At 71.9% G+C, this 56390-nt stretch carries 54 protein-coding genes and 2 riboswitches (2 of these 56 running past the window's edge); of the genes, 40 read left to right on the forward strand and 14 right to left on the reverse strand.

Annotated elements, in window-relative coordinates:
* Positions 1-267 carry the 3' portion of a hypothetical protein gene (locus tag LQF12_RS04365; RefSeq protein ID WP_231054776.1) on the forward strand. The gene continues 81 nt to the left of window position 1, outside the view, so 267 of the gene's 348 nt are visible here — the last part of the coding sequence; its start codon lies off the left edge, out of view; the stop codon is at positions 265-267.
* Positions 268-310: 43 nt separating this feature from the next.
* Here LQF12_RS04365 and LQF12_RS04370 read toward each other — a convergent pair whose 3' ends face one another.
* Complete coding sequence (locus LQF12_RS04370) at positions 311-1117, reverse strand: hypothetical protein (protein ID WP_231054777.1); 807 nt, start codon at positions 1115-1117, stop codon at positions 311-313.
* Positions 1118-1178: 61 nt separating this feature from the next.
* Between LQF12_RS04370 and LQF12_RS04375 the strand changes: the two genes are divergently transcribed.
* The 8 genes from LQF12_RS04375 to LQF12_RS04410 all read left to right on the forward strand — a co-directional run bounded on the left by LQF12_RS04375 (position 1179) and on the right by LQF12_RS04410 (position 9558).
* Complete coding sequence (locus tag LQF12_RS04375) at positions 1179-1592, forward strand: DUF3817 domain-containing protein (protein WP_231054778.1); 414 nt, start codon at positions 1179-1181, stop codon at positions 1590-1592.
* Positions 1593-1644: 52 nt separating this feature from the next.
* Positions 1645-3228 (forward strand): glutamine-hydrolyzing GMP synthase, encoded by a 1584-nt coding sequence (guaA, locus tag LQF12_RS04380; RefSeq protein ID WP_231054779.1) that lies wholly within the window; start codon positions 1645-1647, stop codon positions 3226-3228.
* 27 nt (positions 3229-3255) lie between these two features.
* Positions 3256-4431 (forward strand): glycosyltransferase, encoded by a 1176-nt coding sequence (locus LQF12_RS04385; protein ID WP_231054780.1) that lies wholly within the window; start codon positions 3256-3258, stop codon positions 4429-4431.
* A 201-nt stretch (positions 4432-4632) separates the two neighbouring features.
* A complete protein-coding gene (locus LQF12_RS04390; protein WP_231054781.1) occupies positions 4633-5706 on the forward strand; it encodes an ABC transporter substrate-binding protein in 1074 nt (357 codons plus the stop codon).
* Positions 5707-5715: 9 nt separating this feature from the next.
* Positions 5716-7476, forward strand: a complete 1761-nt coding sequence (locus tag LQF12_RS04395; RefSeq protein WP_231054782.1) for an ABC transporter permease — start codon at positions 5716-5718, stop codon at positions 7474-7476.
* Complete coding sequence (locus LQF12_RS04400; RefSeq protein WP_231054783.1) at positions 7476-8597, forward strand: ABC transporter ATP-binding protein; 1122 nt, start codon at positions 7476-7478, stop codon at positions 8595-8597. The genes LQF12_RS04395 and LQF12_RS04400 overlap by 1 nt, the downstream gene beginning before the upstream one ends.
* A gap of 21 nt (positions 8598-8618) precedes the next feature.
* Positions 8619-9137 carry a cob(I)yrinic acid a,c-diamide adenosyltransferase gene (locus LQF12_RS04405; protein WP_231054784.1) on the forward strand — a complete coding sequence of 173 codons (519 nt, stop codon included), beginning with the start codon at positions 8619-8621 and terminating at the stop codon, positions 9135-9137.
* Complete coding sequence (locus tag LQF12_RS04410; protein ID WP_231054785.1) at positions 9130-9558, forward strand: NUDIX hydrolase; 429 nt, start codon at positions 9130-9132, stop codon at positions 9556-9558. The genes LQF12_RS04405 and LQF12_RS04410 overlap by 8 nt, the downstream gene beginning before the upstream one ends.
* Here the strand turns inward: LQF12_RS04410 and LQF12_RS04415 are convergent.
* Together LQF12_RS04415 and LQF12_RS04420 are read right to left on the reverse strand one after the other, a co-directional pair.
* On the reverse strand, positions 9555-9926 hold the full coding sequence (locus LQF12_RS04415; protein ID WP_231054786.1) for a hypothetical protein: 372 nt from the start codon (positions 9924-9926) through the stop codon (positions 9555-9557). The two genes, LQF12_RS04410 and LQF12_RS04415, sit on opposite strands and share 4 nt — an antisense overlap.
* On the reverse strand, positions 9923-11560 hold the full coding sequence (locus LQF12_RS04420) for a PspC domain-containing protein (RefSeq protein ID WP_231054787.1): 1638 nt from the start codon (positions 11558-11560) through the stop codon (positions 9923-9925). The genes LQF12_RS04415 and LQF12_RS04420 overlap by 4 nt, the downstream gene beginning before the upstream one ends.
* A 158-nt stretch (positions 11561-11718) precedes the next feature.
* On the opposite strand from LQF12_RS04420, the gene LQF12_RS04425 reads away from it, so the two are divergent.
* The 4 genes from LQF12_RS04425 (at position 11719) to LQF12_RS04440 (ending at position 14851) form a co-directional block, all read left to right on the forward strand.
* On the forward strand, positions 11719-12990 hold the full coding sequence (locus LQF12_RS04425; protein WP_231054788.1) for an ATP-binding protein: 1272 nt from the start codon (positions 11719-11721) through the stop codon (positions 12988-12990).
* Positions 12987-13637: a LuxR C-terminal-related transcriptional regulator gene (locus LQF12_RS04430; protein WP_231054789.1), complete on the forward strand. Its 651-nt coding sequence runs from the start codon at positions 12987-12989 to the stop codon at positions 13635-13637. The genes LQF12_RS04425 and LQF12_RS04430 overlap by 4 nt, the downstream gene beginning before the upstream one ends.
* An 83-nt stretch (positions 13638-13720) precedes the next feature.
* On the forward strand, positions 13721-14101 hold the full coding sequence (locus tag LQF12_RS04435; RefSeq protein ID WP_231054790.1) for a nitroreductase/quinone reductase family protein: 381 nt from the start codon (positions 13721-13723) through the stop codon (positions 14099-14101).
* Between the two features lie 93 nt (positions 14102-14194).
* Positions 14195-14851 carry an SDR family oxidoreductase gene (locus LQF12_RS04440; protein WP_231054791.1) on the forward strand — a complete coding sequence of 219 codons (657 nt, stop codon included), beginning with the start codon at positions 14195-14197 and terminating at the stop codon, positions 14849-14851.
* Positions 14852-14887: 36 nt separating this feature from the next.
* Here LQF12_RS04440 and LQF12_RS04445 read toward each other — a convergent pair whose 3' ends face one another.
* Positions 14888-15436, reverse strand: a complete 549-nt coding sequence (locus LQF12_RS04445) for a TetR family transcriptional regulator (RefSeq protein ID WP_231054792.1) — start codon at positions 15434-15436, stop codon at positions 14888-14890.
* Positions 15437-15552: 116 nt separating this feature from the next.
* Here LQF12_RS04445 and LQF12_RS04450 point away from each other — a divergent pair, with 116 nt between their 5' ends.
* The 5 genes from LQF12_RS04450 to chrA all read left to right on the forward strand — a co-directional run bounded on the left by LQF12_RS04450 (position 15553) and on the right by chrA (position 20356).
* Complete coding sequence (locus LQF12_RS04450; RefSeq protein ID WP_231054793.1) at positions 15553-17067, forward strand: MFS transporter; 1515 nt, start codon at positions 15553-15555, stop codon at positions 17065-17067.
* Positions 17068-17105: 38 nt separating this feature from the next.
* Positions 17106-17450: a hypothetical protein gene (locus tag LQF12_RS04455; protein ID WP_231054794.1), complete on the forward strand. Its 345-nt coding sequence runs from the start codon at positions 17106-17108 to the stop codon at positions 17448-17450.
* A gap of 108 nt (positions 17451-17558) precedes the next feature.
* Positions 17559-18818 (forward strand): Na/Pi symporter, encoded by a 1260-nt coding sequence (locus tag LQF12_RS04460; protein ID WP_231054795.1) that lies wholly within the window; start codon positions 17559-17561, stop codon positions 18816-18818.
* 11 nt (positions 18819-18829) lie between these two features.
* Positions 18830-19147 (forward strand): hypothetical protein, encoded by a 318-nt coding sequence (locus LQF12_RS04465; RefSeq protein WP_231054796.1) that lies wholly within the window; start codon positions 18830-18832, stop codon positions 19145-19147.
* A gap of 12 nt (positions 19148-19159) precedes the next feature.
* Positions 19160-20356 (forward strand): chromate efflux transporter, encoded by a 1197-nt coding sequence (chrA, locus tag LQF12_RS04470; RefSeq protein ID WP_231054797.1) that lies wholly within the window; start codon positions 19160-19162, stop codon positions 20354-20356.
* Positions 20357-20407: 51 nt separating this feature from the next.
* On the opposite strand, the gene LQF12_RS04475 is transcribed toward chrA, so the two are convergent.
* Both LQF12_RS04475 and LQF12_RS16405 read right to left on the reverse strand, forming a co-directional pair.
* A complete protein-coding gene (locus LQF12_RS04475) occupies positions 20408-20701 on the reverse strand; it encodes an addiction module antidote protein (RefSeq protein ID WP_231054798.1) in 294 nt (97 codons plus the stop codon).
* Positions 20694-20825, reverse strand: a complete 132-nt coding sequence (locus tag LQF12_RS16405) for a hypothetical protein (RefSeq protein WP_290370733.1) — start codon at positions 20823-20825, stop codon at positions 20694-20696. Before LQF12_RS16405 ends, LQF12_RS04475 begins: the two co-directional genes overlap by 8 nt.
* A gap of 173 nt (positions 20826-20998) precedes the next feature.
* Between LQF12_RS16405 and pcrA the strand changes: the two genes are divergently transcribed.
* The 5 genes from pcrA (at position 20999) to LQF12_RS04500 (ending at position 29468) form a co-directional block, all read left to right on the forward strand.
* The gene (gene pcrA / locus LQF12_RS04480; RefSeq protein WP_231054799.1) at positions 20999-23461 is read left to right on the forward strand and encodes a DNA helicase PcrA; all 2463 of its coding nucleotides are present in this window, start codon (positions 20999-21001) and stop codon (positions 23459-23461) included.
* Positions 23462-23934: 473 nt separating this feature from the next.
* A complete protein-coding gene (locus LQF12_RS04485; protein WP_231054800.1) occupies positions 23935-25869 on the forward strand; it encodes an acyltransferase family protein in 1935 nt (644 codons plus the stop codon).
* Positions 25870-26037: 168 nt separating this feature from the next.
* The gene (gene sucC, locus LQF12_RS04490; RefSeq protein ID WP_231054801.1) at positions 26038-27213 is read left to right on the forward strand and encodes an ADP-forming succinate--CoA ligase subunit beta; all 1176 of its coding nucleotides are present in this window, start codon (positions 26038-26040) and stop codon (positions 27211-27213) included.
* Between the two features lie 20 nt (positions 27214-27233).
* Positions 27234-28127 carry a succinate--CoA ligase subunit alpha gene (sucD, locus tag LQF12_RS04495; RefSeq protein ID WP_231054802.1) on the forward strand — a complete coding sequence of 298 codons (894 nt, stop codon included), beginning with the start codon at positions 27234-27236 and terminating at the stop codon, positions 28125-28127.
* An 81-nt stretch (positions 28128-28208) separates the two neighbouring features.
* Positions 28209-29468 (forward strand): cell division protein PerM, encoded by a 1260-nt coding sequence (locus tag LQF12_RS04500; RefSeq protein WP_231054803.1) that lies wholly within the window; start codon positions 28209-28211, stop codon positions 29466-29468.
* 24 nt (positions 29469-29492) lie between these two features.
* Here the strand turns inward: LQF12_RS04500 and LQF12_RS04505 are convergent, their stop codons facing one another.
* Both LQF12_RS04505 and LQF12_RS04510 read right to left on the reverse strand, forming a co-directional pair.
* Positions 29493-30116 carry an immunity protein CdiI family protein gene (locus LQF12_RS04505; protein WP_231054804.1) on the reverse strand — a complete coding sequence of 208 codons (624 nt, stop codon included), beginning with the start codon at positions 30114-30116 and terminating at the stop codon, positions 29493-29495.
* Between the two features lies 1 nt (position 30117).
* Positions 30118-30654 (reverse strand): hypothetical protein, encoded by a 537-nt coding sequence (locus LQF12_RS04510; protein ID WP_231054805.1) that lies wholly within the window; start codon positions 30652-30654, stop codon positions 30118-30120.
* A 94-nt stretch (positions 30655-30748) separates the two neighbouring features.
* On the opposite strand from LQF12_RS04510, the gene purN reads away from it, so the two are divergent.
* The 3 genes from purN to LQF12_RS04525 all read left to right on the forward strand — a co-directional run bounded on the left by purN (position 30749) and on the right by LQF12_RS04525 (position 34423).
* Positions 30749-31369: a phosphoribosylglycinamide formyltransferase gene (gene purN / locus LQF12_RS04515; protein WP_231054806.1), complete on the forward strand. Its 621-nt coding sequence runs from the start codon at positions 30749-30751 to the stop codon at positions 31367-31369.
* A 29-nt stretch (positions 31370-31398) separates the two neighbouring features.
* A riboswitch (ZMP/ZTP riboswitch) is annotated at positions 31399-31488 on the forward strand.
* A gap of 57 nt (positions 31489-31545) precedes the next feature.
* On the forward strand, positions 31546-33117 hold the full coding sequence (gene purH, locus LQF12_RS04520; protein ID WP_231054807.1) for a bifunctional phosphoribosylaminoimidazolecarboxamide formyltransferase/IMP cyclohydrolase: 1572 nt from the start codon (positions 31546-31548) through the stop codon (positions 33115-33117).
* A 106-nt stretch (positions 33118-33223) separates the two neighbouring features.
* Positions 33224-34423, forward strand: a complete 1200-nt coding sequence (locus LQF12_RS04525; protein ID WP_231054808.1) for a Fic family protein — start codon at positions 33224-33226, stop codon at positions 34421-34423.
* Positions 34424-34465: 42 nt separating this feature from the next.
* Here the strand turns inward: LQF12_RS04525 and LQF12_RS04530 are convergent, their stop codons facing one another.
* On the reverse strand, positions 34466-35677 hold the full coding sequence (locus LQF12_RS04530; RefSeq protein WP_231054809.1) for an NAD(P)/FAD-dependent oxidoreductase: 1212 nt from the start codon (positions 35675-35677) through the stop codon (positions 34466-34468).
* Positions 35678-35709: 32 nt separating this feature from the next.
* On the opposite strand from LQF12_RS04530, the gene LQF12_RS04535 reads away from it, so the two are divergent.
* The gene (locus LQF12_RS04535) at positions 35710-36027 is read left to right on the forward strand and encodes a DUF3017 domain-containing protein (RefSeq protein WP_231054810.1); all 318 of its coding nucleotides are present in this window, start codon (positions 35710-35712) and stop codon (positions 36025-36027) included.
* A 93-nt stretch (positions 36028-36120) separates the two neighbouring features.
* On the opposite strand, the gene LQF12_RS04540 is transcribed toward LQF12_RS04535, so the two are convergent.
* Positions 36121-37257: an MIP/aquaporin family protein gene (locus tag LQF12_RS04540; RefSeq protein WP_231054811.1), complete on the reverse strand. Its 1137-nt coding sequence runs from the start codon at positions 37255-37257 to the stop codon at positions 36121-36123.
* 222 nt (positions 37258-37479) lie between these two features.
* Here LQF12_RS04540 and LQF12_RS04545 point away from each other — a divergent pair, with 222 nt between their 5' ends.
* The 3 genes from LQF12_RS04545 (at position 37480) to LQF12_RS04555 (ending at position 42294) form a co-directional block, all read left to right on the forward strand.
* Entirely contained in the window at positions 37480-38466 is a 987-nt protein-coding gene (locus tag LQF12_RS04545) for a malate dehydrogenase (protein WP_231054812.1), read from the forward strand.
* Positions 38467-38572: 106 nt separating this feature from the next.
* On the forward strand, positions 38573-41596 hold the full coding sequence (locus LQF12_RS04550; protein WP_231054813.1) for an alpha-mannosidase: 3024 nt from the start codon (positions 38573-38575) through the stop codon (positions 41594-41596).
* Between the two features lie 65 nt (positions 41597-41661).
* Positions 41662-42294: a hypothetical protein gene (locus LQF12_RS04555; RefSeq protein WP_231054814.1), complete on the forward strand. Its 633-nt coding sequence runs from the start codon at positions 41662-41664 to the stop codon at positions 42292-42294.
* 15 nt (positions 42295-42309) lie between these two features.
* On the opposite strand, the gene purU is transcribed toward LQF12_RS04555, so the two are convergent.
* The gene (gene purU, locus LQF12_RS04560; protein ID WP_231054815.1) at positions 42310-43185 is read right to left on the reverse strand and encodes a formyltetrahydrofolate deformylase; all 876 of its coding nucleotides are present in this window, start codon (positions 43183-43185) and stop codon (positions 42310-42312) included.
* Positions 43186-43276: 91 nt separating this feature from the next.
* On the opposite strand from purU, the gene LQF12_RS04565 reads away from it, so the two are divergent.
* The 3 genes from LQF12_RS04565 to LQF12_RS04575 all read left to right on the forward strand — a co-directional run bounded on the left by LQF12_RS04565 (position 43277) and on the right by LQF12_RS04575 (position 46177).
* A complete protein-coding gene (locus tag LQF12_RS04565) occupies positions 43277-43810 on the forward strand; it encodes a GNAT family N-acetyltransferase (protein ID WP_231054816.1) in 534 nt (177 codons plus the stop codon).
* A gap of 76 nt (positions 43811-43886) precedes the next feature.
* Positions 43887-43973: riboswitch (ZMP/ZTP riboswitch) on the forward strand.
* 30 nt (positions 43974-44003) lie between these two features.
* Positions 44004-45311, forward strand: a complete 1308-nt coding sequence (gene glyA / locus LQF12_RS04570; protein WP_231054817.1) for a serine hydroxymethyltransferase — start codon at positions 44004-44006, stop codon at positions 45309-45311.
* Entirely contained in the window at positions 45308-46177 is an 870-nt protein-coding gene (locus LQF12_RS04575) for a bifunctional 5,10-methylenetetrahydrofolate dehydrogenase/5,10-methenyltetrahydrofolate cyclohydrolase (protein ID WP_231054818.1), read from the forward strand. The genes glyA and LQF12_RS04575 overlap by 4 nt, the downstream gene beginning before the upstream one ends.
* A 23-nt stretch (positions 46178-46200) precedes the next feature.
* On the opposite strand, the gene LQF12_RS04580 is transcribed toward LQF12_RS04575, so the two are convergent.
* Positions 46201-46656: a MarR family winged helix-turn-helix transcriptional regulator gene (locus LQF12_RS04580; RefSeq protein WP_231054819.1), complete on the reverse strand. Its 456-nt coding sequence runs from the start codon at positions 46654-46656 to the stop codon at positions 46201-46203.
* Positions 46657-46737: 81 nt separating this feature from the next.
* Here LQF12_RS04580 and LQF12_RS04585 point away from each other — a divergent pair, with 81 nt between their 5' ends.
* From LQF12_RS04585 to LQF12_RS04595, 3 genes are read left to right on the forward strand one after another with little or no spacing between them, the layout of a single operon-like run.
* Entirely contained in the window at positions 46738-48975 is a 2238-nt protein-coding gene (locus LQF12_RS04585; RefSeq protein ID WP_231054820.1) for an MMPL family transporter, read from the forward strand.
* A gap of 55 nt (positions 48976-49030) precedes the next feature.
* Positions 49031-49858 (forward strand): exodeoxyribonuclease III, encoded by an 828-nt coding sequence (locus LQF12_RS04590; RefSeq protein ID WP_231054821.1) that lies wholly within the window; start codon positions 49031-49033, stop codon positions 49856-49858.
* A gap of 34 nt (positions 49859-49892) precedes the next feature.
* Positions 49893-50330 carry an NUDIX hydrolase gene (locus LQF12_RS04595; protein ID WP_231054822.1) on the forward strand — a complete coding sequence of 146 codons (438 nt, stop codon included), beginning with the start codon at positions 49893-49895 and terminating at the stop codon, positions 50328-50330.
* Between the two features lie 35 nt (positions 50331-50365).
* Here the strand turns inward: LQF12_RS04595 and galK are convergent, their stop codons facing one another.
* Positions 50366-51559, reverse strand: coding sequence for a galactokinase (gene galK / locus LQF12_RS04600; RefSeq protein WP_231054823.1), 1194 nt, complete (start codon positions 51557-51559; stop codon positions 50366-50368).
* An 85-nt stretch (positions 51560-51644) separates the two neighbouring features.
* Complete coding sequence (gene galT / locus LQF12_RS04605; protein ID WP_231054824.1) at positions 51645-52847, reverse strand: galactose-1-phosphate uridylyltransferase; 1203 nt, start codon at positions 52845-52847, stop codon at positions 51645-51647.
* A 141-nt stretch (positions 52848-52988) separates the two neighbouring features.
* On the opposite strand from galT, the gene LQF12_RS04610 reads away from it, so the two are divergent.
* The 4 genes from LQF12_RS04610 to LQF12_RS04625 all read left to right on the forward strand — a co-directional run.
* Positions 52989-53633 carry a 2'-5' RNA ligase family protein gene (locus LQF12_RS04610; RefSeq protein ID WP_354004696.1) on the forward strand — a complete coding sequence of 215 codons (645 nt, stop codon included), beginning with the start codon at positions 52989-52991 and terminating at the stop codon, positions 53631-53633.
* Between the two features lie 93 nt (positions 53634-53726).
* Positions 53727-54809, forward strand: coding sequence for a YihY/virulence factor BrkB family protein (locus tag LQF12_RS04615; RefSeq protein WP_231054825.1), 1083 nt, complete (start codon positions 53727-53729; stop codon positions 54807-54809).
* Between the two features lie 111 nt (positions 54810-54920).
* Complete coding sequence (locus tag LQF12_RS04620; protein ID WP_231054826.1) at positions 54921-56009, forward strand: mannose-1-phosphate guanylyltransferase; 1089 nt, start codon at positions 54921-54923, stop codon at positions 56007-56009.
* A gap of 36 nt (positions 56010-56045) precedes the next feature.
* Positions 56046-56390: the 5' end (the start) of an amidohydrolase gene (locus tag LQF12_RS04625; RefSeq protein ID WP_231054827.1), read on the forward strand. 906 nt of this gene lie beyond the right edge of the window; 345 of the gene's 1251 nt are visible here — the first part of the coding sequence; the start codon lies at positions 56046-56048; the stop codon falls past the right edge of the window.

Below are 56390 nucleotides of genomic sequence, written 5' to 3' on the forward strand. Positions count from 1 at the left end.
GTTTCCATGACCGCTATCTGGGGGCTGGCCGTTCCCTTCGGAAATCCATGCCCCGCCGTCTACCCGCCGCCGCCGGGATGCACCGTCGCGGACCGAACTGCTACCGGGGTGCCATGGACGATCGCTATCACGGCTATCTACGTCGCCTGCATCGTCCTCGCGCTGAAACTCAGTCGTCGCCGGCGCTGGCTCACCTTCATGGCGATCGCGGCCCTCGGTGTCGTGGCCATCGTCGGGTACGGCGCCGTTCGGGGCTTCCTCGGCTAGATCCCGTTCGGACGCAACGTGAACGACTGCGCTGCCTGTCCGCCTACCAGGTGCCCACGAACTCGCTGGCAACCTCCTGCACCTGGCCGGCTACGCCGTCGGCGTGCTCGGTGACCACCTCAGCAAGCGCCGCCTCCACATCCTCCGGCTGCTGCGGATCGGCGTCAGCGAGCCCCGGCAGGTCGGACCCCACGACAGCCTCCGCCCACCTCGCACGGACTGCCTCCGGCTCCCCGGCCCCGCCCGCCAGCGCCTCCGCCGCCTCGACCGTCGCGGCGCACACCGCCTCCAGCTCGGGCAGCGGGCACTGCACTCGCAACGACTCGGCGATCCTGCGGTTCGCATCAGCCGCATCAGCCGCATCGCCCTCGCCCCGGGCGGCCAGCAGCGTCGGCACCGTCCCGCAATAACGGCGCACCTCAGATAACGGCTCCGTGAGCCCGGCGCGTAGCCCGGCCAGGGCCGCCTGATCGGCCTCGAACTGCTCGCTCTCCTGCGCCGTCGGCTCCAGCTCGGCTGGTGCGGCGGGTGGTTCGGGCGCGAAGTCCACCTGGTCGCCGTAGGCGGTGAGCGTCGTGCACGCCGCGTTCACGGCGTCCGCATCCGCCGCATCAGCGGCACCGCCCGCCCAAACCGGGCTCAGCCACGTGGCCGGACCGGGGGAGAGGTCGACGCCCTCGGGAGGGGCCAGCGCCGTCGTCTGCTCGGACTCCCAGGCGCGCAGGTCCGCGTGCCAGGCCTCGAGCGCGGCGGTGCGTTCGCCGTCGGAGCGCTGGGACAGCGCCACGGCGATGACCACGGCAACCACGACCACGGCGGCGGTGACGATCAGGACGCGACGGGAGGGCACAGGCTCACCGTAGCCGCGCGCGGCTCCTCAGCCCTGCCGCCGAAAGTGAGAGACTGGGGGCATGACCGAACCGGAGGCCACCGACGAGGGCAGCACCACCGACGCGCAGGACATGCGCGACCGCGGCGCATTCACGCGCTACCGGATCATGGCGTTCGTGACCGGCGGGATGCTGCTGCTGCTGTGTCTGGAGATGTTGCTCAAGTACGTCGTCCAGGTCAACGGCGTGGACGCGAACGGCAGCCCCCAGCCGGTGCTGGGCACCTGGATCGCGTTCGTGCACGGCTGGATCTATGTGGTCTACGCCGTCACCGTCTTCGACCTGTGGAGCCGGATGCGGTGGAGCTTCGGGCGCATCGCCCTGCTCATCGCCGGCGGCGTGATCCCCGTGCTCTCGTTCGTGATGGAGCAGAAGGCGGCCCGCTGGGTCAGCGAGACGCTCGAGTCCCGTCAGCAGGCCGACTCGACTCCCTGAGGCACTCACGCCGCGGTTCGATCGCCCGCGGCCGGGCGACTATCCTTCTCGGGTGAGTGCCGCCAGTGACATCGCCCTGCCCAGGCCCGTGCTCGTCGTCGACTTCGGCGCCCAGTACGCCCAGCTGATCGCCCGCCGCGTGCGCGAGGCGGACGTCTTCTCCGCGATCGTGCCCCACACGATGCCGGTGGCGGACATGCTCGCCAAGGACCCGGCCGCGATCATCCTCTCCGGCGGCCCCGCCTCCGTCTACGCCGAGGGCGCCCCCGCCGTGGACCCCGCCCTGTTCGAGGCCGGGGTGCCGGTGCTCGGCATCTGCTACGGCTTCCAGGCCATGGCCACCGCGCTCGGCGGGCACGTGGCCCACACCGGCACCCGCGAGTACGGCGGCACCACCGTCTCGGTGGACGAGGCCGGCACGCTGCTGCACGGCTCCCCGCAGGCCCAGACCACCTGGATGAGCCACGGCGACGCGGTGCACGAGGCCCCGGCCGGCTTCGACGTGCTCGCCACCTCGCCCGGCTCCCCGGTGGCCGCCTTCGAGAACCACGAGCGCCGCCTCTACGGGATGCAGTGGCACCCCGAGGTCAAGCACTCCGAGCGCGGCCAGCAGGCCCTGGAGAACTTCCTCTACCGGGCCGCCGGCCTGGAGGCCTCCTGGACCCCCGGCAACGTCATCGCCGACCAGGTCGCCGCCATCCGCGCCCAGGTGGGCAACGCGAAGGTGATCTGCGGCCTCTCCGGCGGCGTGGACTCCTCCGTGGCCGCCGCCCTCGTGCAGGAGGCGATCGGGGACCAGCTCACCTGCGTCTTCGTCGACCACGGGCTGCTGCGCAGCGGCGAGGCCGAACAGGTCGAGGAGGACTTCGTGGCCGCCACCGGCGTCAACCTCAAGGTGGTCGAGGCCGCCGACCGGTTCCTGGACGCCCTCGCCGGGGTCAGCGACCCCGAGACCAAGCGCAAGATCATCGGCCGCGAGTTCATCCGCGTGTTCGAGCAGGCCGCCCGCGAGGTGGTCGCCGACGCCGGAGGTAGCGGACGTTCCGTCGAATTTCTTGTTCAGGGCACCCTCTACCCGGACGTGGTCGAATCCGGTGGCGGCGAGGGCGCGGCCAACATCAAGTCCCACCACAACGTCGGCGGCCTGCCCGACGACCTGCAGTTCTCCCTCATCGAGCCACTGCGCACCCTGTTCAAGGACGAGGTCCGCGCCGTCGGGCTCGAGCTCGGCGTACCCGAGGCCATCGTGTGGCGCCAGCCCTTCCCCGGCCCCGGCCTGGGCATCCGCATCGTCGGCGAGGTGACGGCCGAGCGGCTGGAGACCCTGCGCGCCGCCGACGCCATCGCCCGCGCGGAACTGACCGCCGCCGGGCTCGATCGCGAGATCTGGCAGTGCCCGGTGGTGCTGCTGGCCGACGTCCGCTCCGTGGGCGTGCAGGGGGACGGGCGCACCTACGGTCACCCGATCGTGCTGCGCCCGGTCTCCTCCGAGGACGCCATGACGGCGGACTGGACCCGCGTGCCCTTCGACGTGCTCTCCCGCATCTCCACCCGGATCACCAACGAGGTCGCCGAAGTCAACCGGGTGGTGCTGGACGTGACCAGCAAGCCGCCGGGCACCATCGAGTGGGAGTAACCGACCCGACGAGCTGAGGAGAGCGACGTGCGCATCGTTCATGTCTCCGACTGCTACGCCCCGCGCGTGGGCGGGATCGAGAGCCAGGTCGAGGACCTGGCCGCGCACCAGGCCGGGCTCGGGCACGCCGTGCACGTGCTCACCGCCACCGCTGGCGACGACACCACGTCTGCGCTGGGCCGCTATCGCGAGTCCCTCACCCAGCCCTCGGGCGTGCGGCTGCACCGCATCGCCTCCCCGATCACCTTCGGGCTACCGGTGCACCCGCGCGGGCGGGCGCTGGTGCGCCGCGCCCTGCAGCTGCTGGAACCCGACGTCGTGCACGTGCACGCCGGCGTCGTCTCGCCCTTCGCCTACGACGGCGCCCGCGCGGCCCGGGCGCTCGACCTTCCGTTGGCCCTCACCTGGCACTCCATGCTCGACGGCGTGGAACCGCTGGTCTCCCTGGGCTCGCGGGCCACGGGCTGGCGCCGGGCCCCGGTGGCCCTCAGTGCCGTCAGCGCGGTGGCCGCCGAGCGGGTGGCCCAGGCCCTCGGGCGCTCGGACGTGTCCGTGGTCCCCAACGGACTGGACCTGACGCCCTGGCGGGCCGTGGCCGCCCGGGGCGAGCGGGCGCCGTCGGGCAGCGGGGCATTGCGGGTGGTGGCCACCCAGCGGCTGGCGCCGCGCAAGCGGGCCGTGCCCCTGATCCGCATCGTGGCCGAGGCCCACCGGCGGCTCGGACGCGACGAGCACGGCGAACCGAGGATCCGCCTCACCCTGGCCGGCGGCGGACCGGCCGAGCACGCCGTACGCACCGAGGTGGTGGAGACCGGCACCGAGGACGTCGTCACCGTGCTGGGCCGGATCCCGCGGCAGACGCTGCCCACCCTCTACCGCGACCACGACGCCTTCATCGCCCCCGCCGAGCTGGAGGCCTTCGGCATCGCCGGGCTCGAGGCGCGAGCGGCCGGGCTCGCGGTGGTGGCACAGGCCGAGACCGGCGCGAGCGAGTACGTCCAGCACGAGCGTGACGGGCTGCTGGCCACCGGGGACGAGGAGGCCGTGGCGGCGCTGGTGCGGCTCGCGCAGGACCGGGAGCTGCTGGCGCGCATCCGCCGCCACAACAGCGACGTGCCCCCGCCGATGGGGTGGGCGGACGTGATCGGGCGCGCCGAGCGGGTGTACGCCAGAGCCCGGGAGGCACGCGGCCTCCCGGCGTAGGTCACCGGTCATGAACCGGCGGTGAACAACGAGCGGGGATCGAGCGAACCGACAGCCAACTCCCGTCGTTGCCGGCCTCGGCGCGGCACGCGGACTTTACCGTGATATCGACACCCGTTGCGTCCGGTCGACCGGCTCCGTTCACTCGTGGATCCGAGGATGAGGTCGTCCCTGCCGACGACGACTTTCCTGGAGTTCGCCATGTCCCGAGTCACCCGCACCGCCGCCGTCCTCACCGCCTCTGCCGCCGCCGTGGCCATGGCGGCCTGCGCACCCCAGGCTGAGGGGGACGCCGTCGACGTGGCAGACATCGACTCCGCCACCTGCGAGGCGGAGGACGGCCCGTTGCGCATCTACCTCAACCCCTTCGGGCCGACGCTGAGCGAGCAGTTCACCGCGGACACCGGGATCGAGACCGAGATCGCCGACCTGGGCGGTGGCGAGATCCTCGCCCGGATCGCGGCCGAGGCGAACAACCCGCAATGGGACGTCGTGATGCTCGACGGGCACGGCAGCCTCCAGGCACTCGCCGGTCAGGGTCAGCTCCTGACCGACCTCGCTCCCGCCAACCTGGCGAACCTCACCGACGAGGGCCAGGACCTCGTGCCGGCGGATCGCTCGTGGATCCCGTTCAGCCAGCACGCGGCCGCCGTGATCGCGTACAACACCGACAGCCTGGACGCCGGCGAGAGCCCTCAGAGCTGGGATGCGCTGACCGATCCGGCCTACGCGCCGCTGGGCATGGCCGACCCGGCCGTCGCCGCACCCGCCTACCCGGTCGTCTCCCACTTCTTCGAGAGCCTCGGCTCGGACCAGGCCGAGGAGTACTTCACCACGATCATCGACAACGGGTTCAACGTCTACGAGAAGAACGGTCCGGTGGGCGAGGCGCTCATCTCGGGGGAGGTGCCGGTCGCTGCCCTGCAGGAGCAGAACGTGTACGGCCTCATGGAGGTTGGCGAGCCCGTCGACTTCGTGTGGCCCGAGTCGGGTGTGCCGGGCGTCGTGCGGGCAGCCGCGATCAGCGCCGAGACTCCCCGCCCGTGTGCGGCCTCGAAGCTCGTCGACTGGATCCTGGACCCGGGCAACGTGGAGTACCTCATGGAGAACGGCGGCAACGACGGCACCTTCACCCCCTACGTCGAGGGTGTGGACACCTCATCCCTGCCCGCCGACCGCCCCGCCGAGGGCCGCTTGCTGATCACCGACGCCGACTTCGCCGCCCAGAACGAGGCGGACATCAAGGACTGGTTCGCCAACCAGCAGGCACGCTAGGTACGGCCGGTGACTCTCACGCAGACGCGGAACAGGTCAGAACCGCTCGCACCCGCCCGCTCCCGCCATGTCCCTGCCGGTGAGGTCCTCGGCTGGGCGCTCACCGCCGTGCTCGTCGTCCTCATCGGCGTCCCGCTCGTGTTCGTCCTGCTGCAGGCCGTCTTCCCGGGGATCGGCCTGACCACCACGTGGGGATTCCAGCCGGAGCTGCTCGGTGAGATCGCGGACCGGCCGCTCTGGCAGCGCTCGTTGAGCAATTCGCTGGTGCTGGCCTTCGGCTCCATGCTGCTGGGCGGAAGCCTGGGCTTCTCCCTCGCCCTGCTGCGGCACAGCGTGCGCTTCCCGGGAGCACGACTGCTCGACGGCGCCGCGTGGGTACTGCTGGTCAGCCCCTCGTTCATCCTTGCCCAGGGCTGGGTGATGTTCGCCTCGCCCTCCGGTGTCGCCGCGAACAGCCTGGGCATGCCGTGGGTCGCCGATCTCGTCTTCACCCCCGGTGGCCTGATCGTCGTGATGAGCCTGACGCAGTACCCGCTCGCCTATCTCGCCGTGAGTGCGGCGCTTCACTGGGACGACGCCAACTACCGGCACGCGGCTGCCCTGAGTGGTGCGCGCGGGTGGACCATCATGCGCACGATCCGCATGCCCCTGCTCGCTCCGGCGGCACTGAGCGGCGCCGTGCTCGTCTTCGTCGACGTCATCGGCGATTTCGGTCTGCCCGCCGCACTCTCCGCGTCCTACAACTTCCCGACGTTGCCCTATTCGATCTATGCCTCGGTGCGCCAGAGCCCGGTGCGCTTCGAGCTGGCAGGAGTGCTCTCGCTCTACCTGGTGCTCATCCTCGCGGTGGCGATCATCGCCTACATGCGCCTGTTGCGACGCGGCCGCTTCGACTTCCTCACCGGGCAGTCCTCGACGGTCGCCACCCCTGTGGCCAAGCATCCGCGGCTGTGGTCCGGGGTGACGGTGCTGGTGCTCATCCTGACCCTCGGGCTCCCGTTGAGCTCGTCCCTGCAGGTCTCCCTCTCGCAGTCGATCTCAGGGGGACTGACGCCGGAGAACTTCACGCTCGAGCACTACGCCGCGTTCTTGGATCCCGGATCCGGGATGCGGTTGCTCGAGGGTGCCGGCAACAGCCTGATGATCGCCGTCGCAGTGGCGATCCTCACCACCGTGCTGGGCTTCCTCATCGGGGTGGTGCTGACGTTCACCTCCTTCCGCGGCCGGATGGTGATCGATGTCGCCGGCACCGTGGCGCTCGCCATCCCTGGCATCGTGCTCGCCGTCGGGTACATCTTCGTGTGGAACCAGCCGGTGCTCTCGGATCTCGGGATCGGCCTCTACGGCCAACCGGTTCTCCTCGTGCTCGCGGGGGTGGCCACCGCGGTGCCGATCGCGGTGCGGCTGCAATTGGGCGCACTCGCCCAGATCCCCGTGAGCTTCCTGCACTCGGCTGCGCTCGCCGGCGTTCCGCTGCTGAGCCGGCTGCGCACGATCCTCGTTCCGCTCCTCGCCCCGGCCCTGCTCTCAGCACTGGTCGCGATCTTCGCCTCCAGCGTGTTCGATCTGGCGGCGAGCACCATGCTCGCGCCCCCCGACTTCGCCACGCTGCCGGTGGAGATCCTGCTGGAGTACGACCGCGGCCACTACGGCTCCGCCACGGCGGGCGCCATCGTCACCGCCGCCGTGGTCGTGACCCTGGCCGGCATCTCCACCGCCCTCGGACGCCGACTGATCCGCAGCCAACAGAACCGAACGGGGACCCCGTGATGAGTACCCACCCCGCAGACCTCACGATCGAGAATCTCAGCAAGGGCTATCCGGGTGCCGGCGGCACCGTTCCGGCGCTGGAGGAGCTATCGGTCTGCGTCGATTCCGGAAGTACGCTCGCGGTGCTGGGGCCCAGCGGTTGCGGGAAGTCGACACTGCTGCGGCTGATCGCCGGGATCGAAGCGCCCGACGCCGGTCGCATCGTGCTCGGTGGCAGGGAACTCTCGCGGCTCGACCTCACGGTCGACGCGGACCGACGCGGAATCAACATGGTGTTCCAGAACTACGCCCTCTGGCCTCATCTGCGTGTGCGGGACATCATCGGCTACGGCCTCCTCCACGGACGGCACCGCACCGATCGGGCGAGGCGGGAGGCGAAAGTCGCCGAACTCGTGGAGCTGTTGCAACTCGCGGGGCTCGAGGACCGCCGGCCGGCAGAGATCTCGGGTGGTCAGCAACAGCGCGTCGCCATCGCGCGGGCGCTCGCCACCGAGCCTGACCTCCTGCTCTTCGACGAGCCGCTGTCCAACCTCGACGTGCAGTTGCGCGCGACCATGCGCACCGATCTCGCCACCCTGTTGCGCCGCCTGTCCACGACGGCCGTCTATGTCACCCACGACGTGACCGAGGCACTGGCGCTGGCCGACCGCATCCTGGTGCTCGATCACGGCAGAGCGGTCCAGCTCGATACGGCGCGAGCGGTCTTCTCGAGGCCTGCCACGCCGTGGGTCGCGGCGATGGCCGGTTTCAGCTCGCGGCTGGTCCCGCAGCGCGTGGATCGAGCCGCGGGAGAAGCGCGAGTGATCCTCGGCGACGAGACCCTGCTGGGCCAAGCATGCGGGGACGGCTCGGGCGGACCGGACGGCACGAACAGGTCGCCCCAGGTCTTCATCCATCCCGACGCGGTGCGGCTGGTCTACGGCCTGCCTGCCGGAGCGGCGGGTACGGTCAGCGGCGTCGTCACGGCGTGCGTCTACGAAGGGCGTGCCTATCGGGTGACCGTGCAGATTCCCGACGCCGGTACGGTCAGCCTCCTCGCGCCGAGCAGTCTCGAGCCGGAGACGCGCGTGGCCCTGAGCATCGACCCCGATGGGGTTCTCGTCTTCGGACGTGCGGCGTGAGCGCACCGGTAGCCTGGCGACATGTCCGGGCCGCATGTGACCTCGCGGCCGACGAGTGGAATCGTCATGCTCTTCGTCGGTGAGGGCTGGGGGAAGAGCGCCGCGGCCTACGGGTATGCCAGCCGCAGCATCGGCCGCGGGTGGCGCACGCTGGTCGTGCAGTTCCTCAAAGGGGCGTCGTGGAATGCGGCCGAGCGAGCATCGGGCCGCCGGCTCGGCATCGAATGGCCGGTGTTCACCCGCGGAGCCACGTGGGCCCAGGATCGCCCCGAACACCTGGGGGAGGAAGCCTGGGCGGTCGGCCGGGAGGCGATTCTCGGCGGAGACCATGGCCTGGTGGTGCTCGACGAGATCACCCACGCGATCGCCGCGGGCTGGGTGAACGAGCGTGAGGTCGTCGAGACGATCGCGGCCCGCCCGGCCACCACGAGCGTCATCATGACCGGTCGCACGGCCTCTCGCCGGGTCCGGGGTGTCGCCGACACCGTCACCAGATTCGAGCGTGCGAAGCATCAGGAGAAGCGAGGAATTCTTGACTGAGACAGTCGATGACATCCGCGTTCTCGCCGCGGGCGGCCTCCTCATCCGCACCTGCGCAGAGTCCTCCGCCGTGGGGACCCTCCTCATCCACCGGCCCCGCCACGGCGACTGGTCCTTCCCGAAAGGAAAGCTCGACCCCGGCGAGACGCTCGAACAGGCTGCACTGCGCGAGGTGTACGAGGAGACGGCCTTGCGTTGCGAGCTCGGGTCCTGGCTCGGGGTGGTCGACTACCCGCTCTCCGGCGGTGGTCTCAAGCGCACCACCTACTGGCTCATGCAGCCCCGCTCCGACGACGGGTTCATCGCCGGAGCGGAGGTGGACGCCGTGCGCTGGCTCCCCCTCGAGGACGCCGCCGAGGTGGTAACGCACCCACTCGATCGCGCGCTCGCACGCAGAGCGGTTGCGGCCCTGGAGTCCTAGACGTCGGCGCCCGGCGAGCGGCGGCCCCGGGCGGCCGAGACGAGCGCCCCGAGCAGGAGGGTCGCGCCGGCGATCCCGAGGATGCCGATGACGACGGTGGCGGGATCGAGCCGGGCGCCGAGCCCGATGGCGATCACGACGCCGCCGAGCAGGATCAGCACCAGCCCCCACACCACGGTGCGCAACCGGGTGCCCTCCCGCGGAGCGGGCGTGCTGGGCGCCTGGGCGCCGTCGTACTGCATGGGTGCGGTGGTCGATGACATGGTCTCTGCCTCCTGGACGGGCTGGTGATCGGCGGGCTGCTGCGCGAACTGGTCAGTGGGCTGCTCGGTGGACTGGTCAGTGGATGTGACGCGGTCGGTGCTCATGAGGTCTCCTCGATCACGATCTCGCCGAACCCGAGGTCGACTTCCAGCTCCAGCGGGGTGTCCTCGCCCGGTGCCTCGGCCGCCGGGGAGGTGAGGGTCACCTCGCGGCTGCCGCCGATGCGCCACCCGCGATCCAGGCTCTCGTCGACGGTCTGGGTCGTGCGGCCCTCGGCCTGCGCCGTCCAGTCGTCAAGGCCGTAGGTGGTGATCTCACCGGTCACCGATGCCTCGACGGTGACCGGCATGCCCTCGGGCACCATCACGATGATCTGGCCGGCGCCCATCCCGACCTCGACGGGGTCGGTGACGGTCACGTTCTGCAGGTCGGTGAGGTCCACCCGCAGGGCGCCACCGGCGAGCTCGTCGTAGCCCTGGGCGGCCTCGGCCGCGGTGGCCGGGCGCCAGAGCTGGTCGCTGTAGGCAGCGACGTTGCCCCAGTCGTAGCGGTGCACCACCTCGGCGGAGTAGGTCAGTGCCATCGGGACCGCAACGATCGCCGCGATCGTCCCCAGCACGCCGAGGCTGCCGGAGCGGCGCCCGCGCAGACCGGCGATCACGGCCCCGAGGCCGAGGAGCGCGACCGCGGAGCCGATGGCGAGCAGTGCCACGCTCCAGCCGTCGTCCCAGGCGCCGGGTCCGTGGGAGAAGGTCAGGACGCCGCTGTAGTCGGCAGCGAGGAGCAGGGCGATCACCAGCAGGACCAGGCCGAGGATGATCCGCACGAGCGTGGCGCCGGGCCCGGGCACCCGGGGCCGGGGCGGCGGTGCAGCTGCGGCGGGGGGCTGGGGCGCCGCTGCGGGCGGCATGGGTGGGTGGTTGTCGGGTCCGCCGGGCCCGCCCGGGTGGATCTGCTCGTCGGACTCCGCGTGGGTGGTGCTCATGAGGACCTCGGTCTCGTCGTGGGGTCGGTCGGATGGCGCGGGTGCCGCCTGGTCGTCATCGGTCCGCTCGTCCACCGGGCCGCTCGGGGCGGGGATGGTGGCGCCGGCGGTGCTACCGGCCGCGGCGAACGGGACTGTGAGGTCGGTCGAGGGTGCGGGTTGTGCGCCCGGGCCGCCCGGCGGGGCTGGCGGAGGTCCTGCCGGTCCTGCGGGGCCACTCGGCCCGGCAGGTCCACCCCATCCGGCGGGCCCTTCCGGCCACGGCCTGCCGGGGCCCTCACCGGCGCCGCTGCCATGGCCGCCCTCGCTGCGGCGCCCCTGCTGGATGGCGAGCACGACGACCGCCGCCAGGGCGATCAGCGCGATCAGGCCCACGCTGAACGCCAGCCCGTCCCATCCGCTCCACCAGAAGCCGACGCGGGAGAGACCCACGATCACCATCAGGATCGCTCCGGCCAGCGCCGCGTCGAAACGGCCGCGGAAGGCCTCCTGCAGGTGCACCCGGCCGTCGGAGCGCTCCGGCAGCAGGGCCCAGGCGAGCCCGTACAGCAACAGGCCCACCCCGCCGAACAGGGTCACCAGCAGCAGGGCGCCGCGGACGATCAGCGGGTCGATGCCGAGGCGGTGGGCCACGCCGGCCGCCACGCCACCGATCCACCGGTCGTCGGTGCGGGCGATACCGATCCGCCGCAGGGAGTCGAAGAAACTATCCGCAGCCTGTGGCGGCTGCGGCGGGGAAGAGTACGAGGTCATGACATCGAGTCAACTCCCCGGGGCCGCGCGGCGGTATCGGGAAAGACCCTGACCCGTCCCTGAAACCTCACGCCTCGCACGGGCACGGGACCCTGACTCGCCCCTGAGGTCGGGGGCCGGGCGGCCGCACACGGGCCCGCGCGTGCCACGATGTCGCCATGACCCCTGCCAAGGCCGAGCCGCAGCGGACCCGCCCCGGTGCGGTCCCGCTGCGCCGCCCTGTCCAGGGCCGGGTGCTGCTCGGAGTGACCGCGGGACTCTCGCTCCATCTCGGTGTGCCGGTGGCCGCCATCCGCTGGCTCTTCGCCCTCCTGACGCTCGCGTTCGGCTCCGGCGTGGTGCTGTACGTGTGGTTCGCGCTCACCGTGCCTGGCGGCGACCCGCAGGAGGCCGCCGCCGAGGCCCGCCCCGGGCGGTTGACCCGGCTGGTGCCGCGGCTGCGTGCGGTGACCGCGAGCACCCGCGGATCCGACCTCGTGGTCGGTGCTGCCCTGCTGGTGGTGGCGGCGCTGCTGCTGGCCAGTCAGGTACAGGACTGGTTCGGTGGCGCCTGGTTGCTGCCGGTCGTGGTGTTGATCGCCGGGGCCGCACTGGCGTGGAGCCAGATCGAGGTGACCGAGCGGCAGCGCCGCAGCGGGCAGCCGGTGCGGCGGACCTCGGTGCTACTGCGCGTCGGCGGCGGACTGGCGCTGGCCCTGCTCGGCGTCGTGATCTTCGTGGCCCGCGGCAAGCCGCTCGGTGACGTGGTCAACGGCGTCCTCGCCGGGCTGGCCATCCTCGCCGGCACGGCGTTCGTGCTCGCCCCGCTGGGACTGCGGCTGTGGAGGGACCTGGTGGCCGAGCGGGCGGCCCGGGCGCGCGAGTCCGAGCGTGCCGACATCGCCGCCCACCTGCACGACTCGGTCCTGCAGACCCTCTCGCTCATCCGTTCCCGCGCCGAGGACCCGGCGTTCGTGCGCCGGATGGCGCGGGGCCAGGAGCGGGAGCTGCGGGACTGGCTGTATGCGGACCGGCCCGAACCGGGGGAGTCCGTGGCCCATGAGCTGCGACGGGCCGCCGGGGAGGTCGAGGACCACCACGGGGTGGAGATCGACGTCGTCACCGCCGGCGATGCCGTGCCCGATGAGCGCACGCCGGCCCTGGTCTCGGCCGCGCGGGAGGCGATGGTCAACGCCGTGGTCCACGGCGCCCCACCGGTCTCGATCTACGTCGAGGTCGGGCCGGAGGCCTCGGAGGTCTACGTGCGCGATCGCGGGGGCGGGTTCGATGTGGACGCGGTGGGGGAGGACCGGCACGGGGTGCGGCACTCGATCTTCGGGCGGATGCGGCGCCACGGCGGCCACGCCGACATCCGCAGCGACGCCGAGCGGGGCACGGAGGTGCGGCTGCACATGCCGCACCACGAAACGTCAGGAGGTAGGAGCACATGAGCCTGCGAGTGGTGCTGGTCGATGACCACCGGATGGTGCGCGTGGGGGTCCGCAGCGAGCTGGCCGAGGATCTGCAGGTGGTCGGGGAGGCGGCCGACGTGCCCTCGGCCGTGGCCGCGGTCCGGGAGCTGAGCCCCGACGTCGTGCTCCTGGACGTGCACCTGCCCGGCGGCCAGGGCGGCGGGGGCGCCGAGGTGATCCGGGAGTGCTCGGACCTGCTCGGCCCGGTGCGGTTCCTGGCACTGTCGGTCTCGGACGCCTCCGAGGACGTGGTCTCGGTGATCCGGGCCGGGGCTCGCGGCTATGTCACCAAGGCGATCGCCGGCGCCGACCTGTCCGACGCGATCCGCCGGGTGGCCGGCGGCGATGCGGTGTTCTCCCCGCGCCTGGCGGGCTTCGTGCTGGATGCCTTCGGCACGGCGGCCACCGACGTCGCGGTGACCGACGACGAGCTCGACCGGCTCTCCGCCCGTGAGCAGGAGGTGATGCGCCTCATCGCCCGCGGCTACACCTACCGCGAGGTCGCCGGTGAGCTGTTCATCTCCGTCAAGACCGTCGAGACCCACGTCTCGGCGGTGCTGCGCAAGCTGCAGCTTTCCTCCCGGCACGAGCTGACCCGGTGGGCGGCGGTGCGCCGGCTGCTGTGAGCCGGCTGCAGTGAGGCGGTGGAACGCCGCGTTGTCAGACCGCGGGCCCGTGCGCGAGAGTGCTTCCGGAGAGGAGATCGACCATGCCCATGCCGCGCTGGTGGGGACAGATCAACAAGCGCTTCTTCAACCCCCGCGCGATCGCGGGTGGGAAGTGGCCGGTGCTCGTGCACGAGGGGCGCCGGAGCGGTACCGAGTACCGCACACCGATGGACGCCCACCCGGTGCCCGGGGGCTACCTGTTCATTCCCGTGTACGGGACGGACTCGGACTGGGTGCTCAACGTGCGTGCCGCCGGCCGCGCCCGGCTGATCGTCGACGGCGAGGAGATCGAGCTGACGGCGCCGCGCCTGGTCGGCGAAGAGGTCTGGGCCGAGATGCCCGAGGACACCCCGACGCCGCCTACGGTGCTGCGGTTGCGTGACTTCCTGCGGATGGACCGCGCCGAGCCCACCACGGGGTGAGCCGAGCTGCCCGCCCCGTGCCGGCTCTTTGCCGGCGCCGTGCCGGCTCCGTGCCGGCTCGCGCGAGAGCCCACGGCAGGTAGCGTGGAGGGCATGAGTCGCGTCGCCATCATCGGAGGGCACGGCAAGATCGCCCTCCAGCTCTCGCAGATCCTGACCAGCCGCGGGAACGAGGTCACCTCGCTCGTGCGCAACCCCGACCACGTGCCCGACGTCGAGGCCACCGGCGCCACCGGCGTCGTCGCCGACGTCGAGCACCTCAGCGCCACGCAGATCGCCGAGGCGATCAGCGGCCACGACGCCGTCGTCTGGTCGGCCGGGGCGGGCGGTGGCGATCCCGATCGCACCTACGCGGTGGACCGGGACGCGGCCATCCGCACGATCGACGCCGCCCAGCTGGCCGGCGTGATGCGGTTCGTGATGGTCTCCTACCTCGGCGCCGGGCCGGACCACGGGGTGCCGGAGGACTCGTCCTTCTTCCCCTACGCCGAGGCCAAGGCGGCCGCGGATGAGCACTTGCGCGCCTCGGCGCTGCAGTGGACCATCCTGCAGCCGAGCCGGCTGACCGACGAGCCCGGCACCGGCGGCATCACCATCGGGCACGAGAGCGGCGAGGTGCCCCGCGAGGACGTGGCGCAGGTCGCGGCCAGGGTGCTCGAGCGCACCGACGCGGCCGCCGCCACCGTGCCGTTCATCGGCGGCGCCGTGCCCATCGACAACGCGCTCGGGGCGATCTTCCGCATCGCGTAGACCCCGGTCAGTAGGCGCGGGCCAGGTGGGCCCGGCTCAGGCGGGTGGGTTCGCCATCCGCTGGGCGAGTGCGACCAGCCCGTCCACCTCGCCGTCGGAGACCTGCTCGAGGCCGGCGGCCCGCCGGACCTCGGCGTCGGCGGCGAGCCCGTCGCAGATGTAGATGAGCGCGCGTGCGGCGAGCCGGTCCGGGACGGCGTCGGCGAGGGTCTCGCGCCACGCGTCCTGCGCGCGCACCAGGGCCCGGGCGGCGAGCTGATGTGAGCCCCGGGCGAGCACGGCGATGGCGGCGTAGTAGAGCTCGAACTCGGAGTCGGCCCGCGCCGAGGTGCGCACGATGTAGTCGACCTGCCCTGCCTCGGCCTCGCGCATCCGCTCGGTGTCGGCGGTGACCAGGTCACCGAAGTGCTCCGCCAGACCCGCGGTGAGCTCGTCCTTGGACGGGAAGTGGTACAGCAGCCCGCCCTTGGAGACGTGCGCGCGTTCGGCCACGGCCTCCAGGGTGGCCGCCCGCTCGCCCTGCGTGACGAGGATCTCGGCGAATGCGTGCAGCACCTTCGCGCGTGCTGCCGGGGGAGGCGGCATGCGGCTCAGGGTACGCCAGGTGAGGCAGATCACCTGTCACTAAACCGTCCAGCCGGTACAGTAACGCGCGGGCCGGCATCCGGCCGGCCCTGCCATCGGCTCCACGGAGGTGTCCCATGACCATCACCGAGACTGTTCTCCCTGTCTCGCCGCTGCCGGGGCGCCGCCGGTGGGTAGCGCTCGGCGTGCTGATGCTGCCGGTGCTGCTGGTGGCGGTGGACAACACCGTGCTCAACTTCGCGCTGCCGCAGATCTCCGAAACGCTGCGGCCCACCGGCACCCAGCTGCTGTGGGTGATCGACAGCTATCCGCTGGTCCTCGCCGGCCTGCTGGTGCCGATGGGCGCGGCCGCCGACAGGTTCGGGCGCCGGCGGCTGCTGCTGCTCGGGTCCGCGGGCTTCGCCGTGGTCTCGGTGGCCGCCGCCTACGCACCGTCCGCCGCGGCGCTCGTGGCCGCCCGGGCGATGCTCGGGTTCTTCGGCGCGATGCTCATGCCCTCCACGCTGTCGTTGCTGCGCCACGTCTTCGCCGACCGGCAGGAGCGGCGGACCGCCATCGCGATCTGGGCCGCCGCATTCGGCGGTGGCGCCGCCCTCGGACCGGTCGTCGGCGGGTTCCTGCTCGAGCACTTCTGGTGGGGCTCGGTGTTCCTGCTGGCCGCGGTGGTGCTGGCACCCTTGCTCGTGCTCGGCCCGCTGTTCCTGCCCGAGTCCGCCGATCCGCAGGCCCGAGGGGTCGACCCGCTCTCGGTGCTGGCCGTGCTCACCGGCATGCTCGCGCTGGTCCTGGGCATCAAGACCTTCGCCAAGGACGGCGTGAGCCTGCTCGCGGTGGTGACCTTCGCCGTCGGCGTGGTGGTCCTGACGGCGTTCGTGCGCCGGCAGGCGCGCGTGCGCCACCCGATGATCGAGCTCAGCCTCTTCCGCCAGGGCGGTTTCTCCGGCGCCGTGCTGATCAACCTGCTCTCGGTGGTGGCGTTGGTGGGGTTCCTGTTCTTCGCCTCGCAGGACCTGCAACTCGTGCACGGCCTGGCTCCGATGCGCGCCAGTCTCGTCCTGCTGCCCGGGGTGCTCGGCATGATCGTCGCGGGACTGGTGGCGGCCCGGCTGGCGCGGCGGGTGCGGCCGGTGGTCATCGTGGCCGGCGGGATGCTGCTCTCGGCCGGCGGCTACCTGCTGGTCGCGGTGGGGTCGGCGGACCTGATGCTGCTCGGAGCGGCGTTCGCGATGGTGGCCGTCGGGATCGGCGCCGCCGAGACCCTCTCGAACGACCTGATCCTCTCCCTCGTCCCGGCGGAGAAGGCCGGCGCCGCCTCGGCGATCTCGGAGACGGCCTACGAGGTCGGCGCGGTGCTGGGGACCGCGGTCCTCGGCGGGCTGCTCACCAGCGCCTACGCCCGCGCCGTCGTCGTCCCGCCCGGGGTGGCGCCGGGGGAGGCCGCAGCGGCGCGCGAGACCCTCGGGGGAGCAGTCGAGGTGGCGCGCGGACTGCCCGCCGAGCAGGGCGTCGCGCTGCTGACCTCGGCCCAGGAGGCCTTCGCATCCGGCGTCTGGCTCACGGCGCTCATCGGGGCGCTGCTGGTGATGACCGCCGCGGGCATCGCGCTCGCCACGCTGCGGCGCGCCCGCTGATTTCGCCACCCCATCCAGATGACGTAGTGTCAGCAAACATGGATATCGTGTACGGGATCGTGCTGGTGCTCCACCTCATCGGGTGGGCGATGGTGCTCGGCGGGGCGCTCGCGGGCATGCGCGCCGGGGAGATGAACAAGGGGATGCTGCACGGCATCCTCACCGCGCTGGTGGCCGGGATCGTGATGGTCGGGCTCGCCTCGGCCGGGGTGGCAGGAGCCGAGCCGAACAACATCAAGATCGGCGTCAAGCTCCTCATCGCGCTCGCGGTGACGGCGATGATCATCCTCGGAAATCGGCGCGAGAAGGTGACCTCCGGCTACCTGGGTGGCATCGCCGGACTGACCACGCTCAACGTGGCCATCGCGGTGCTCTGGAGCTGAACGCCGGGGCCAGGGTGAGTCGCGCCACATGCTCGTTCACCTGTTGTTCACCTGACGTTCCCCCGATGCCTCGCGCGAGGGGCTTGCCACCCGCGGTTGACTGGAGCCGTGGCGACGACTGACCCGCACGTGCGCACGAGCAAGGCTCCGGTGCGCGAGGACATCTTCCCCATCGACTCCGCGGCAGGTCCGGCAGCGGTCCGGACCGAGTCGCCGCTGCGGGGACCGTTCGACGCGTGGGTGCCCGCCGGGCGGGCCCGGTCGGTCGTCAACTGGCTCTCCGTGGTGGTCTGCGTCTACCTGCTGATCTCCGCCGTGGGCGTCATCGGCGCCGGCTTCAAGGCGGCGACCGGCGGCCAGGCCGAGGCGCTGTTCGCCTTCGCCAGCAACCCGATCGTGGCGCTGATGGTCGGCGTGCTGGCCACGGCGGCCACGCAGTCCTCCTCCACCACCACCTCCATCACGGTCGGCCTCGCCGCCGGGGGGCTGCCGCTGGAGATCGCCATCCCGATCATCATGGGCGCCAACATCGGCACCACGCTGACCAACACCCTGGTCAGCGTCGGCATGATCCGGAACAAGGACGACTTCCGGCGCGCATTCGCCGCCGCCACCGTGCACGACTTCTTCAACCTCATCGCCGTCGCCATCCTGCTGCCGCTGGAGCTGCTGACCGGCTTCCTGGAGCGGGCCTCGGGTGCGCTCGCGGGCGTCCTGACCGGAGTCGGCGGTGTGGACACCGACAGTGTCGACGTGATCGGAGCCGCCACCGCGCCTCTGAAGGAGCTGATGGGCTCGATCACCGGCCCGATCGCCGCGCCGTGGGGCGGTCTGCTGACGATCGCGGTCGGCGTGGCGCTCATCCTGGTCTCGATCACCTTCATCGGCCGGGTGCTCAAGGTGCTGATGGTCGGGCGCGCCAAGCAGGTGCTGCACGGGGCGATCGGGCGCGGCCCGATCAGCGGCATCGCCTCCGGTGCGGTGGTGACGGCGATCGTGCAGTCCTCCTCCACGGCGACCTCGCTGATGATCCCGCTCGCCGGTTCGGGGACCTTCACGCTGCGCCAGGTCTACCCCTTCACCCTCGGCTCCAACATCGGCACCACCGCGACCGCGCTGCTGGCCGCCCTCGGCCTGAGCGGGGTGGAGGCGAGCCTGGGCCTGCAGGTGGCACTGGTGCACCTGCTCTTCAACGTCACGGCCACGCTGGTGATCTTCGGGCTGCCGTTCCTGCGGTCGCTGCCGGTGGTCGCCGCCCAGTGGCTCGCGGCGCGTTCGGCCGAGAACAAGTCCTTCGCAGCGCTGTGGGTGCTCGGCGTCTTCGTCGTGGTCCCGGGGCTGCTGATCGCCACCACCAGCATCTTCTGAGAGGCCCGGCGATGACCACCCCGGACCCCCACGACCCCCCGCCGCTGACCGAGAACGACGTGCCCCGCTCGATCGAGGAGATCGACGCCGCGCTCGTGCGCCTGATGGCCGAGACCGAGGAGACCGTCAACCGGCTCCGGGCCGAGCTCGCCGAGCGGCGCCAGCACGAGGCGCAGCACGCCGAGATCGAACGGCTCGAGCATCATCTCGCCGAGGCCACCGTCAACTGGACGAAGGTCAAGGAGTTCTTCGAGGAGGCGCTGCGCGAGCTGACCCGCGGGCGCGGTTCGGCTGGACCGGACCGCGACGACGACGCCCCAGCAGGGTGACCGACAAGCCCTATGCGAGGCACTGACGCGCGGGCCGGCACCGCCGGTGAGGTCTTCTGGGTCTTCCTGCGGCTGGGCCTGACCTCCTTCGGTGGACCCGTCGCCCACCTCGGCTACTTCCGGGATGCGCTGGTGCAGCGGCGGCGATGGCTGACCGACGCCGCCTACGCCGACATCGTGGCGCTCTGCCAGTTCCTGCCCGGTCCGGCGTCCAGCCAGGTGGGGATGGCGCTGGGCCTGCGCCGCGCGGGCATCGCGGGGATGCTGGCCGCCTGGGTCGCGTTCACGATGCCCTCGGCGGTGGTGCTGGTGGCCTTCGCCTTCGGCGTGGCCACCTGGGGCGATCTCGACGGCGCAGGCTGGCTCCTCGGGTTGAAGGCGGCGGCCGTGGCCGTGGTGGCCCAGGCCGTGCTCGGGATGGCGAAGTCGCTGACGCCGGACGCGCCCCGGGCCACCATCGCCGCCGCCGGCATGATCGTGGTGCTGCTGGTGCCGAGCACGTGGGTGCAGGTGGCGGTGATCGTGGCCGGCGGGCTGGTGGGGCTGGCCTGTTTACGGGCCCCGCAGGCGGAGGCCGACGACGTGCTCGCGTTCCCGCTCTCGCGGCGCACCGGTGCGGTGTGCCTGGGCCTGTTCGCGCTGCTGCTGGCGGGTCTGCCGGTCCTGGCGGCGCTGACGGGCGACCCCACGGTGGGCCTGGTCGACCTGTTCTACCGCGCCGGCTCGCTGGTGTTCGGGGGCGGGCACGTGGTGCTGCCGCTGCTGGAGTCCGAGACCGTGACCACCGGCCTGGTCGGTCATGACACCTTCCTCGCCGGGTACGGAGCCGCGCAGGCCGTGCCGGGCCCGCTCTTCACCTTCGCCGGCTTCCTGGGAGCGAGCACGACGGTAGGGCCGACCGGCCTGGTCGGGGCCGCCCTCGCGCTGCTGGCGATCTTCCTGCCGGCGGCGCTGCTGGTGCTCGGGGTGCTGCCCTTCTGGGACCGGCTGCGGCGGGTGCGCCCGGCCAGGAATGCGCTGCTCGGCATCAACGCGGTGGTGGTGGGGATCCTCGCGGCGGCGCTCTACGACCCGGTGTTCACCCAGGGCGTCACCTCCGCGGCAGCTCTCGCGCTGGCGGTGGCGGTCTTCATCGCCCAGACCCGGTGGAAGGTGCCCGCTTGGGCGGCGGTGATCGGTGCCGGGGTGATCGGGCAGATCGTGCTGTAACGGTCAGCGGGCCTCTCGAACCCACCGACGAGGACGGGCGCGCGTGCGCGGCTATGCGACGGCGTGGACGGTGAACGTGAGTCCGAGTGCGTTCGAGACCTTGAGCACGGTCGACCAGGTGGGGTTGCCCTGCTCGGAGAGAGCTTTGTAGAGCCCGTCGCGGCTCATGCCTACGCGCCTGGCCAGCTCGCTCATGTTTCCCGAGCGGGCGATGACGCCCAGCGCGCGGGGCACGGCGGTGGGGTCCTCGGCGGAATCCTCGAGCGCGATCTGGAGGTACGCCGCGACGTCGTCCAGGTTGTCCAGGTAGTTGGCCGCGTCGAACCGGGTGATCCTTTCACTCATCGTCCTCATCCTCCTTCGACCGCCAGTCAGCGGCGAGCCCGTGCGCTTTGGCGATGTCTTCCTGCTGGTCCTTCAGTTTCCGAAGCCATCGATCGAAGTCTCCGATGGTGAAGACCTCGACCATATGTCATCTATAGTCGACATATGGTCGTCCTTCAACGATCATCGTGCGCTCGCTTCCTGTCGCGAGCGCGACATCTACGCTCGGCCACACATCGCCAGCGCCTGACCACCATCCACCTCGTCTTGTGGACGCGTGCGGTCGATGTCGGGGCCAGCGCTTAGGCTCGGGTCGCGATGACTTCACTGTTCGACGACCTGCCGCTGTTCCCCTCCGCCACCGTCCCGGCCGGAGGTGACTCCCACCTGCCCCGCGTGCCCTCACGGGAGGCCGATGAGGAGGGGCCAGGAGAGGGCGAGGGGACGCCGTCGTTGGCTGCCGACGCACTCCTGGACGGGTTGAACCCGCAGCAGAAGGCGGCCGTGGAGCACGCCGGCGGGCAGCTGCTGATCATCGCCGGTGCCGGGTCGGGCAAGACCCGGGTGCTCACCCACCGCATCGCCCACCTGCTCGCCACCGGGCGCGCGCGCCCGGGGCAGATTCTCGCGATCACCTTCACCAACAAGGCAGCCGCGGAGATGCGCGAGCGGGTGGCCGAGCTGGTCGGCCCGCGCGCCTCGGTGATGTGGGTCTCGACCTTCCACTCGGCGTGTGTGCGGATCCTGCGCCGCGAGGCCAAGACGCTGGGCCTGCGGTCCTCGTTCTCCATCTACGACGCCGCCGACTCCCAGCGGCTGATGACGCTGGTGTGCCGGGAGCTGGACCTGGACCCCAAACGCTTCCCGCCGAAGGCGTTCAGCCGCCGGGTCTCCGACCTCAAGAACGAGCTGATCGACCCCGACAGCCACGCCGCCGAGGTGAGCGACTCCAACCCGTACGAGCAGAACCTGCTCGCCGCCTACCGCCTGTACGACGAGCGGCTCCGGCAGGCGCACGCCCTCGACTTCGACGACATCATCATGATGACGGTGAACCTGCTGCAGGCCTTCCCCGCCGTGGCCGAGCACTACCGCCGCCGGTTCCGACACATCCTGGTGGATGAGTACCAGGACACCAACCACGCCCAGTACGTGCTGGTGCGCGAGCTCGCCGGGGTCAGTGCCCGACCCGATGATGGCGCCGCTCCGGCCGCCGAGGCAGTGCCACCGGCCGAGCTGACGGTGGTGGGCGATTCCGACCAGTCGATCTACGCCTTCCGCGGGGCCACGATCCGTAACATCCTCGAGTTCGAGGGTGACTACCCGAACGCGCGCACCATCGTGCTGGAGCAGAACTACCGCTCCACCCAGACGATCCTGTCGGCCGCGAACGCGGTGATCGCCAAGAATGCCGGACGGCGGGCGAAGAACCTGTGGACCGACTCCGGTGGCGGCACCCAGATCGTCGGCTACGTGGCCGACAACGAGCACGAAGAGGCCCGCTTCATCGCCGAGGAGATCGACCGCCTCATCGACGCCGGCGAGATCAATCCGCGCGATGTCGCCGTGTTCTACCGGACCAACGCCCAGTCCCGTGCGCTGGAAGAGGTGTTCATCCGCACCGGCCTGCCCTACAAGGTGGTCGGGGGGACCCGCTTCTACGAGCGCAAGGAGATCAAGGACGCGATCGCCTATCTGCGCGCGATCGCCAACCCGGACGACTCGGTGAACCTGCGCCGGATCCTGAACGTGCCCAAGCGCGGCCTCGGGGACCGGGCCGAGGCGATGCTGGCCGCCCACGCCGAGCGGGAGCGGGTCTCCTTCGGCGCGGCGATCGAGGACCTGGACCACGTGCTCGGGCTCGCCACCCGGTCGATGACGGCCGCGCGCGGGTTCGCCGAGATGATGCGCGAGCTGCGGGCGCTCGCCGAGGGCGGGGCCACGCCGGCCGAGGTGCTCGACGCCGCACTGGACAACTCCGGCTACCTGGCGGAGCTGCGCGCCAGCAACGACCCGCAGGACCACTCCCGGGTGGAGAACCTCGCCGAGCTGCACGCGGTGGCGGCCGAGTTCACCGAGAACGAGCCCGAGGGCGACCTCGGGGACTTCCTCGAGCGGGTCTCCCTGGTGGCCGACGCCGACCAGATCCCCGACGACGACGCCGGCATGGTCACGCTGATGACCGTGCACACCGCGAAGGGCCTGGAGTTCCCGGCGGTGTTCGTCACCGGCCTGGAGGACGGGACGTTCCCGCACCAGCGCGCCCTCGCCGATCCGAACGAGCTGGCCGAGGAGCGGCGGCTGGCGTATGTGGCGCTCACCCGCGCCCGCGAGCGGTTGTACCTGACCCGCGCCGGCGTGCGGACCTCCTTCGGGATGCCGAACGAGCAGCCCGCGAGCCGGTTCCTCAGCGATGTGCCTGCGGAGCTGCTCGACTGGAAGCGCGAGGAGTCCTCGATGGCGACGCTGCGCGCCGGGCGCAGCGGGTACGGCGGGTTCAACCGGTCGGGCGGCCAGGGCGAGCGGCGTGGGTCGCGGGGACCCTCCGGCCCGGTCGTGACCACCACCCGCGGGGAGCGGCCCGCCTCGTTCGGCTCGGCCACCCCGCGCGGGGAGGTACCCACGCTCGACATCGGCGACAAGGTCACCCACGACGCCTACGGCATGGGCCGGGTGGTGGCCATCGAAGGGACGGGGAGCAACGCCGTCGCGAAGATCGACTTCGGTGACAGCGGGACCAAGCGGCTGCTGCTGCGCTACTCACCGGTGGAGAAGCTGTAAGGGTGCGGTGACGCCGGCCCTTGGCGGTACCCGAGGCAACTAGCGTCGAGGCCGATGACCTCCCGAGCGCAGCGACGCGATGCCATGCCGGTGGCCCCACCTGTGCCCGCTTCGGATCTGCGCCGCCGGGCAGAGGTGCCACGACCCCTGGCACCTGGAGTCGCGACTTCAGAACCCGCCGGCGCGGCTGTACTGCCGGGCTGACGGCGGCGACTGGGTTCTGGTAGCGGACTGGACCGTGTTCAGCGTGGTCACCGGCCTCGTGGGGCTGGGACTGCTCGCGTGGGCGATCGTCCTCTGGCGGCGCGCATCCGGATCCAACAGACGGGCGTGACGCCACCCGTGCCACTAGTGGCACCTGTGGCCCGGTGCCCGTCGATTGCGTTCGGCCCGGGAAGGCGACGCGCCCACGCGCGGTGACCGGCGCGAGCCCGCCCCGGGGCTAGCCTCACCTTGAGGTGAGGAGGAGGCACGTGGCTGCGCACACGGATGCTGCGAGCAGGGCCCCGGCCGCGTCCTTGCGTCGCGGCCGTATCGAGGGCCTCGACGGCGTGCGCGCGCTGGCGATCATCGCGGTGCTGATCTACCACCTCCGCCCCCACAGCCTCCCGGGCGGCTACCTCGGCGTCGACGTCTTCTTCGTCATCTCCGGCTTCCTCATCACCACGCTGCTGGTGCGCGAGCTACGCGACCACGGCCGCCTCGACCTGCGCTCCTTCTGGACCCGCCGTGCTCGTCGGCTGCTTCCCGCCCTGGTGACCGTGGTGGTCGTCTCGGTCACCCTCGCCTACTTCGCCGGCGACGACCTGCTGGTCAACATCGGCCGCCAGGTACTCGGCGCGCTGACCTTCTCCAACAACTGGGTCGAGATCGGCGCCGGCTCCAGCTACTTCAACACCACGTCCCCGCAACTCTTCGTCAACTTCTGGTCCCTGGCGGTGGAGGAGCAGTTCTACCTGCTGTGGCCGCTGCTGTTCGTGATCGTGATGGCCGCCACGAAGACCGGTCGCCAGCGGGTGGGGCTGCTGCTCGGCCTCGCCGGGCTCTCGGCGCTGCTGATGGCCCTGCTCCACACCCCTGGCCAGGACGCCACCCGCGTCTACTACGGCACCGACACCCACGCCTTCGGGTTGATGATCGGTGCGGCGCTCGCGCTCAGCGCGGCAGGGGAGTCGGCCAACCTGTTCAAGGTCGCCTGGTACGCGCGGGTGCGCGTGCTGCTCGGCATCGCCGGGCTGGCCGGCCTGATCGCCCTGATGATGTGGCTCGACCCCACCCAGGCGATCGCCTACCGCGGCGGCATCCTCGCCGCCACGCTGTGCACCGCCCTCGTGCTCGGCGCACTGCCCGGGCGGGCCAACGCCGTCCAGGGCCTGTTCCGGCTGCGGCCGCTGGAGTGGATCGGCCAGCGCTCCTACGGCATCTACCTGTGGCACTGGCCGCTGATCCTGCTCATCGCAGCCTTCGCCCCGGCCACCGCCCCGGACTCCACCGCCAGCTGGGTGCAGCGCGGCGCCGCCCTGGTGCTGACCCTGGCGGTCGCGGCGGCCTCCTACCGCTGGATCGAGACCCCGGTGCGCCGGTACGGCTTCCGCGAGTGCGCCCGCCGCGCCGGCGCCGGACTGCTCGCGCCTGGCAGGCTCACCCCGCCCCGGACGGCGATGCTCGCCGCCACCACCTGCCTCGCCCTGTTCTCGGTCGCCCTGGCCACCGCACCCGAGCGGTCGCAGGTGCAGATCGCGATGGACTCCGCCGCCGGGGTGGTCGAGGCCTCCGGCAGCTCGAGCCAGCCCATCGCCGGCGGTGACGGCAGCGCGGAGGACACCGATCCGGCCGGCGAGCCGGACACGGCCGGACCCCAGGCACAGGAGACTCCGGACGGGGGCGAGGGGACGCCGTCGGGGGACCCCGAGCAGGCCGGCGCCGAAGCCGGTGAGCGGATCAGCGGTTTCGGTGACTCGATGATGTACGTGGCCGCTCCCGGGCTGACCGCCGCGTTCCCAGACATGAGCATCGACGCCGAGTCGAACCGGCAGTGGCCCGCCGTGGCGCAGGCCGTGCAGCGCGCGGTCGAGACGGGGGACGTGGGAGCGACCGTGGTGATCGCCGCCGGTACCAATGCCGGGGTGCGTGACGCCGGCCTCGTGCGCGAGACCCTCGATGTTCTCGGCCCGGACCGGCAGGTCGTGCTCGTGAACATCTACGGCACCTCGTTCTGGGTGGAGGAGTCCAACGACACCCTCGCGGCCATCGCGGCGGACTACCCGAACGTGGTCGTCGCGGACTGGTACACCGCCGCCGTCGAGCATCCGGAGGACCTGCAGCCGGACGGCGTCCATCCGGATATGGAGGGCATGCACCGCTACGCCGCGGTCGTGCAGGAAGCACTGGAGCAGCTGCAGGAGTGAGCGCCGGGCAGGCCCTCGTCCTGACGTGACCCATCGCACGGCTACAGGCGCCGGATAGCGCTTACCTGCGCACGGCCCGCACGTGGCTGCCACGGTAGGGTGACTCGGGGAATAGTCCCGATCGTCCCGAGATCCGGGACCAGCGTGGCGAGGAAAGGCGAGGCGCAGGTGGACCTGTTCGAGTACCAGGCACGAGATCTCTTCGAGAAGCACGGCGTACCCGTGCTGGACGGGGTGGTCGCCACCACGCCCGACGAGGCACGCGCCGCGGCCGAGAAGCTGCTGAACGCAGGCAGCTCGGTCGTGGTGGTCAAGGCACAGGTGAAGGTCGGAGGCCGCGGCAAGGCCGGCGGCGTCAAGATCGCCAAGTCCGCCGACGAGGCCGCCGAGCGCGCCGGCGAGATCCTCGGGATGGACATCAAGGGGCACACGGTGCACCGGGTGATGATCGCCGCCGGTGCGGACATCGCCGAGGAGTACTACTTCTCGATCCTGCTGGACCGCTCCGAGCGCCAGTACCTGGCGATGTGCAGCCGCGAGGGTGGCGTCGAGATCGAGCAGCTCGCCGTCGAGCGCCCCGAGGCGCTGGCTAAGGTGGCCATCGACCCGCAGGTCGGCGTCGACGAGTCGAAGGCCGTCGAGATCGTGAAGACTGCCGGTTTCCCGGCCGAGGACACTGACAAGATCGCGGCTGTGCTCCGCACGCTGTGGACTGTCTTCTCCGAGGCCGACGCGACGCTGGTGGAGGTCAACCCGCTGGTCAAGACCGATGCCGGGGACATCATCGCCCTCGACGGCAAGGTCACCCTGGACGAGAACGCCGACTTCCGTCACCCGGAGCACGCCGAGCTGGCCGACAACTCCGCCACTGACCCGCTCGAGCTCAAGGCAGCCGAGAACAACCTCAACTACGTCAAGCTCGACGGCGAGGTCGGCATCATCGGCAACGGCGCGGGCCTGGTCATGTCCACGCTCGACGTGGTCGCCTATGCCGGTGAGATGCACGGCGGGGTCAAGCCCGCGAACTTCCTCGACATCGGCGGCGGCGCCAACGCCCAGGTGATGGCGGCCGGTCTGGACGTCATCCTCGGTGATGAGCAGGTCAAGGCCGTCTTCGTGAACGTCTTCGGCGGGATCACCGCCTGCGACGAGGTCGCCAACGGCATCGTCGGCGCCCTCGACCTGCTCGGTGATGCCGCGACGAAGCCGCTCGTGGTGCGCCTGGACGGCAACAGCGTCGAGAAGGGCCGGGCGATCCTGACCGAGCGCAACCACCCGCTGGTGACCCTCGCCGAGACCATGGACGGCGGCGCCGACAAGGCTGCCGAGCTGGCCAACGCCTGAGACTGGAGACACTCACTCACATGTCGATCTACCTCAACTCCGACTCCAAGATCATCGTTCAGGGCATCACCGGTGGCATGGGCGCCAAGCACACTGCCCTGATGCTCGAGTCCGGCGCCACGATCGTCGGCGGCGTCAACGCCCGCAAGGCCGGCACCACGGTCGAGCACACTGACAACACTGGCAGCGCGGTCGTCTTGCCGGTGTTCGGCACCGTGTCCGAGGCCATGGCTGAGACCGGCGCGAACGTCTCCGTGCTGTTCGTGCCGCCGGCCTTCACCAAGGATGCCTGCATCGAGGCCATCGACGCCGGCATCGACCTCATGGTGGTCATCACCGAGGGCGTGCCGGTGCAGGACACCGCCGAGGTGTGGTCCTACCTCAAGGGCAAGTCCACCCGGATGATCGGCCCGAACTGCCCGGGCATCATCACCCCGGGGGAGTCGCTGGCCGGGATCACCCCGCACACCATCACCGGCAAGGGCCCGATCGGACTGGTCTCCAAGTCCGGCACCCTGACCTACCAGATGATGTTCGAGCTCAACGACCTCGGCTTCTCCACCGCCATCGGCATCGGCGGCGACCCGATCGTGGGCACCACCCACATCGACGCGCTCGAGGCGTTCGAGAACGACCCCGACACCGAGCTGATCGTGATGATCGGCGAGATCGGCGGCGACGCCGAGGAGCGTGCGGCGGCCTATATCAAGGACAACGTGAGCAAGCCGGTCGTCGGCTACGTCGCCGGCTTCACCGCCCCCGAGGGCAAGACGATGGGCCACGCCGGTGCGATCGTCTCCGGCTCCGCCGGGACCGCGCAGGCGAAGAAGGAAGCGCTCGAGGCCGTCGGCGTCAAGGTCGGCAAGACCCCGTCCGAGACGGCGCAGCTCGCCCGCGAGATCCTCGCCGGCTGACAGCACCGAGCAGCACGAGTAGCACCGACACGCCGCCCCGCCACACCTGTGGCGGGGCGGCGTTGGCGCACCATAGGAGCGATGCCCTCGACCCGCACCCCCGCGACGGCGGACGACCCGCCCCGGATCGTCCCCCGGGTCGTCGAGCACGCCGCCACCCGGCCGGTCCTGCGCATCCCCGACGGCGCCCTGCGCGGCCTGCTGGCCGGTGCCGAGGCCGTGCTGCTCAGCTGGCTGGTCGTGGTGATCCCCGCGATCGCCACCTATGTGGCCACCGCTGCGGCGCCTTCCTTGGGGTCGGCCGGCTGGCTCGAGGCCGCTCGCGTGGGCACCGCCGCCTGGCTGCTGGGACACGGCGGTGCGATCACGGTCGAAGGTCTCGAGCTGACCCTCATCCCGCTCGGCGTGACCCTCCTGGCCGTGGCGCTGACCGCGGGTTCGGTGCGGCGAGCCCGCCTGCCCGGGTGGCCGCCCGCGGTGATCGCGGCCGTCGTCTACGTGCTCTTCACGGTGTTGTTCGTCGTCTTCGCCGGGGTGCCCGGCGCGGCGCGGGCGCTCGTGGGCGCGGTGGTGGTGGCCGTGGCCGGGGTGCTCATCGGCCTCCCGGGCGCAGCGCTCCCGGCGGGTGCGCGGGCTGCAGCGGCGAAGATCCCCGACCTCGTGCGCCTAGCGCTCGGCGGCGCAGGACGGGCCCTCGGTGTCCACCTGCTGCTGGCCACGGCGGCGGTGGTGACAGCCGTCGTCGTGCAGTTCGCTCAGGTGCGTGACCTGCACGAGGGTCTGCACCCGGATGTCGTCAGCGGGATCGTCCTGGTCGGCGCGCAGGTGCTGGTGCTGCCGAACCTGATCGTCTACGCGGCCTCGTTCCTGCTCGGGCCGGGCTTCGCCGTCGGGGAGGGGACCTCGTTCACCCCCACCGGGGTGGAGGCGGGACCGTTGCCGGTGGTCCCGGCGCTCGGCGCCCTCCCGGGCCCGGAGGGCCTGGCCGCCCAGCTTCCCGCCCTGGGACTCGTGGGGCTGGTCGCCGGGTTGGTGCTGGGTGCCTGGTCCGCCCGACGCCTGCGCTCGCGGCCGGTGTGGCAGGCAGCCGCCGCGGTGGGTGGGGCCGCGGTGCTCGCTGCCGCCGGCATGGCACTGCTGGGCGTGCTCGCCTCCGGGGGTGTGGGCCCGGGCCGGATGTCGGTGGTCGGCATCGATCCGCTCGCCGCCGGGCTGGCGATGTTGTGGCAGGTGGCGGCGTCCGCCGCGCTCGTCGTGGCACTGGTTCATGAGCGCACGGTCGAGCTGGCGCGGAGGCTTGGCCAGGGCGTGCGCAGCTGGTGGGCTGAGGTGCGGGCCTGACACAGCCGGAGCCGTGCACCTGGCTCACTCGAATTCGGGGCGTACCTCGGCGACGGCGGCCAGTTCCTCCTGCAGCCGGGCGTGCAGGTGGTGGCCTGCGTGGGTCCACTCGTCCGGCGTGGGCCGGTCGTCCTCCGGGTTGCGGTGCTGCCAGCGGGCGTTCCACGCGTGCAGATCGCCGGCCAGCCCCGGGCTGAGGCCGAGATCGGCTGCGGTGAGGGTGTACTTCTCGGTGAACGACTCCCACAGTGGCCAGTCGACTCCCCACTCGGGGAAGAGCCGGATCACCCGGCGTCCGTCGGGCAGGGTCACCGGCAGGCCGTTGCGATTCCGGGCCGCCAGGTAGCGATCCTGCATCTCCCCGCGCTGCCGCCACGCCCGCGGCGTGCACGGGTGGTCGTGGTAGTCCCCACCGATGAGCCAGACGAGTCCCCGGCCGGCGCTCGTGTCCTCGACCACGAGGGCCAGCGACCACAGCGCCTCGCCCTCGGCCAGATCCTGCGCCGCCTCCTCGGCCTCGGCCAGCGACGCCTCGAGCAGGTCGACCGCTCTCACGGTCGCTGCCGGGCCCTCGAAGAGAACGATCCGGTAGCGCGGCGTGCCGGACTCCCAGCGGGAGTCGCGCTCGTCGACTTCGATCGCGCGCACGCTACCCACCCGTGCCGAAGCGCTCTTCCAGGGCGTCGGCGAAGTCGGCCTCGCACCGGTCCTCCGCACTGAGCGTCAGCGCCGAGTCCAGGCATTGCTGACGTTGCACCTGCGCATCCCACATCGCCAGCGGTGCGAGCGAACTCAAGGTCAGCATGCCCGCCATCGCGACACCGAACGCCAGGAAGACGGTGAAGCGCCCGGTCATCCCCGCCCTGCGGTGCACCAGCAGCGATCGCACCCCCAGGGCCACGCCCGCCAGGAAGAACAGCGGTGCCGCGACCTGCCACGGGATCGGCCACTGCAGCGCCAGCAGCCCGCAGAACATCGGGACACCGAACTTCAGCACCGACGTCCCCGCCCGGCGTGCCTCCTCCGGTGTGGGCTTGCGTGGTTCGTCCGGCTGGCCCTGCTGACCGTCCCCCTCGCCCTTGCCGGCGCGGTTGCCGCGCTGTCTGCGCTGCGGATCGCGAGGCGGCCACTGGCGCTCCGGCGGCGGCGGCGCGTTCGGGTCGGGTGGCGCGTACGGGTTGGGCACTGCACTCCTCGGGCTCGTTCTCCGCAGGCGATTCTTCCAGAGCGGGCGCGCTCGCCCGAACTCCTACGCCCGGCCGCCGGTAGAGTGCCCGATCGTGAGCACCCCACCCGCCCAGCGCCTCGTCGTCCTCATCTCCGGTGGCGGGTCCAACCTCGCCGCACTGCTGGAGGCCACGCGTGACCCGGGCTACGGCGCCGAGGTCGTGGCGGTCGGAGCCGACCGGCCCAGCGCCGCCGGTCTGGACCTCGCCCGCGAGGCCGGCATCGCCACCTTCGTGGAGCGCGTGGGCGACCACCCGGACAGGGAGGCCTGGGACGCGGCGCTCGCGGCCGCCGTCGGGGAGCACGAACCGGACCTGGTCATCTCGGCCGGGTTCCTCAAGCTGGTGGGGGAGCGGTTCCTGACGGCGTTCGGCGGCCGCTACCTCAACACCCACAACTCCCTGCTGCCAGCCTTCCCCGGCATCCACGGCCCCAAGGACGCCCTCGAGTACGGCGTCAAGATCGCCGGCGCCACGCTGTTCGTGGTGGACGCCGGCGTCGACACCGGCGTGATCGTCGCCCAGACCGCCGTCCCGGTGCGGGACGAGGACACCGAGGAGAGCCTCACCGAGCGGATCAAGGTGGCCGAGCGCGCCCAGCTGGTCGAGCAGGTCGGCCGCCTGGCCCGCGAGGGGTGGCGGGTCGAGGGGCGCCGGGTGATCGTCGGCAGGTAGTGGACGCGTGCGCCTCGGCCGGTAGACTTCCTCCCGGTCGTGACTGGCGTGAGGTGGAGTACCACCGGGGAGCGGCCGAATCGCAGTGACGTCGTGCACCGGCCGCCTGGGTGCCCAGTCCCGAGCCGGAAGCGACCCCGCGTCCGGACCACCCTCGAGACTCCCAGGAGTACGCCGTGACCGACCAGATCCCCCTCCGCCGAGCCCTCGTCTCCGTCTTCGACAAGACGGGCCTGGACACCCTCGCCACCGCGCTGCACGCCGCCGGGGTCGAGCTCGTCTCCACCGGCTCGACCGCCACGACCATCGAGGCCGCCGGCGTGCCGGTGACCCGCGTGGAGGAGGTCACCGGCTTCCCCGAGTGCCTCGACGGGCGCGTGAAGACGCTGCACCCGCGCATCCACGCCGGCATCCTCGCCGACCGTCGCCTGCCCGACCACGTCTCCCAGCTCGAGGAGCTCGACGTGCAGCCCTTCGACCTGGTGGTGGTCAACCTCTACCCGTTCGCCGACACCGTCGCCTCCGGTGCGAGCGAGCAGGACTGCATCGAGAAGATCGACATCGGTGGCCCCTCGATGGTGCGGGCCGCCGCGAAGAACCACGCCAGCGTGGCCGTGGTGGTCGACCCGGCCCGGTACGCCGAGGTCATCGCAGCCGCCGACGGCGAGGGCTTCAGCCTCGCTCAGCGGCAGGCGCTCGCCGCCGACGCCTTCCGCCACACCGCCACCTACGACGTGCACGTCGCCTCCTGGATGGGCAACGTGGTGGCCCCCGACGACGAGGGTTCCGGCTTCCCCGGGTGGATGGGCGCCACCTGGGACCGCACCAGCGTGCTGCGCTACGGCGAGAACCCCCACCAGCGCGCGGCGCTGTACACCACCGGTGCCGGTGACGCCGGGCTGGCCGGCGCCGAGCAGCTGCACGGCAAGGCGATGAGCTACAACAACTACGTCGACGCCGACGCCGCCTGGCGCGCCGCCCACGACCACCCCGGCCGGCCGACCGTCGCGGTGATCAAGCACGCCAACCCGTGCGGGATCGCGGTGGGCGAGACCATCGCCGAGGCGCACGCCAAGGCGCACGCCTGCGACCCGGTCTCCGCCTTCGGCGGCGTGATCGCCGCCAACGGCGAGGTCACCCTCGAGATGGCCGAGCAGATCGCCCCGGTGTTCACCGAGGTGGTGCTCGCACCGTCGTACACCCCCGAGGCGCTCGAGGTCCTCACCCGGAAGAAGAACATCCGCGTGCTCACGGTCGCCGCTCCTCCCAGCGGCGGCGGGATGCGGGAGATCTTCGGCGGCACACTCGTGCAGTCCCCGGACCGGATCGACGCCGAGGGCGATGACCCGACCACCTGGACGCTCGCCGCCGGCGTGGCCGCCGACGAGGACACCCTGGCCGACCTGGTCTTCGCCTGGCGTTCGGTGCGCGCGGTGAAGTCCAACGCGATCCTGCTCGCCACCGGCGGCGCGTCGGTGGGCGTCGGGATGGGGCAGGTGAACCGGGTCGACTCCTGCAAGCTCGCCGTGGAGCGGGCCAACACCGGCGACGTGGAGCGCGCCCGCGGGGCGGTCGCCTCCTCGGACGCCTTCTTCCCCTTCGCCGACGGCCTGCAGGTCCTGCTCGACGCCGGCGTGAGGGCCGTGGTGCAGCCGGGCGGGTCGATCCGCGACGAGGAGGTCATCGCCGCGGCGAACGAGGCCGGTGTGACGCTCTACCTCACGGGGACGCGCCACTTCGCGCACTGAGGGCGAGCCGAGCGCTTCGTTCTGCGGCTGTGTGCGTGATCCGCAGAAGGAGGCACTTGAAGATTATGAGCTACGCTGTAACCCATAATCTCTTGTGAGGGGTGTTATGGACTCGCATCCGGCGTCAGGTACGTGGCCGGCTCTCCAATGGGAAGAACGGGTCTGGACGCCCGCGGGCCGGTGGGGCGTGCAGGCGGCGAATCGTGGTCGCGAGCAGAGATATCGCGCTGCCGTTCCCGCGCTGGTCGCGGACCTGTCTCCAGCGCTCTCGATGGATGTCGCCCGTGCGGCGCGAGATGCCGCACTGGAACTGAGCCGGCTCGACGCTGAACTGGGGAGGAGCGTCAGCTCTTTCGCACCCGTGCTGCTGCGGTCGGAGGCGGCGTCGTCGTCGCAGATCGAGATGCTGACAGCGTCGGCGCGGGCGATCTTCAGCGCCGACCTCGGCATACGGACCGGGCGCAACGCCGAGCAGATTGCTGCCAACACCCGCATGCTGGAGTCGGCCGTTCTCCTGGCCGATGACATCTCGGCGCCGACGATCCTCCGGATGCACCGGGTGCTCATGGACGGCCAGACGACGCATGTGCCCGGACGGTGGCGGGACGAAGCGGTGTGGGTGGGCACGCGCACCGACAGCCCTGTAGGCGCCGAGTACGTCGCCCCACACCACTCCCGGCTCTCGACTCTGATCGACGACCTGGTCGTATTCGCGGCACGCGAGGACCTCTCGCCCGTGGTTCACCTCAGCCTGGTCCACGCCCAGTTCGAGACCATCCATCCGTTCAGCGACGGCAACGGGCGAACGGGGCGTGCCCTGGCCCAAGCGATGCTGCGCCACGCCGGCGTGACACGAAACCTGGCAATTCCGGTGTCGGCGGGCCTGCTGGCAGATGTCGAGGGATACCACCGTGCCCTGACGGCGTACCGTGCCGGCGATCCGGAGCCGATCGTCCTCGCCTTCACTGATGCGATCGCCCGAGCCGTCGCCAACAGCCGAACCCTGGTGGCCGAGCTCGAGGGTGTCCGAGCGCGATGGGAGAGCCGTCTGCGGGTGCGGCGCGACAGTCATGCCTGGCGGCTGCTGGATGTGGCAGCGCGCCGCCCTGTGCTCTCGGCGGCGATGGCCGCAGAAGAGCTGGGTGTTCAGCAGCCCAACGTCTATCCGCCGTTGCGGGCACTGACGGACGCCGGCATACTCACCTCCAAGCGTGAGCATCGGCTCGGGCCGTTCTGGCGTGCGGATGAGGTGCTGGCGGCGGTCGATTCGTTCGCCGAGCGGGCAGGCCGACGCGAGCGCGGGTGAGGCCGCCCCGCCCGGGGCCCGACTGGCACGGGTGACAGGGGATCATGATCCCGCGAGCGTCTTCTTCAGCGGCGTGGCCGGGTCCACCGCCAGCGCACGGTTCAGCCGGGGCAACTCACCTCGCCCGAGCAACTTGCGCACCGCCGCCACCTCCCGAGGTGCGTCGGTGATGACGGCGCCGGTCAGACGGTCCGCCTCGAAAGCCAAGGTGGTCCATGGGCCGGTGACCGGATCGCCACGGGTGATCAGGTCACCGGTCAGGCGCCCGAACACGGTCAGGTGGTGGCCCAGCTGGGTGGAGTAGACGTAGGGCGCGGGATCGGCGGCGCCCTCGTCCACCACCTCCAGCATCGCCGGCGCCAGCCGCGCCGGGTCGAGCAGGGCCGCGGACCAGTGCCCGCCCGGGACCGCGCCGAAGACCGGGTGCACCCGCTCGGCGACGTCGCCCACCGCCCACAGCCGCGGGTGGGCGGAACGCCCCGCCGCGTCGACCGGCACGTGGCCGGAGGCGGTCAGGTCGATGGCCCCGGCCAGCCAGGCGGTGCTCGGCCGCGCCCCGACGGCGCTCAGTACCGTCCCGGCTTCCAGCTCCCCACCGTCGGCCAACCTCACGACGGCGTCCCCCACCTCGGTCACGACCGCGCGGGTGCGCAGGTCGACACCCTTCTCGGCGTACCAGGCGATCGTGCGCGATCCCAGCTCGGGGCCGAGCTGGCGGGCGAGGGGGCTCGGGCCCGCCTCGAGGACGGTCACCGCGCACCCGGCATCGGCGGCCACCCCGGCGACCTCGGCGCCGATCCACCCCGCGCCGATGATCACCAGCCGCGACCCGGGGGTCAGCCGCTCGCGCAGGCTGGTGGCGTCGTCGAGGGTATGTAGCGTCCGCGCGGCAGGCCAGGGCCGCACCGCGTGCGAGCCCGTGGCGGCGACCACCGCATCGGCCTCGAACCGCTCACCCTCGCTCGTCTCCACGTACGGGCGGCCGGACAGGCTCACCCGCGCGGCATGGACCCCGAGCCGGACGTCGTCGGCGAGATCATGCACGTCGCTGCTGAGGTCCTCGGCCAGCCAGACCGGGTCCGGGCGGCTCAGCAGCTCCTTCGACAGCGGCGGCCGATCGTAGGGCAGGTGCTGCTCGGCGCCGAGCACGCGCACGTGGCCGTCGAAGCCGCGGGCCCGCAGCTCGGCCGCGGTGCGAAGGCCGGCGAGCCCGGCGCCGACCACGAGGACACGATCGGGCGGTGAGATGGTCACGCGATCACGCTACCCGGGTAGGCTCGCGGCCGATGAACAGTTCCCGGCCGGCCCGCCGGCCCGTCGAACCGGGCCACTGGCGCCGCTACGTGGTGATGTGGGTGGCGCTCGCCTGGATCGTGGCCGCGATGGTGGTGATGGCCCTGGTCAGCGTGCGGACCGGGTGCCTGGTGCTGGCGGCCGAGCTGGTGGTGCTCGGGTTCGTGCGGGCGGTGGCGCCGCAGCCGGGCCCGTACGGCATCACGAGCCGCTCGCGGGCGTTCGACGTCGCTCTGTTGATGCTCTCCGGGGCGGGTATCGCGGTGCTCGCACTCACCGCCACCGGCCTCGATCCGGACTGGCTGGGCTGAGCAGCCGGCCGAGCCGGGACACAGACGACGGCCCCCGGCAGGTCCGTGCCGGATGTGGCACGGACTGCTCGAGGGCCGTCGGTTGCGTTCGGGTCAGGACCGCTGCTGGTCACCGTCCTGGTTGCCGGAGCCGGCCTGGTCGCCTGAGCCGTCCTCGTCCTTCGAGCCGTCCACGTCGTCGCGGGGGGATCCCTGCTCGGTGGTCCCGGCGAGGTCGGAGTCCTCCAGGGTGGCGACGTCGAAGTCCTCGGTGAAGGAGTCGTCACGGGTGTGGTCCTCGCCTTCCGCCGGCTTCTCCTCGATCACGGGCGCCTCGTACTCCTCGCGGACCGGCTCCTCGCTGAGGTCGACGTCCTCGTCCTGCCGGGCGTCGTCCTCGGAGTCGATCACGACCACCTCGTCCGCGTCCTCATCGTCATCGTCCTCGTCCTCCCACTCGCCGGCCGCGGGCAGCGGCTCGGGCGCGAAGACGGTGAACAGCATCGCGGCCAGCGCACCGCCGAGCAGCGGGGCCAGCCAGAACAGCCACAGGTCACCCAGTGCGCCGCTCTCGGCGAAGATCGCCGCGGCGGAGGCACGGGCGGGGTTCAGGGCCCCGCCGGTCAGGGTGTACGTGCTCACCGTGAGTCCGGCGTAGGAGAGGCCGATCACCACGGCCCCGCCGATGGCGCCGCGGCGCAGGTACCGCCCGGCCGCGAGGGCGATGGCGACGAAGACGGCGGTGGCGACCGCCTCGATCAGCAGGGTGGGCACCAGCTCCGTGCCCACCGCGCCGTTGGAGAGGCGCCCCAGCACCGAGGACTCACCCAGACCGCTGGTCAGCGGCGTGAACAGGGTCCGCGTGGACCCCTGGCCGGTCGCGGCCGGCAGGCCCGCCGGCACCGTGATGAACAGCAGTGCCGCCGCGCCCACACCGCCGATCAGCTGCGCCACCCAGTAGGGGAGCAGGTCGGCCCAGGAGATCCGGCCCGTGATCGCCGCTCCCAGCGTCACCGCCGGGTTGAGGTGGCCGCCGGAGATGTGCCCGATCACGGCCACCGCGGCGATCAGCCCGGCAGCCCAGGCCAGCAGCTTCGCCCCGTCGTCGGGGGTGGCGGTGACGCCCGCGTACAGGGTTGCGCCGAAGCCGATCAGCACGAGCACGAACGTGCCCAGGACCTCGGCCCCGAAACGTGGCAGGAGCAGGCGCTGTCTCGGCGCCAGCTCGGGGGTGTACTCCGGTGCGGACATGCGTGTTCCCATCGGTCGCAGATGTGTGGGGTGGCCGGCGCGCCGGCCCTGTGGCGTTCGAGGCTCCCAGCCGAACCTGGGAGTTCCCCGAGAACCGTCAGCGCTGCCGCCACCGGTCCCAGCAGACGGTACAGGTCGACTAGCCTGGAGACTCCGGGCGCCGTGCATCGCGCCACCTGGCCATCTCGAGGGGCCGCTTTGACCGAGGAGGAGACCTCAACCATGACCCAGCCCGTCAACGTGACCGTCACCGGTGCCGCCGGCCAGATCGGCTACGCGCTGCTCTTCCGGATCGCCTCCGGTCAGATGCTCGGCCCGGACACCCCCGTCAGGCTGCGGCTGCTGGAGATCCCGCAGGGGGTCAAGGCAGCCGAGGGCACCGCGATGGAGCTCGACGACTGCGCCTTCCCGCTGCTCGACGGGATCGACATCTTCGACGACCCCACCGCCGGTTTCCAGGGCACCAACATCGCCCTGCTGGTGGGCGCGCGGCCGCGTGGCGCGGGCATGGAGCGCAGCGACCTGCTCGAGGCCAACGGTGGGATCTTCGGCCCCCAGGGCGCAGCCATCAACGCCGGTGCGGCCGAGGACGTGCGCGTCCTGGTGGTGGGCAACCCCGCCAACACCAATGCCCTCATCGCCTCCTCCCACGCACCCGACGTGCCGGCCGACCGGTTCACGGCGATGACGCGCCTGGACCACAACCGCGCCCTGAGCCAGCTCGCGCAGAAGACGCAGACCCCGGTCTCGCAGATCGCCGACCTGACCATCTGGGGCAACCACTCCGCCACGCAGTACCCGGACATCTTCCATGCCACGGTCGCCGGCAAGCCGGCCGCCGAGGTGGTCGACGACCAGGACTGGCTGGAGAACACCTTCATCCCGACGGTGGCCAAGCGTGGTGCGGCGATCATCGAGGCGCGCGGCGCGTCCTCGGCCGCCTCGGCCGCCAACGCCGCCGTCGACCACACCCGCGACTGGCTGCTGGGCACCCCGGCCTCCTCTTGGACCTCGGCGGCGATCCCCTCCGACGGCTCCTACGGCGTGCCCGAGGGCATCATCTCCTCCTTCCCGGTGCGCTCGAGCGGCGGGTCGTGGGAGATCGTCCAGGGCCTGGAGATCGACGACTTCTCCCGCGGGCGGATCGACGCCTCGGTGGGCGAGCTCGTCGAGGAGCGCGACGCCGTCAAGGGCCTGGGCCTGATCTGAGTTCGAACGCCGGGCCGCACCCACGGGTGTGGCCCGGCGTTCGTGCTCCCGGGCGGGTGTGTCTAGGCTGGGCGTGACGCTGCCGCCCATCCGACGAAGGTTGACCGTGCACGACACCACTGCTCGTACCGAGCACCGCCTGCGCCGCTTCATCTCCGAACGCCTCCTCCCGGCGACGTACCGCAGCAGGGAGGCAGTGACGGTCACCGTCTGGGACGTGCCGGACGAGCCCGTCCCGTTCGCCGAGGCCGCCGGGCAGGAGTACCACCCGTTCTCCGTGCCCGCACCGTGGGGCCGGCCGTGGAGCACCTCGTGGTTCCACCTCACCGGCCGCGTGCCCGCCGAGTGGGCGGACCAGCTCGCCGCCGGCTGCCAGCTCGAGCTCGTGGTCGACCTCGGATTCACGACGGCGAACCCCGGCTTCCAGGCCGAGGGCGCCCTGTGGTCGCCGCAGGGACGCCTGCTGAAGGGCCTCGAGCCGCGTAACCAGCACCTCGGCCTGGCCGCGGGCACCGAGGAGCTGGACCTGTTCGTCGAGGCTGCCTCGAACCCGGACGTGCCCGGCGGCCAGTGGATCAAGCCGACCCCGATGGGGGACAAGGCCACCGCCGGAACCGACCCGATCTACACCTTCCGCGCGGCCGACCTCGCCCTGCTCGACACCGGCGTGTACGAGCTGACCGCCGACGTGCTGGCCCTGCAGGGGCTCATGCTCGAGCTGGAGGCCACCTCCCCGAGGCGGGCGCAGATCCTGCGCGCCCTCGAGGACATGATGGACGCCGTCGACCCCGACGACGTCGCCGGCACCTCCGCCGAGGGCCGTCGCCATCTCGCGGAGGTGCTCAGCGCCCGGGCCGCCACCTCCGCCCACCGGATCCACGCCGTCGGGCATGCCCACATCGACTCCGCGTGGTTGTGGCCCGTGCGCGAGACGGTGCGCAAGTGCGCGCGCACGTTCTCCAACGTGCTCGACCTGATGGACCGGGACCCCGAGTTCACCTTCGCCTGCTCCTCGGCCCAGCAGTACGCCTGGATGAAGGAGTACTACCCCGAGCTGTACGGCCGGATCGCCGAGCGGGTGCGCGAGGGCCGCTTCATCCCCGTGGGCGGGATGTGGGTGGAGTCCGACACCAACATGCCCGGCGGGGAGGCGATGGCGCGCCAGTTCGTGGCCGGCACCCAGTTCTTCCTGGACGAGTTCGGCGTCGAGCCGCGGGAGGTGTGGCTGCCGGACTCTTTCGGCTACTCCGCCGCGCTGCCCCAGATCGCCCGGGCCAGCGGTAAGGAGTTCTTCCTCACCCAGAAGATCTCCTGGAACGACACTAACACGATGCCGCACCACACCTTCGACTGGCAGGGCATCGACGGCACCCGGATCTTCACCCACTTCCCGCCGGTGGACACCTACAACGCCATGCTCAACGCCGCCGAGCTGGCGCGTGCCGAGCGCCAGTACGCCGAGAAGGGCCGCGCCAACACCTCCCTCGCCCCCTACGGCTACGGCGACGGCGGCGGTGGCCCCACCCGCGAGCTGCTGGCCCAGGCGCACCGCGTGGCCGACCTCGAGGGCTCACCGCAGGTGCACCTGTCCACCCCGCAGGAGTTCTTCGAGACCGCACGCGAGGAGTACGCCCGGCCGCCGGTGTGGACCGGGGAGATGTACCTGGAGTACCACCGCGGCACCTACACCTCCCAGCACCGCACCAAGGCCGGCAACCGCCGCAGCGAGCACCTGCTGCGCGAGGCCGAGCTGTGGGCGACCACGGCCGCCGTGCAGGTGGGGGCCGAGTACCCGGCGCAGGCGTTGCAGCGGCTCTGGCGCCAGGTGCTGCTGCAGCAGTTCCACGACATCCTGCCCGGGTCCTCCATCGCCTGGGTGCACCGGGAGGCCGAGCGTCACTACGAGGAGATCGCCGCCGAGCTGAACCAGCTCATCGCGACTGCGATCGCAAGCCTGGTGGGGGAGGGGAGCAAGGCCCTCGCGCTGAACGCCGGCCCGTACGCCGTCGAGGGTGTCCCGGCCATGGGCGCCGTCGAGGCGGTCGAGCCGCACGCCGAGGCGCGCCTGGAGGCCGTCGGGCAGGACTGGGTGCTGACGAACCCGCGGGTGCGCGTGACCGTGGACCCCCGCGGGCTGATCACCTCGCTGGTCGACCTGGTCACCGACCGGGAGGTGGTGGCGGCCGGGCGCGCGGTGAACCTGCTGCAGGTCCACCGTGACATCCCGAACGAGTGGGACGCGTGGGACATCGACGCCCACTACCGGCACGTGGTCACGGACCTGGACACCGTCGAGGAGATCACCACCGAGACCCACGGCCACGAGGTGGCCGTGGTGGTGCGGCGCTCGTTCGGCACCTCCTCGATCGTCCAGCGGATCACGCTGCCCGCCGACGGCGACGTCGAGCTCACCACCGAGGTGGACTGGCACGAGCGGCAGAAGCTGCTCAAGCTCGCCTTCCCGCTCGACCTGGCGGCCGAGCGCGCCACCTCCGAGATCCAGTTCGGTCACATCCACCGGCCGACGGCGGTCAACACCTCCTGGGACGCCGCCCGGTTCGAGACCGTCGCCCACCGGTGGGTGCACGTGGGTGAGCCGGACTTCGGCGTCGCCGTGGCCAACGACGTGACCTACGGTCACGACATCCACACCGATGTCGACGGCGAGGGGCACCCGGTCACGGTGGTGCGGCAGTCGCTGCTGCGCGCACCGTTGTTCCCCGACCCCGACGCCGACCAGGGCCGGCACGTGCTGCGCACCGTGCTCGCCGCCGGGGTGGGGATCGACGGCGCCGTGCGTGCCGGCTATGCCGTCAATCTGCCTTTGCGTCAGGCCACCGGCGAACGGGAGGTCACGCCGCTGGTGGCGGTGGACCATCCGGGCGTGGTGGTCGAGGCGGTCAAGCTCGCCGAGGACGGGTCCGGGGATGTGGTGGTCCGCCTCTACGAGGCGCACGGCCACCGCGCCGAAGCCGTGGTGCGGGCCGGGTTCGACACGACCGGGGCGGTCGAGACCGACCTGCTCGAGCGGCCGGGCCCCACCCGGGCGGGGGCGCGCTCCCACGGTGATCGCGTGCACCTGAGCCTGCGTCCGTTCCAGGTCTGCACCCTGCGCTACCGCCGGGGCTGAGGGCGGGGAGTTCTGCCCGGGCGGCATGCTGTGCCGGCCGCCCGGGTCTGGCTAGACTCCGGCTCATGACGCAGCGATTCAACCCTCCCCCCGGCTGGCAGGTCCCCGCAGGATTCACCCCGCCCCAGGGGTGGCAGCCGGACCCCTCCTGGCCGGCGGCCCCGGCCGGGTGGAACTACTGGGTGGACGACGCCGCCGGCTACGGCGACGTCTCCCAGCAGGCTGGCCAGGCCGCCAGCAGCCACCAGGGTGGGTACGACGCGGCCGGTCAGCAGGGTGGGTACGGTACGGCGAGCCAGCCCGGTGGGTACGGCCAGACCCCTCAAGCCGGACCGTACGACCCGGCGCCGGCCACCGGCCAGCCGGGGGCGTTCAACCCCGCGCAGGGCGCCGGTGGCGCGAGCCTGGCCATCGCCGAGCAGCAGGTGAAGTCCCAGAAGCGGACCATGCTCGTCGGTTTCGGCATCGCTGTCGCTGCGGTCGTGATCACGGTGGTCTCGTTCCTGATCGCCGCGTCCTCACCCACCGGCGGGACGTACTACTTCCCCTGGTGGTTCGGGCTGATCGGACTGGCGCTGGGCATCCGCGGTGCGGTCATGCACAGCAAGGCGAAGAAGCAGCTGGCGCAGGCGCAGGCGGCCTCCGGCGGTGGCCTGTACGGCACCGGGATGGGTGGCACGGACGGCCTCTACCGCTGACCGTCCGCCGGCGTGTCATCGGAAGATGACGGTCCGGTGCCCGTTCAGCAACACCCGGTGCTCGGCGTGCCAGCGCACCGCGCGGGCGAGCACGCGCCGCTCGACGTCCTGACCGATCGCCACCAGCTCGGTGGCGTCGTCGGCGTGGGTGACGCGCTCGACGTCCTGCTCGATGATCGGGCCCTCGTCCAGCGACGCCGTGGCGTAGTGGGCGGTGGCCCCGATCAGCTTCACCCCGCGGTCGTGGGCCTGGGCGTAGGGGCGGGCGCCCTTGAAGCTCGGCAGGAACGAGTGGTGGATGTTGATGACCCGCCCGGCCAGGGCGGTGCAAACCTCGTCCGAGAGGATCTGCATGTAGCGGGCCAGCACCACGAGCTCGACGTCGAGCTCCTCGACCAGGGCGAGCAGGCGCGCCTCGGCCTCGGCCTTGGTCTGCTTGGTCACCGGCACGTGATGGAAGCCGACGCCGTAGAACTCGGCCAGCGGTCGCAGCACCGTGTGGTTGGAGACCAGCCCGACGATGTCGACCGGCAGCCGCTGGGACTGCTGACGGAAGAGCAGGTCCCCGACGCAGTGCTCGGTGGTCGAGCCGAGCATCAGGGTGCGCATCGGCCGGCCCACCCGGTCCACCAGCCACGACATCCCGAACTGCCCGGCGATCGGCTCGATCGACCCCTCCAGCTCGGCCTGCGTCAGGTCCCCCTCCACCTGCACGCGCATGAAGAACAGACCCGTCTCGGGGTCCCCGAACTGCTGGGACTCGGTGATGTTGCCGCCGCCGGTGGCGATCGCCCCGGCGACCGCGTGCACGATCCCGGGCCGGTCGGGGCAGGAGAGGGTGAGCACCCAGTGCGTGGTGGGCTCGTCCGCAAGAGTGGCTGCGCTCGTCACACCCGCGAGCGTAGTGTGCGCACGGTCGCGATACGCACACACGCCCACCGCGCGGTACCCACCCCGGCGCCCGGGATGGAAGGATGGGGCCATGGATGAGCTGAAGATCGACGTCGTGGACGCCGAGCACGCCGGTGAGCTGCTGACCGTGCGCCGTGCCGCCTTCGTGACCGAGGCCCAGCTCTACGACGATCCGCACATCCCCTCCCTCACCCAGACCCTGGACGAGCTCGTGGCCGACCTCGAGCGGGCCGACGTGGTCACGCTCGGCGCCTGGGACGGGCCGCGGCTGGTGGGCTCGGTCCGGGTCGGGCTCGAGGAGGACCGTGCGCTGCTGGGACGCCTCGCCGTCGTGCCGGACCTGCAGGGCCAGGGCATCGGCACCCAGCTGCTGATGGCGGTGCTGCAGTACCTGCCCGAGCAGACCCAGGAGGTCTGGGTCTTCACCGGTCAGGACTCCAAGCAGAACCTCTCCCTCTACGCCAAGCACGGCTTCGAGCACCAGTACGACCAGAACGCCGGCGACCTCACCTACGCCTATCTGCGCAAGATCCTCGGCGGGATGGCAGGCGACGAGGCGGCGAGCGCCGCCGTCGAGGAGACCTCTCCCTCGGCGAGCTCCTGAGGTCTGCGCGCCGGTCCTGAGTGGACCGTCACATCCATGCCCGGGCATGGCCCCGGCGTCGGGGCCCTTGCTAGGCTGATCCCATCGCGACTGGCGCAGGTGGATCACCACCGGGGAGCGATGCAGAAGACGAGCCTCACGGTCGCCCGCCTGGGCCGCGAGGGTACCGCCGATGCATCCACCTGGAGGATCCATGACCCAGTCCGTGAGCGAGCAGTCCAGCACCCCGGTGCGTGACCAGAGCCTCGCCGAGCTCGACCCCGACATCGCCGCCGTCCTCGAGGGCGAGCTGACCCGTCAGCGTGACACCCTCGAGATGATCGCCAGCGAGAACTTCGTGCCTCGCGCCGTCCTGCAGGCGCAGGGCTCGGTGCTGACGAACAAGTACGCCGAGGGCTACCCGGGCAAGCGGTACTACGGAGGCTGCGAGCAGGTCGACATCGCCGAGAACCTCGCGATCGACCGGGCCAAGGCGCTCTTCGGCGCCGAGTACGCCAACGTCCAGCCCCACTCCGGCGCGACGGCGAACGCGGCCGTGCTGCACGCCCTCGCCACCCCGGGCGAGACCATCCTCGGGCTCTCCCTCGCCCACGGTGGTCACCTCACCCACGGGATGAAGATCAACTTCTCGGGCAAGCTGTACAACGTCGCCGCCTACGGCGTGGACCCCGACACCTACCGGGTGGACATGGACGCCGTGCGCGAGGCCGCGCTCGAGCACCGGCCGAAGGTGATCATCGCCGGGTGGTCGGCCTACCCGCGCCAGCTCGACTTCGCCGCCTTCCGCGAGATCGCCGACGAGGTCGGCGCCTACCTGTGGACCGACATGGCCCACTTCGCCGGTCTGGTGGCGGCGGGCCTGCACCCGAGCCCGGTGCCCCACTCCGACGTCGTCTCCACCACCGTGCACAAGACCCTCGGTGGGCCGCGCTCGGGTCTGATCCTGGCCCGTGACGCCGAGGCGTTCGGCAAGAAGCTCAACTCGGCCGTCTTCCCGGGCCAGCAGGGTGGCCCGCTGATGCACGTCATCGCCGCCAAGGCGGTGGCCCTCAAGGTGGCCGCGGGGGAGGAGTTCAAGGAGCGCCAGGAGCGCACGGTGGCCGGCGCGCAGATCATCGCCGAGCGCCTCACCGGATCCGACGTCGCGGGCGCCGGGGTCTCGGTGCTCACCGGCGGCACCGATGTGCACCTGACCCTGGTCGACCTGCGCGACTCCGCACTCGACGGCCAGCAGGCCGAGGACCTCCTGCACGCGGCCGGGATCACCGTCAACCGCAACGCCGTGCCCTTCGACCCGCGCCCGCCGCGGGTGACCTCCGGGCTGCGGATCGGCACCCCGGCACTGGCCTCCCGCGGCTTCGGCGAGACCGAGTTCCGCGAGGTGGCCGACATCATCGCCGGTGTGCTCGCCGCCGGTGAGGGCGCCGACATCGACGCCGCCACGGCCCGGGTGAAGGCCCTGACCGACGCGTTCCCGCTCTACCCCGGGCTGCAGCAGTGACCGCCCGGATGCTGCCGGGCAAGCCGGTCGCCGAGGCCGTGCTCGCAGATCTGGCGCCGCGGATCGAGGCGCTCGTGGCCGCCGGTCACCGCCCCGGCCTGGGCACGATCCTGGTGGGTGACGACTCCGCCTCCGCCGGATACATCCGGATGAAGCAGGACAAGGCGGCCGAGCTCGGCTTCACCTCCCCGCACATCCACCTGGGTGGCGACGCCACGCAGGCGGACGTGCTCGGTGCCATCCGGGACATGAACTCCGCCGACGACGTGCATGCGGTGCTCATGCAGCACCCGACGCCGCCGCAGATCGACTTCGACGCCGCGCTGCTCGCCCTCGACCCCGACAAGGACGTGGACGGGCTGCACCCGGTGAACATGGGCCGCCTCGCCCTGGGGATGCCCGGGCCGGTCCCGTGCACGCCGGCCGGGATCGAGGCGATCCTCGCGTACTACGAGATCCCGATCTCCGGGCGTGAGGTGTGCATCCTCGGCCGGGGCACGACGCTGGGCCGTCCGCTGGCGCTGCTACTCTCCCAGAAGCGCCCGACGGCGAACGCGGCCGTCACCGTGGTGCACACGGGCGTGCCGAACTGGGCCGACTACACCCGGCGCGCCGAGGTGGTCATCGCCGCCGCCGGCGTCCCGGGGATCCTGCAGCCGGAGCACCTGACGCCCGGCGTCACGGTCATCGGCGGTGGTGTGCGCTACGAGGGTCGCAAGCTCCTGCCGGACGTGGACACCGCCTGCGAGGAGGTCGCCGGCGCGATCACCCCGCGGGTGGGCGGCGTGGGGCCGACGACGATCGCGATGCTGTTCAAGAACGCGGTCGAGGCTGCCGAGCGGCGGGCGGGGACCGCCGCTCCGTAGGCACAGCGGAAGGCGGAAAGCGCCTAGCTGCCCAGGAACCGGATCAGCAACCGGCGCAGTTCGGCCAGTTCGTCCTCGTCCAGGTCGTGCGGGACGAGCCCGGCGATGGTCTCGGGCACGTTCAGCGCTCCGAGGGCGGCGAACCCGTCCCCGGTGATCTCCACGATGTGGCGGCGCCGATCCTCGGGGTGGGCTGAGCGGCGCACGTAACCCGAGCGCTCGAGCCCGGCGATGATCCGGCTGGTCGTCTGCTCGGTCACGTCCAGGTGGTCGGCGATCTCCCGCTGGGAGTGTCCGCCTCCCGCCAGGATCGCCAGCACCGGGACCGAGGCGTGGCTGAGGGACCACTGGGTCAGGTAGGCATCCCAGGCGCGCTCGACCCGCCGGGCGGCGGCGGACAGCAGTCGCCCGGTGGGCCACCGCTGCGGATCCTCGGCGACGCCGGGCCCCTGGGCGGGCTGATCAGGGTCAGGGTGCACGTTGTCCATCCTGGCACGCCGCGCCGGGCCCCCTGGGGGCGGCGCTTGCATCCGCGGGCCGCGCGGGTGACAATTCTCAGCATGCTGAGTAACCGCCGGTCGGTGCTGGTCCGTTCCCTGGTTGTCGCCCTCGCCCTGGTGGCCTGGCTGGCGGTCGGCGCCTTCGGGGGGATGGCCCAGGGTCAGCTCTCCACCGTGCAGGAGAACGATCCCTCGGTGTTCCTGCCGGAGAGTGCTGAGTCCACCCGCGCGGCGGAGCTGACCGAGGAGTTCTCGGTCGACGAGACCTTCCCGGCGCTGGTCGTGGTCGAACGGGCCGACGGCGGCACGCTCGACGAGGACGACATGGCAGCGATCGGCGAGCTGGCCGGTGCCGTCCCGGGCCTCGACCTGCCCGCGGGGGGCACCGTCGGCGAGTACCTGAGCACCGATGAGGTCCCGGCGATCCCGAGCGAGGACGGTGAGGCGGCGCTGCTGCCGGTCACCCTCGATGGGGCGACCGCCGGCGATCTCATCGGCGAGGAGGAGGACCGGGTCTCGGTCGCCGTCGTGGACCGGTTGCGCGCGGAGGTGGGCCAGACGCTGCCTGACGCCGGCCTCGAGGGCTGGGTGACGGGCCCGGCGGCGGCCACTGCCGACCTCACCTCGGCCTTCGCCGGTATCGACGGCATCCTGCTCGGGGTGGCGCTGGCCGTGGTGCTGGTGATCCTGGGCTTCGTCTACCGCTCGCCGCTCCTGCCGTTCGTCGTCATCTTCACGTCGGTGTTCTCGCTGTGCCTGGCAGCGCTGGTGATCGTGCCGCTGGCGGGAGCGGACGTGCTGCTGCTGAACGGGCAGAGCCAGGGGATCCTGTCGATCCTGGTGATCGGTGCCGCGACCGACTACTCGCTGCTGCTGGTGGCTCGCTACCGCGAGGAACTCACCCGCCACGAGCATCCCGCCACGGCCATGCGGATCGCCTGGCGCGCCACCCTGGAGCCGATCGCGGCCAGTGCGGGCACGGTGATCGTGGGCCTGCTGTGCCTGCTCCTGTCGGACCTGGGTTCGAACGCGAGCCTGGGGCCGGTCGCAGCGATCGGGATCGTCGCCGCGGTGCTCGGTGCGCTGACCCTGCTGCCGGCGCTGCTGCTGATCCCGGGCTCGCGGGCCCGGGTGATGTTCTGGCCCAAGCGCCCCACCCGCGACGACGGAGCTCGCCACCGCGAGCACGTGCCCCGGGGCCTGTGGGCCCGAGTGGCCGCGCTGGTCTCCCGGCGCGCGCGTCGGGTGTGGGTGGTGACGGCGGTGGTGCTGCTCGGGCTGGCGGCCTTCGTGCCGACGTTCGATGCCGACGGCACCAGCGACAACGACGTCTTCCTCAACGAGACCGAGTCGGTCACCGGCGAGGAGGTGCTGTCCGAGCACTTCGCGGTCGGCACGGTGCAGCCGGTGGAGATCGTCGCCGAGGAGGCCGTGGCGCAGGACGTCGTGGACTCTGCCGAGCAGGTCAGCGGTGTCACGAGCGCCTCGGTGCTGACCGAGGCGTCCGGCCAGGAAGGTGAGCAAGGGGGAGGCGGCCAGGAAGGAGGCGGCCAGGAAGGCGGCCAGGAGGGTGGCCCCGAGGACGCGCCCCCGCTGCTGGTCGACGGCCGGGTGCTGGTGGAGGTCGTCACGGACGACTCCGCGGAGAGCCAGGAGGTGCTCAGCACCGTGACGGGCCTGCGGGAGGCGATGGCCGGCGTCGACGGCGAGACCCTCGTGGGCGGTGCGGCCGCCGAGCGGCTGGACACCCAGCAGACCGCCGAGCGGGACCTGCGCACCATCGTCCCGGTGGTGCTCGTGGTCATCGCGGTGATGCTGATGCTGCTGCTGCGGGCCGTCGTGGCGCCGCTGGTGCTGCTGGGCGCCAACGTGCTCTCGTTCGCGGCCACCATGGGGCTGGCGGCGATCGTGTTCAACCACGTGCTCGACTTCCCGGGGGCCGACGCCACGGTGCCGCTGTACGGATTCGTGTTCCTGGTGGCGCTGGGCATCGACTACTCGATCTTCCTGATGACACGGGTGCGGGAGGAGTCCCTGCAGGTCGGCACCCGGCAGGGGGTGCAGCGCGGACTGGCCGTGACCGGGGGAGTGATCACCTCCGCCGGTCTGGTGCTGGCGGCGACGTTCTCGGCCCTGTGGGTGATCCCGCTGCTGTTCCTGGCCCAGCTGGCGTTCATCGTCGCGGTCGGTGTGCTGATCGACACGTTCGTGGTGCGCAGTCTGCTCGTGCCCGGCATCGTGCACGAGCTGGGGCGGCGCTCCTGGTGGCCGTGGGCCAAGCGGGTGCCGCAGGACTGAGCCCGGGCGCTCGCCGCCGGTCAAGAGTGTCGGCGGGATCTGGTGGGATGGATCCATGCCTTCTCACCCGCCGACCTCTCTGAGCATCGCGACCTTCAACGTCAACGGGATCCGCGCCGCGTTCCGCCGCGGCATGGGGGCCTGGTTGACCCGGCACGCGCCCGATGTGCTGCTGCTGCAGGAGGTGCGCGCCACCGACGAGATCATCGAGGGTTACCTGGGCGAGGGCTGGTACCTGGCCCACGAGGAAGGGGCGGCGAAGGGCCGGGCCGGGGTCGCGATCGCCTCGCGTCGCCCGTTCGAGGACGTCCGGATCGGCGTGGGGGAGCCCTCGGCCCGGGTGGACGGTGAGTCCGGGCGCTGGGTGGAGGCCGACATCCGGTGCGGTGACCGGTCGGTCACCGTCGTCTCCACCTACATCCACTCCGGGACCGCCGGCACCCCCTCGATGGACGAGAAGTACGCGTTCCTGGACAAGGTGAGCGCCCGGATGGGCGAGCTCGGCGCCCAGGGGAGGACCGCCGTCGTGGCGGGGGACGTGAACATCGGGCACACCGAGCGCGACATCAAGAACTGGAAGGGCAACCGCAAGAACGCCGGCTTCCTGCCCGAGGAGCGCGCCTACCTGGACCGCTGGACCGGCGAGCTCGGCTGGGTGGACCTCGGGCGGCACTTCGCCGGTGACGTCGACGGGCCCTATACCTGGTGGTCCTGGCGCGGGAAGGCCTTCGACAACGACTCCGGCTGGCGTATCGACTACCAGCTCGCCAGCCCGGCGCTCGCACCCCTGGCGGTCGAGGCGATCGTGGACCGGGCGCCGGCGTATGACCAGCGGATCTCCGACCATGCGCCGCTACGGGTCAGGTACGAGCTGGGCGGGTAACGGCGAGCGGGCTGCCGCGGTAGCCTCACTCCTCGTGCAGTTCGACACCCGGTTCGCCGCCTACGGCGTGATCATCGAGTCCCGCGACGGCAGCGAGCACATCCTGCTGGCCCTGTGGAACGAGTCCGACCGGCCGCGGTGGACCATGCCCGGCGGCGGTGCCGAGCTGGCCGAGAGCGCCGAGGACACCGTGATCCGCGAGGTGTGGGAGGAGACCGGGTACACGGTCGAGCCCGGGCGGCTGCTCGGTCTGGACCTCCACCACGTGCCCGCCGAGCGCCGCCTGCACGGCACGCTGCCGATGAAGGCGGTGCGGGCGTTGTACGAGGCGCGGGTCGCCGGGGGTGAGCTGACGCGCGAGGTGGACGGCAGCACCGATGAGGCGCGCTGGTTCCCGCTCGCCGAGGTGCCGGCCCTGGATCGCGTGGAGCTGGTGGACACGGCGATCGATCTGTGGCGCGCGCAGCAGTAGTGCGCCGGCACGGCGCCGCCAGGGGCGACCTCGGGTCAGTGAGCGGGTCCGGCCGCGACCGCCGTGAGGAAGGCCGGATCCGCGAACCCGGCGCCGGCGAAGGCCTGCTCCACCGCTGCCGAGACCGCCTCGCTCGTGCCCGCCTCGATCAGCGCGATCGCCGAGCCGCCGAACCCGCCGCCGGTCATCCGGGCTCCCAGCGCACCGGCGGAGCGAGCGGCCGAGACGGCCACGTCCAGCTCGGCGCAGGAGACCTCGTAGTCCTCGGCCAGCGAGGCGTGCGAGGCGTCCATCAGCGGCCCGACCTCGCGGACCCGGCCGGCGTCGAGCAGGGCCACGAACTGCTGCACGCGCTCGATCTCGGTGACCACGTGGCGCACGCGCTTGCGTGACTCCTCGTCGGGCAGGGCGGCCAGCGCCTCCTCGAGCGAGTCCGGTGCGATCTCCCGCAGCGTCGGGACGCCCAGGGTCTGCGCCGCGGCCTCGCAGGTGGCCCGCCGCTGGGAGTACTGCCCGTCCACATGGGAGTGCTCGGCCTTGGTGTCGATCACCAGCAGTTCCAGGCCGGCCTCGGTGAGGTCGAACGGGATGTGCCGCACCGAGCCGTCGCGGCAGTCCAGCAGCAGCGCGTGGCCCTGCTGGGCGCGCAGCGACGCGGCCTGGTCCATCCCACCGGTGTTGGCGCCGGCGATCTCGTTCTCGGCACGGATGCTGGCCTCCACCAGCTCCACCCGGCCCGCATCAGTGCCGGCATCAGGCCCCGACCACCCGGGGGCGTCGGCGAAGGCGACCGCGAAGGCGCACTCGAGTGCGGCCGAAGAGCTCAGCCCCGACCCGTACGGCACGCACGAAGCCACCGCGGCCTCGAAGCCGCCCACGCGATGCCCGGCCTGCTCGAGCGCCCAGGCGACGCCCGCGGGATAGGTGCCCCAGCCGGTCACGGCGCCCGGCGCCACGGCCGCCAGCTCGGCCGACCACACGCCCGGCTCACGCTCGGAGACCAGGCGGACTGCGCCGTCGTCAGTGCGCCGCAGTGCCACGTACGTGCGGTGAGGCAGCGCGATGGGCAGGCACAGGCCGCCGTTGTAGTCGGTGTGCTCACCGATGAGGTTGACCCGGCCCGGGGCCGACCACACGCCGTCCGGCTCGCCGGTGAAGGTCCCGGCGAAGGTCTGGCGCGCCTGGGCGCCACCCTCGTCCTCGGTCCAGGCATGCACGGTGGCGTTCATGGTGTTTCCTCCTCGCGTGCCGCGTGCGGTGCCTCGCTGCGGCAGGTCTCGTTCCTCGCCCTACCTGCGCGGGGGCTCCTCGCGTTCACGCAATCTCCTTGAGGCGGTCGGCGATCTTCTCCGGGGTGGTGTCGCTGATCCAGGCTCCCATGCCCGACTCCGAGCCGGCGAGGTACTTCAGCTTCCCGGGGGCCCGGCGGATCGAGAAGAGCTGCAGGTGCAGGCGCAGGTCGTCGCGTCCGTGGACCACCGGGGCCTGGTGCCAGCCGGAGATGTAGGGCAGCGGCATCGGTGCGCCGTCGGCGTCGACGAAGAACTGGTCCAGCCGGCGCAGCAGGTTCAGGTACAGCTCGGCGAAGTCGGTGCGCTCGGCGTCGGTGGTCGAGGGCAGGTCCGGCACGTCCCGGCGCGGGGCCACGTGCACCTCGACCGGCCAGCGCGCGGCCGCGGGCACGTACGCCACCCAGTGCTCGGACTCGCCGACGATCCGCCGACCCGAGGCCAGCTCGCCCTCGAGCACGTCCCGCAGCAGGTTCCGCCCGGTGCGCTGGCGGTGGGCCACGGCCTGGTGCAGCATCACCTGCGTCTTCGGGGTGAGGAAGGGGTAGGCGTAGATCTGCCCGTGCGGGTGGTGCAGCGTGACGCCGATCTCCGACCCGCGGTTCTCGAAGCAGTACACCTGCTGGACACCCTCGACCCGGTGCAGCGCCGCGGTCCGGTCGGCCCACGCCTCCACGATGGTGCGCATCCGGGTCGGGGTCACCGAGCTCAGCGAGGCGCCGGCGTCGGGGGAGAAGCAGATCACCTCACAACGCCCGACGGCGGGGCGCACCGGCCACAGGTCGTTGCCGTCCAGGTGGGTGGTCACGTCCGGTGCGTCGGGGAGGCGCATCAGGGAGGGGAAGCGGTTCTCGAACACCACGACGTCGTAGTCGGTGGCCGGGATCTCACCATCGGTGTAGGTCGCGCCCGGCTTGGCCGGGGCCAGCGGATTGGTCTCCGGCCCGGGCAGGAACGTGCGGTTCATCCGGTGCGCGGCCATCGGGACCCACTCGCCGGTGAGCACGTCGTAGCGCATCTCCGGCCCGGTCACCGGCTGGGTCACCCCGTCGGCGCCCTCGATCGGGGCGAACCGGTCGGGCAGGGGGCGCGGATCGTCCAGGCGGCGGGTCTGCTCGCCGGAGACGAAGGGCTCGGAATCGTCGTAGTAGAAGAAATCGCGTCCGTCCGCCAAGGTGGTGGGTGTGCGACGCACGCGAGGGGTGCTCAGATCCGGAAGTCCAGTCACCGGTGCAGTCTGTCACAACAGTGCACGGATTCGCACACAAAGCGACATGGCGGCTGGTGTCCCGGCCTCGGTGCCGACGGTCAGCGGTGTCGGGCACAATACGACGATGAGGTCCTGGCCGACATCGCTGCGGAGCGTGCGATGACCCGCGGTTCCACCACGAGCGCCGGCGCAGGCGATCCCGGGGCCGTCCTCACGCCCGCCGGGAACGTCGCCGGACCCCTCGACCCGTCCGTGCCGCCCCCGCCGGTGGGCGTGCCGGTGCCGGAGGGGCACGTGCGCATCGGTGTCGCGATCCCCGTGCCGGAGCCGTACGCCGCCAGCCTGGTGCGCGCGAGGTTGCACGCCGACGATCCGCTGGCCCGCACCATCCCCCCGCACATCACGTTGCTGCCTCCGACGGACATCCCCGAGGGCGCGCTCCCCGACGTGCAGGACCACCTGGCGAGCATCGCCGCCGAGCAGCGACCCTTCGTGGTCGAGCTGCAGGGCACCGACACCTTCAGGCCCATCTCGCCGGTGGTCTTCATCCAGGTCAGTACCGGCATCGATGCCTGCACCGCGCTCCAGGCGGCGGTCAACGACGGCCCCGTCTCCCAGCGCCTGCGCTTCCCGTTCCACCCGCACGTCACCCTCGCGCACGCCGTGGAGGAGTCGGCCCTGGACGAGGCGGCCGATGCCATGGCCGACTTCGATGCGGTCTTCGCCGTCGCGCACTTCTGCCTGTACGAGCACGGCGAGGACGGGATCTGGCGCGACGTGTCCACCTACGCGCTCACCTCCTGACGTCCCGGTCCGGCCCTGTCCGGCCGGTCCGGTCCGGAGACCGGCGGGCGAGCCGTGGGTGCATCGCCGGCCCGGTTTCGACATGCTGGAGGCATGGCGGGAACGAGCAGCGGACTGGCAGAGCTCATCGACCGGGTGAAGAACACGCGCCCCGTGCGCGGCCTGACCCGGTACGGCACCGCGAACGGGAACCTGCTCGCCGGGGGGATCGCGTTCTCGGCGCTGTTCTCCGTGGTGGCAGCGATCACCATCGCCTTCACCGCCTTCTCGATCGTGCTCGGCGGCAACGAGGAGCTGCGCACCAGCGTCATCGAGACCATCTCCGAGGCGCTGCCCGGAGTGATCCAGACCGACGGCGACGCCAATACCGGCATCCTGTCCCCGGACGATCTGACCTACTCGGGCGGGGCCGGGATCGCCGGGATCATCGCCGTCGTGGTCCTGCTCAACAGCGCGATCCGCGTTCCCACCGGGCTGCGCATGGCGATCCGGGCAATGTTCGGGATGGTGGCACCCCCGGAGAACCCGGTCCTCGGCAAGGCCCGCGATCTGCTCGGGTTCCTGGGACTGGCGCTCTCGGTGCTGCTCACCTCGACCCTCGGCCTGGCGACCAGCGCGGCCGGGGACTGGCTGCTGTCGCTGGTGGGCTGGGACGGCACCACCGTGGGCACCTGGTCGCTGCGTGTCGCCGCGCTGCTGGTGGTGCTGGCCGTCGACGTGCTGGTCTTCATCTGGCTCTACCGCGCCCTGGCCGGGGTGCGGCCACCGCGCCGGGACCTCTGGCTCGGGGCGCTGATCGCCGGGGTCGGGGCCGGAGTGATCCGTTACCTGGGTACCTCCGTGGTCGGGGGCAGCCTGGAGGCCACCCCCGTGGCCGGCGCCGCCGCGGCGGTGGCCGTGCTGCTGCTGTGGATCAATCTCATCGTGCGCGTGACCCTGATGGTGGCGGCCTGGACCTCCAACCCCCCGCCGCCGCCGGAGGTCGAGGACGACATGATCACCCACTTCGACGAGACCCCGAACTACGTGACGCTGAGCGAGACCCACACGCTGGAGTGGCAGCACGATCCGGTCACCGGTCGCGTCCAGCCGGAGGAGCCGCCGCCGCCCGAGCCCTACTGGGGCGGGCTGATCGGCTGGGTCGGACGCAAGTACCGCGGCGCCCGGGACGCTTGAGCGTCCGCGAGCAGGACGCAACTGACGTGCTGTGGCAGGGCCGTGCCGGATATGGCACAGCGGCGCCCAGGGCCGTCACCAGTGTCCGGCGCGCCTCAGTAGGGTGACCGGGTGACGCAGTCCTTCCACGCCATCGTTCCCGCCGGCGGCGCCGGCACCCGTCTGTGGCCCCTCTCGCGCCGCGGCGAACCGAAGTTCCTGCACGACCTCACCGGCACCGGGCGCACCCTCCTGCAGGCGACCGTGGACCGGCTCGCCCCCCTCGCCGACGGCGTGGTGGTGGTCACCGGAGAGCGCCACGTGGAAGCGGTCGCCGCGCAGCTGCCCACCGTTCCTCCCGCGAACCTGCTGGTCGAACCCTCCCCCCGTGACTCCATGGCGGCGATCGGGCTCGCAGCGGCCGTGCTGACCAGGCGCCACCCGGGCGAGGACATCGTGGTCGGCTCCTTCGCCGCCGACCACGTGATCACCGACCAGGCCGCCTTCGCGGCCGCCGTGCGCACCGCCGTGGCCACCGCGGCCGAGGACTATGTGGTCACCCTCGGCATCCGCGCGAGCGAGCCCTCGACGGCGTTCGGGTACATCCACGTGGGCGCCGCCCTGGCGGCCGGCGCCCACCAGGTACGCAGCTTCACCGAGAAGCCCGACGCCGAGACCGCGGCCGAGTACGTGGCCGCGGGCGACTACCGGTGGAACGCCGGCATGTTCGTGGTGCGTGCGCAGGTGCTGCTCGACCACCTGGCGCGGCTGCAACCGACCCTGGCGCAGGGGCTCGCCCGGATCGCCGACGCCTGGGACGCCCCCGAGCGGGACGAGGTGCTGTCGCGGGTCTGGCCGGGGCTGACCAGGATCGCCATCGATCACGCCATCGCCGAGCCGGTGGCCGCCGAGGGCGGGGTGGCGGTGGTGCCCACCGATCTGGACTGGGACGACGTCGGCGACTGGCGCTCCCTCGCCCACCTGATCGACCCCGGCGAGGACGGCGTCCGGGTGCTGGGCGAGAGTGACGCCGTGCTCGCGCTCGACTCCGGCGGGGCGCTCGCGGTGCCCGCCTCCGGGCGGCGGGTGGTGCTGCTCGGGGTGCCGGACGCCGTCGTGGTGGACACCCCGGACGCCCTGCTGGTGACCACCGCCGCGCATGCCCAGCAGGTCAAGGCGGTGGTGGACCGCCTCACCGGTGAGGGCGGCGCCCTCATCTGAGTCACCGCAACCGCGCCGGCCGGTACCCTCGGGCAAATGCACACCTCCACCGATCGGCTCACCGTGATCCTCGACGACCTCGCGGACGAGCTGATCGCCTTCCGGCGGGACCTGCACGCCCACCCGGAGGTGGCGCGCACCGAGACCCGCAGCAGCGGCAAGGTCGCGGAGCGGCTCGAGGCGGCCGGACTGAGCGTGCATCGCTTCACCCCGACGGGCCTGGTGGTCGACATCGATCCGCCGAACGCCCCGGCCGGACCGCCCTCCCGCCGACGCCGCCGGATCGCGCTGCGCGCCGATCTCGACGCGCTGCCCGTCCAGGAGGCCACTGGGCTCGACTTCTCCTCCACCGTGCGGGGGGTGAGCCATGCCTGCGGGCAC

The organism is Ruania suaedae, from assembly GCF_021049265.1.
In the GTDB taxonomy this organism is placed as follows: domain Bacteria; phylum Actinomycetota; class Actinomycetes; order Actinomycetales; family Beutenbergiaceae; genus Ruania; species Ruania suaedae.

What these genes read in the sequence shown, in the direction of transcription:
- LQF12_RS04375 (WP_231054778.1), top strand. Translation starts at nt 1,179, where the DNA reads ATGACCGAACCGGAGGCCACCGACGAGGGCAGCACCACCGACGCGCAG.
- LQF12_RS04390 (WP_231054781.1), top strand. Translation starts at nt 4,633, where the DNA reads ATGTCCCGAGTCACCCGCACCGCCGCCGTCCTCACCGCCTCTGCCGCC.
- LQF12_RS04400 (WP_231054783.1), top strand. Translation starts at nt 7,476, where the DNA reads ATGAGTACCCACCCCGCAGACCTCACGATCGAGAATCTCAGCAAGGGC.
- LQF12_RS04405 (WP_231054784.1), top strand. Translation starts at nt 8,619, where the DNA reads ATGTCCGGGCCGCATGTGACCTCGCGGCCGACGAGTGGAATCGTCATG.
- LQF12_RS04415 (WP_231054786.1), bottom strand. Translation starts at nt 9,926, where the DNA reads ATGAGCACCGACCGCGTCACATCCACTGACCAGTCCACCGAGCAGCCC.
- LQF12_RS04420 (WP_231054787.1), bottom strand. Translation starts at nt 11,560, where the DNA reads ATGACCTCGTACTCTTCCCCGCCGCAGCCGCCACAGGCTGCGGATAGT.
- LQF12_RS04425 (WP_231054788.1), top strand. Translation starts at nt 11,719, where the DNA reads ATGACCCCTGCCAAGGCCGAGCCGCAGCGGACCCGCCCCGGTGCGGTC.
- LQF12_RS04430 (WP_231054789.1), top strand. Translation starts at nt 12,987, where the DNA reads ATGAGCCTGCGAGTGGTGCTGGTCGATGACCACCGGATGGTGCGCGTG.
- LQF12_RS04435 (WP_231054790.1), top strand. Translation starts at nt 13,721, where the DNA reads ATGCCCATGCCGCGCTGGTGGGGACAGATCAACAAGCGCTTCTTCAAC.
- LQF12_RS04440 (WP_231054791.1), top strand. Translation starts at nt 14,195, where the DNA reads ATGAGTCGCGTCGCCATCATCGGAGGGCACGGCAAGATCGCCCTCCAG.
- LQF12_RS04445 (WP_231054792.1), bottom strand. Translation starts at nt 15,436, where the DNA reads ATGCCGCCTCCCCCGGCAGCACGCGCGAAGGTGCTGCACGCATTCGCC.
- LQF12_RS04450 (WP_231054793.1), top strand. Translation starts at nt 15,553, where the DNA reads ATGACCATCACCGAGACTGTTCTCCCTGTCTCGCCGCTGCCGGGGCGC.
- LQF12_RS04455 (WP_231054794.1), top strand. Translation starts at nt 17,106, where the DNA reads ATGGATATCGTGTACGGGATCGTGCTGGTGCTCCACCTCATCGGGTGG.
- LQF12_RS04465 (WP_231054796.1), top strand. Translation starts at nt 18,830, where the DNA reads ATGACCACCCCGGACCCCCACGACCCCCCGCCGCTGACCGAGAACGAC.
- chrA (WP_231054797.1), top strand. Translation starts at nt 19,160, where the DNA reads ATGCGAGGCACTGACGCGCGGGCCGGCACCGCCGGTGAGGTCTTCTGG.
- LQF12_RS04475 (WP_231054798.1), bottom strand. Translation starts at nt 20,701, where the DNA reads ATGAGTGAAAGGATCACCCGGTTCGACGCGGCCAACTACCTGGACAAC.
- LQF12_RS16405 (WP_290370733.1), bottom strand. Translation starts at nt 20,825, where the DNA reads ATGGTCGAGGTCTTCACCATCGGAGACTTCGATCGATGGCTTCGGAAA.
- pcrA (WP_231054799.1), top strand. Translation starts at nt 20,999, where the DNA reads ATGACTTCACTGTTCGACGACCTGCCGCTGTTCCCCTCCGCCACCGTC.
- sucD (WP_231054802.1), top strand. Translation starts at nt 27,234, where the DNA reads ATGTCGATCTACCTCAACTCCGACTCCAAGATCATCGTTCAGGGCATC.
- LQF12_RS04500 (WP_231054803.1), top strand. Translation starts at nt 28,209, where the DNA reads ATGCCCTCGACCCGCACCCCCGCGACGGCGGACGACCCGCCCCGGATC.
- LQF12_RS04525 (WP_231054808.1), top strand. Translation starts at nt 33,224, where the DNA reads ATGGACTCGCATCCGGCGTCAGGTACGTGGCCGGCTCTCCAATGGGAA.
- LQF12_RS04535 (WP_231054810.1), top strand. Translation starts at nt 35,710, where the DNA reads ATGAACAGTTCCCGGCCGGCCCGCCGGCCCGTCGAACCGGGCCACTGG.
- LQF12_RS04540 (WP_231054811.1), bottom strand. Translation starts at nt 37,257, where the DNA reads ATGTCCGCACCGGAGTACACCCCCGAGCTGGCGCCGAGACAGCGCCTG.
- LQF12_RS04545 (WP_231054812.1), top strand. Translation starts at nt 37,480, where the DNA reads ATGACCCAGCCCGTCAACGTGACCGTCACCGGTGCCGCCGGCCAGATC.
- LQF12_RS04555 (WP_231054814.1), top strand. Translation starts at nt 41,662, where the DNA reads ATGACGCAGCGATTCAACCCTCCCCCCGGCTGGCAGGTCCCCGCAGGA.
- LQF12_RS04565 (WP_231054816.1), top strand. Translation starts at nt 43,277, where the DNA reads ATGGATGAGCTGAAGATCGACGTCGTGGACGCCGAGCACGCCGGTGAG.
- glyA (WP_231054817.1), top strand. Translation starts at nt 44,004, where the DNA reads ATGACCCAGTCCGTGAGCGAGCAGTCCAGCACCCCGGTGCGTGACCAG.
- LQF12_RS04585 (WP_231054820.1), top strand. Translation starts at nt 46,738, where the DNA reads ATGCTGAGTAACCGCCGGTCGGTGCTGGTCCGTTCCCTGGTTGTCGCC.
- LQF12_RS04590 (WP_231054821.1), top strand. Translation starts at nt 49,031, where the DNA reads ATGCCTTCTCACCCGCCGACCTCTCTGAGCATCGCGACCTTCAACGTC.
- galK (WP_231054823.1), bottom strand. Translation starts at nt 51,559, where the DNA reads ATGAACGCCACCGTGCATGCCTGGACCGAGGACGAGGGTGGCGCCCAG.
- LQF12_RS04610 (WP_354004696.1), top strand. Translation starts at nt 52,989, where the DNA reads ATGACCCGCGGTTCCACCACGAGCGCCGGCGCAGGCGATCCCGGGGCC.
- LQF12_RS04615 (WP_231054825.1), top strand. Translation starts at nt 53,727, where the DNA reads ATGGCGGGAACGAGCAGCGGACTGGCAGAGCTCATCGACCGGGTGAAG.